The following is a 56,313-nucleotide window of genomic DNA, read 5'->3' as shown; positions in this document are numbered from 1 at the left end:
GTTGGTCGAGAACATGTCGGAGCACCCTTGGGCGGGGCTAAATGTCAGTTTCACCCTCGACGTACTGGATGCGGCGGGGCAAGACAGCGAAGATGACGAGGTGACCACGACGCTGCCGGGGCGGCGGTTCTTCCAGCCAATCGCGGCGGCGGTGGTCGAGCAGCGGCGCGACCTGCTGTGGTCGCGTGAAAATGCCAAGCGGGTCAGCCAGATTCTGCGGACGATCACCTACAAACCCGACGGCTATTTCCCAAACGATACGGCATATCTGATGATCCGCCGCGCGATGACGCGGTTGGAGATCAACGCCCAGTTCGGGTTGTCGACGGAGGTGCGCGACGAAATCGCCGACCTTTTGTGGCAAGCCGCTGTTCGTATCGAAGAAGGACGCCTGGCCGATGCTTTGGCCCGACTGCGCGAAGCGCAGGAGCGGTTGAACCAAGCGATGCAGGATGGTGCCTCGGACGAGGAAATCAGCGAGCTGATGCAGGAACTGTCCGAAGCCATGCGCCAATATATGGAGCAGCTGGCCCAGGAACCGCAGGAAGGCGGCCAGCAGCAGGCGCAGAATGGCGAAAGCCAAGAGATCACGCAGGACCAGCTGCAGGAAATGCTCGACCGGATTGAAGAGCTGATGAAAGAGGGTCGCACCGCCGAGGCGGAAGAGCTTTTGCAGCAGCTCATGGAGATGATGGAGAACATGCAGGTCGCCGAAGGCCAGCAGGGCGAAGGGCAGCAAAGTTCCGGCGAGCAGGCAATGGAAGGTCTGGGTGAGACCTTGCGCGAACAGCAAGGCCTGAGCGACGAGGCCTTCCGCGACCTTCAGGAGCAATTCAACCCCGGCGCGCAAGCGGGCGAGAGCCAGGGCAATGAGGGCCGCAATGGTGGTCAGGGCCGCGGCGAAAGCCACGAGGGCGGCGGCGGACAGGGTCAGGCTCAGAACCAGGGTGAAAGCGGCGATCAGCAAAACGGCGAAGGGCAGACCGGCGCCGGTGAAGGCGAGGAGCAAGGATCGCTTGCCCAGCGCCAGCAGCGGCTTCGTGACGAATTGGCCCGCCAACGGGCGCAGCCATTGCCTGGAGAAGGCACAGAAGCAGGCGACGCCGCTCGCGACGCGTTGGACCGCGCAGATGAAGCCATGGGCCGCGCGGAACGCGCATTGCGCGACCAAGACACCGCAGAAGCGTTGGGCGCGCAATCCGATGCAATGGAGGCCCTACGTGAAGGTATGCGCAACCTTGGCGAGGCCATGGCGCAGAACGAGCAGCAGGGCCAGCAAGGTAACAGTGACGGCCAATTCAGCGAGCAAAACCGCGACCCGCTGGGCCGCGAGCAAGGCGCAGATGGTCAGATGGGAACGGAGCAAGGCATGCTTGGCGGCGAAGATTCCCGCCGCAGATCGCGCGAGCTGCTGGACGAAATTCGACGCCGCTCAGGCGAGCAGGAGCGCCCGGAAGTCGAACGCGATTACCTCAAACGGCTACTTGACCAATTCTAGAAGCTACGAGCCGACCTGTTCGGTCAATGCGGTCACCTTTTGCAGCAACCACTGCGCGCCCGCCTCCAGAGCTACCCGCAAGCTGTCGATGACGGCCACGTAGCTGGTCAGAGCGCCGGCCAAGGCTGGGAAACGCTCTGCAAGGGCAGGAGCGTAGGCGTATACCACCAGCACCAATGCCGTCAGCATCAGCATCAATCCAAATCCGATACGGAAGCCTCGGCGAGGATTTGCGGACTTTGTTTCAATCTCTTCGCCGTCCTCGTCGTAGACGGGGTCGGGCGCTGATGCGAGGGTTGAGTTGATTTCCTCGATATCAGGAAACAGCTCTTTCTTGGCGCTTTCACCGCGGCGCGGCGCGGGAGCGAGTGCGACATCATCGGTATCGTCAATGAGATCGTCGTTCAGGGCCTCTTTGATCGCGGCCGTTTCGGCCTCGTCGAGCCCTAGATCGGGTTGCGATTCAAGACCACCCGCTTCGGAGGCGCGGGCGGCGGTTTCTCTCGCGACCTCTTCGTGGATGATATCCAACGCATCAGGATCAGTCTGAGGGCGTTGCGGCGTCAAACCTGCCACAGCTGCTGGCTGGGATAGGTCCAGGGGCTCGTCAGTCCCTTCAGGTTTCTGGAACCAGGTGGTGTTGCAATTCGAGCATTGCACATCGCGACCCTCAGTGGGCAGCAAGGTGCCATCCACCTCGTACTCAGCGTCGCAATTTGGGCATATCAGCCGCATTAACATCCCTTATCCCGCACCATAAGTTATTGGCGCTCCCCGTTTTCTGACTTCCGTCATACCGCGCAAAAATTGCTAATCCAAGCGTTTGTGTTTCTGATTGATTGCAAGTGTGGCCCGCTATGGCCTAATTGTCTTGAAAAGGTAAACCGGAGCAGGCCCTCGCGTGATAGAACTTGAGAACGTGGCGTATTCGTATGGCGGGGGAGATTTGTTGAGCGACATCTCTTTGCGGCTGCAGCCCGGGTCATTTCATTTCCTGACAGGGCCATCAGGCGCCGGAAAATCGACCTTCCTGAAACTCTGCTACATGGAACTGACGGCAAGCGCTGGGTTGGTCCAAGTCTTCGGACAAGATGTGCGGACGCTGGAACGGGATCAGATTGCCTTGGCACGTCGCCGCATCGGCGTGGTTCATCAGGATTGCCAATTTCTTGATCACCTGACGGTTGCAGAGAACATCGCTCTGCCTTTGACCGTTGCGGGCCGCGACGTGGCCGCCGAGGCAGAGAACTTGACCGCGCTGATCGACTGGGTCGGGCTCAAGAACCAACAAAGTCAACGCCCCCCCGAATTGTCCGGAGGGGAACGGCAGCGCGCGGCCTTGGCACGTGCGGTCATTATGGGGCCGGACGTGATTTTGGCGGATGAACCGACAGGCAACGTAGACTGGGAAATGTCGCAAAGATTGCTCTCGCTGCTGATCGAGCTGAACAAAATGGGCAAATCAGTGTTGGTGGCCACGCATGATCTGAACTTGATCCGGACTGCCAAAAGCCAAGTTTCCGCCCGGGTCCTGAGGATCGCCAATCGCAAGCTGCAGCTGGCAGGAGCGGATTTATGAGGGGCGTATTGGCAATGCTGCAAGGATTGCTGGGTGGCGACAGCCAAGCGGACCGCGTGGTTCCGCCAACAGGTTTTACAGCCACGCTGACGACTTTCACAGCGGCGTCCATGGCTTTTCTGGCGGTGTTCGCTATGGCGTTGTCACTCGCCACTGGCCGCTTGGCGGACCGATGGTCATCAGAACTTGCGCGGTCATCGACAGTTCGCATTTCGGCCCCTGAGGCCGAGTTGGACGCGCAAACCCGCGCTGCGCAGGAAGTGCTGCGGCTGACACCTGGCGTCTCACGCTCTCGCATTCTGGGTGACGAAGAGCAGCGGTTGTTGTTGGAGCCTTGGTTTGGGCCCGATTTGCCGATCGACAGCCTGCCTATCCCCCGGCTGATTGAAGTTGTCGAGGTTGGCGCGGGCTATGACAGTGAAGGGCTTCGCCTGCGGCTCGCCGCCGAGGCGCCTGGGGCCGTGTTGGACGATCACACCCGTTGGCGGCGGCCTCTGGTCCAAGCTGCAAACCGGCTGCGCACTTTGGGCTGGGTGGCTATGGGGCTGATCATCCTTTCTACGGCCGCAATGATTACACTTGCCGCGCGAGCAGCCTTGGCGGCCAATGCACAGGTAATACGGGTCACCAGACTGGTCGGCGCGCGCGACATATACATCGCGCGGGCCTTTGTGCGGCGGTTCACCTTGCGCGCTCTGGTTGGCGGCGCGGTCGGGACAGGCTTGGGGATGATTGCCGTGGCATTGTTGCCGAGCGCGGCAGAGGAGGGCGCATTCCTTACCGGACTAGGGTTCCAGGGCCTCCACTGGCTGTGGCCTTTGGTCATTCCACTCCTTGGCGCCATTGTGGCGTTTTGGGCAACGCGCGGCGCCGCGCTTTCGGTTCTCAAGGAGGTGAAGTGATGGGCTTTGCACTTCAGTGGTTGCGGTCTTTGGCCTTCATAGTCGTGATGTATCTTGGCATGCCTGTTTACGCGATCGTGTACCTGCCGTGGACTATTGCCAGCCCTCATGGCGCGGTCGCGGCTTGCCACGCCTATTGCCGTTACGTGAAATTCTTGGCCCGCTGGATGGTGGGCCTACATTGCGAGGTGCGCGGCACGCCGCCCACCGATCAGGTGCTGGTCGCCGCCAAGCACCAATCCTTCCTCGATATCATTATGATTTACGACGCCATTCCCCATGGCAAATTTATCATGAAACAGCAGCTGCTCTACGCCCCCATTTTGGGCCAATTTGCCTACCGTTTGGGTTGTGTGCCGGTGAATCGCGGCAAGAAGGGCAAAGCGATCGCCAAGATGCTGGATGACGTGAAGCGGGGCGAGCAATTGCCCGGCCAGCTGGTGATCTACAGCCAAGGTACACGGTTGGCCCCCGGGGTGAAGCGGCCCTACAAGGTTGGCACCGCTGTGCTGTACGAACAGATGGGAACGGATTGTTACCCTGTGTCCACCAATGCCGGCGTTTTTTGGCCGCGCCACGGCATTTACCGAAAGCCAGGGACCGCAGTTGTAGAATTCCTGCCGCCGATTGAAGCCGGAATGGACAAAGAAGCGTTCTTGGCGCGGCTGGAGGCTGAGGTCGAAGCCTCATCTGAAACGCTGCTTGATGAGGCCGGATTTATCCGAAAGGCGGAGTGATGGACTACATCAAGGACGTGTCCGAGTTGGAAACCATCTACGGCGAACCGGGTGAGGCTTCATTGTTGAAAGTCGCGCATCAGATGACGCCGGCATACCGCAAATGGATCATGACCTCGCGGCTTTGCATCTTATCGACCGTCGGGCCAGACGGCACCGATGGCAGCCCGCGCGGAGATGTTGGCGCCGTTGTACGCGAACTCGATGCGCAGACATTGGCCATGCCGGACTGGCGCGGGAATAACCGGATCGATTCTTTGCGCAATATTGTGGTCGATGGCCGCGTTTCGTTGATGTTCATGGTTCCGGGGTCCAACAATGTTGTGCGGGTGAACGGCGCTGCGCGGGTGAGCGTCGATGCTGATCTGCTGGTGTCCTTTGAACAAGACGGCCGCCACCCCCGATCCGTCATCGTCATCAAGATTGCGGAGATCTATAGCCAATGTGCTCGGGCCTTGATGCGGTCAGCAACATGGGCAGGCCGTGACGAGAGTGCGGGTTTGCCAAGCATTGGTGAGATGTTGAAAGAAATGTCGGACGGCGATTTTGACGGCGCGGGATATGACGCTGCTTGGGGTGCCCGGGCCGCTGAAACGATGTGGTGACAAGCAGGCATGCGTCCGCAATGAGGGGACGTTCAGACAGTCGGAAAAGCCCTCTATCCTGCTGAGTTTAGCGACCCGAAGGCATGCAGATTGAAGCGACGGCTTATCCCGCGTTTTCGCCCACGCGATTGGGTTGAAGCAGTGCGGCAGATATGGACAGGTCAATCAGCTCGGCCACGGAATGAATAGCCATTTTTTCAAGTATGCGTGCCCTGTGGTGGTCTACAGTTCTAGGGCTGATATTCAGGTGGCGGCCGATTTCTTTGCTGGATGTGTTTGATGGCGAAGCAATCATAAACTGCGCGATTTCTTTTTCCCGGGCGGTAAGACGCTCAAAGTTGTTTCGCGCGGTTCTAGCGCCTTCCTCAGCGCTTCTTGCCGCGCGATCAGCCGCAAATGCTGCGTTGATGCATGCCACTAAAGTGGTCTGCCGGAACGGCTTCTCCAGAAAATCAACTGCCCCTGCTTTCATCGCCTGAACCGACTCGGGCACGCCCGCGTGGCCGGAAATGAAGATAATTGGGATGGCGGAGCTATTCTCAGCCAAGTGTTTTTGAAGATCCAGGCCGTTTAACCCAGGCATGCCGTAATCCAAAACCAGGCATCCCGGCCGGCCCTTGTCATACGCTTCCAAGAAGTCTTCGGCGGAGGCAAAGCTCTGTACTGCAAAGTCGCGTTTTCTAAGCGCACGGGCAAGGCTTGTGCGGATGCGGTCGTCATCGTCTATCAGAAAGACAGTCGAATTTCCTTCAGGAGGCAGCGTCATTTCGCAGTGGTCTCATATCGCGTTGTCATCGACAACATAGGTCGGGTTCGGGCCATATTACGTCAAACGGGAAGTGATAGGCAAAACCGCGTGCGTTCGGTGTGCTCAGCATCGTACCAAAGCCTACCTCCATTGGCCTCGGCGATGGTACGGCATATGGAAAGCCCCAGCCCCATGCCATCCTTTTTGCTGGTTTCAAATTGTTTGAATAGAGTGACCTCTGGATCAATACCTGGACCCGTATCCTCCACCCAGAGCTCGACACTATTCGGGCGGGACTTGGCGATGACGGAAACCTCTTTCACGGGGCTGTTCGCCTCCGTGATCGCTTCCATGGCATTTCTGACAAGGTTGATAAGCACTTGTGCGATTTGAATTCTGCTGCCTGAAACCTCCGGCATTTTGGGCACGTCGAAGCGCAGGGCAACACCATTAGTGGTCGCTTCATGGTGGAGCAAACGCTCCGTTTGTTGGAGCAACTCGTTGACGTCGAAGGGCGCGATTTTGACCTGGTCTTTGCGTACAAAGCCCCGCAAGGCCTTTAGGATGTCGCCGCCCAGATGGGCCTGATCGTCTAGCTCTGACAGGATATCCAGCAAGTCCTTGTTCGTGTCCTTTTGCTGGTTGGCGGTGGTTATCGCAGCGTCCACGTTTTGCGAAATTGCCGTCAATGGTTGGCTCAGCTCATGGGCCAGCCCCGTTGCCATTTGGCCCATCAGGTTAACCCGGGAGAAATGAGACAGATCGCGGTTCAACTCCAGGATCTTGGCATCGGCCTCGCGGCGCTGAGCAATCTGATCGATCAGAGTTTCATTGGCCTTATGTAGCTCCTTGTAGGTCCCCGGGAGCGGTTCGGCTGCTAACACTTCCCCCTGAGAAACCAGTGCGGTGCGGACCGCGAATGCACGAACGGGCTTTAGGATGAGTTCTGCAAGCGCCAACCCTGCGAGGGCCGCGGCAAACGAAACAATAGCGGCCAGCCAAATATTCCACGTCCGGTTGTCCTTGATACCTTGGGTGAAATCACTTTCGGGCGCGAATACTGCAATTGTCCAAGGGAGCTCCCGTCCGAGTAACGGTTTCAACAGGGATACGTATCGATTGTTTTGATACTGGAATTCCGATTGGGTTTCGCGCTCAATAGCCACCATTCCGGTGGCAGTCAGACGGGTAAAGGCCGCTTTAGCGACTGGGTCATCAATGTTCTCAATATTAGCGAACTGGAGATTGGCATCGCTGTCTGGAACAATGATCTGCGTTATGTCCGGGTGGGCAATCACGTCGCCATTGTCGTTCAATATCAGCGCTGACCCGTTGTCGCTGATCGCCAATTGCGACAAGAAATTTGAGATGGTGGAGATTTCTATGTCAACGCCTATGACACCTTTCAGGCCGCCGTCACGCAACACCGGGGCGGCGACGGAAATACCTGGCTGCTGCGAGGAGAAAAAGATGTAGGGCTCGGTCCAAATTGTGGAACGCTCCGACTTCGCCGATTTGTACCAGGGCCGTGTGCGCGGGTCGAATGTATCGGTGGGATCAACTTCGGTTTGGACCGGCGTGAAGTTCGCGTCCCGCCAGATCAGTTGTGTCGTGGGCAGGTCACCCTTGCGTCGCATTACTTTGGTCCGAAACGCGGCAGGTCCGTCGCTGCGCATGACGTAGACAAAATTTCCGGCTTCATCCCCATAGTACAGACCGGAAATTTGCGACTCGTTTTGAAGGCTCTGAAACAGAAAATTCTCAAGCTGGGCAGTATCGTCATGCGCTATCACGCCGCTTTCGATGACCCGCTTGGATAGCTCCGCCGCCTCTCGCGCGGGTTTCAGGAAGCCATTGGAATGCTCGCTGGCATTTGCTCCTGCCTCGGCCAAAAGATCCCGCGCATGTTGCAGCATGGCTTTTTCGGACGTGACAAAAGATGTGGTGACAACGATGAGAATTGCCAGGAACTGCAATCCCGCTAGGCTGATGGCCAGAACAAGTCCAAGTGAGAACTTCATGGCGCTGACATTGCCGTTGACTGGGCTTTGTTATTGAAGGCCGACATCTTGCAGAACATGATCAATGGCCGTCCCCAACTTGTCCACCAGTTCATCCAAGTGGGTGTCTTGCGAAATGAACGGCGGGGCCAACAGCACGTGGTCACCTTGTTGGCCGTCAATCGTGCCTCCCATTGGGTAACAGATCAGGCCATTGGCGAATGCCGCCGCTTTTAGCTTGGCGTTGAATTTTAGAGCAGGGTCAAGGCACGCTTTGGTTTCGCGGTCACGCACGAATTCCAAACCCACAAATAGGCCGCGCCCACGAATGTCGCCGACATGCGCGTTCTTTTCAAATCTGGCCTTGAGTTGGCTTTGAAGGTAGTTCCCTTTGCGGGCAACACCACTCACCAATCCGCCGGTGAGCTTTTTGAGAACAGCAAGCCCTGCCGCACAAGCCACTGGGTGCGACAGGTAGGTGTGGCCGTGCTGGAAGAAGCCAGAGCCGTGCTGAATGGCGTCATGGATAGTCTTGCTGCAGATCATAGCGCCGATGGGTTGGTATCCGGCGCCAAGGCCCTTGGCGATTGTGCAAATGTCGGGGGAAACACCTTCCTGCTCACAAGCAAATAGCGAACCGGTGCGCCCCATTCCACACATCACCTCGTCGAGTATTAAGAGGACGCCGTGCCGGTCACAAATCTCGCGGACGCGGCGAAAGTAACCTTCGACTGCCGGTACTGCGCCTAGTGTCGCTCCGACCACGGGTTCGGCGACAAAGCACATGACGTTTTCTGGCCCAAGTCTTTGGATCTCTTCTTCCAACTCGTCAGCGATGCGCTGCCCGTAGCCTTCTTCGCTCTCGGTGTCCTCGCGTCCGCGATAAGCGAAGCAGGGGGCGATATGGCTGACGTCGATCAAAAGTGGGGAAAATTGCGCGCGTCGCCACGCGTTGCCGCCGACAGCTAGAGCGCCGAGCGTGTTTCCGTGGTAGCTCTGCCTGCGCGCTATGATTTTGCTGCGTTTGGGCTGCCCGATTTCCAGATAGTACTGCCGGGCCAGCTTCAATGCAGCTTCAATAGCTTCCGACCCGCCTGAAACGAAATAGACGCGATCCAGCCCCGCCGGGGCGTTGTCAATCAAGATATCTGCGAGCTGTTCCGCAGGCTCGGACGTCAGGAAGCTGTTATGCGCATATGCCATCGAATCGAGCTGCGATTTTATCGCTTCAATCACCGCCTGGTCGCCATGCCCCAAGCAGGAAACGGCGGCTCCGCCTGACCCGTCGAGATACTGTTTGCCGTCGCTATCTGTTAGGTAGACACCATCTCCACGCAGCCCAACGGGCGGTAAGTTATTGGAATTTCGTGGAAAAACGCGTGTCATCAAGAGTGTTCCTGTGCGTGCTATTCCAATAATTCACTTTTTGGGCAATTATTTCCATAGGTAGTTACGCGCATAGACAGCTGATCCGTCGGCTGAGACGCTGCCGTCGCATATCGGATGCAAAATTCCGACAACGTCTGCGCATGCACGAAACCAGAGTGGATGGACCACCGTCACCGCTTGGGTTCGCGCAAACAAGAAATACAAATGGGAGAGAACAATGTTCCACAATAAGTTCACCATCACGGCCGCTGCGGCCCTGACTTTGGCGGCTGCGACGCCAGCCGCTATGGCAGAAGAGTTCATCACCATCGGCACCGGCGGTGTTACCGGGGTGTATTACCCAACCGGCGGCGCGATTTGCCGCCTGGTCAACAAAGGCCGCAAAGAGCACGGCATCCGCTGCTCGGTCGAATCCACTGGCGGTTCGGTCTACAACATCAACACCATTCGCGAAGGCGAGCTGGAGTTCGGTGTGGCTCAGTCCGACTGGCAGTACCACGCCTATAACGGCACATCGAAATTTGAAGATGCAGGCAAGTTCGAAGGCCTGCGCGCGGTCTTCTCTGTCCACCCGGAGCCATTCACCGTTGTGGCACGCGCCGATGCGGGCATCTCGACCTTTGATGACCTGAAAGGCAAACGCGTCAATATCGGCAACCCCGGTTCCGGTCAGCGCGGCACCATGGAAGTGCTTCTGGACGCCAAGGGCTGGACCACTGGCGATTTTGCACTGGCGACCGAGCTGAAAGCGGCTGAGCAATCAGCGGCACTCTGTGACAACCAGATCGACGCGATGGTCTACACCGTTGGCCACCCATCCGGGTCCATTCAGGAAGCCACCACCGCTTGCGATTCCGTGCTGGTTACAGTTGATGGCGACGCCGTCGCGGGTCTGGTTGATGAGAACTCCTTCTACCGGACAGCCACCATTCCGGGCGGCATGTATCGCGGCAATGACGGCGACACAGCGACCTTCGGTGTTGGGGCGACTTTTGTGACCTCGGCTGACGTGTCGGAAGACGCGGTCTACGCGGTGGTATCTTCGGTTATGGAAAACATTGAAGACTTCAAGAAGCTGCACCCCGCCTTCGCCAACCTTGATCCTAAGGAAATGGCATCGGCTGGTCTGTCCGCGCCGCTGCACCCCGGTGCTGCGAAGTACTACAAGGAAAAAGGTCTGATCGACTAAGCTAAGACTATTGCGGAGGGGCGGTTCGCCGCCCCTCCCACACGTCGCTAGAAAAACAAGTCTGCGCAAATGCGGACAGCCTGACGGGGGACATCATGGCCGACAAATCAACAGAGAACCGCGCGCTTAGCGAGGAAGAGCTTCAGGACCTTGTTGCCTCTTCTGACGCCGGCGCCCGTGATCCAGCCGGTTCCGTGGGCACCATGCTCGCCATTGTTGCCGTCGTCTGGTCGCTGTTTCAGGTACTGCTGGCCTCGCCGCTGGCAAACTACATCCTGCCCGGTGACATCATCAATAACTCCCGCCAGGTCCACCTGGCTTTCGCGATATTTCTCGCCTTCATGGCGTATCCCGCGCTGAAATCCAGCCCCCGACATTATATACCCTTGCAGGACTGGTTCCTCGGGTTGTTCGGCGTCTTCACCGCGCTTTACGGCTTCATTTTCTACCAAAAGATCGTCGATGCAGGCGGCTTGGCCGACGACATGGACAAGTGGTTCGCGCTTGCAGGCCTGCTGATCCTGTTTGAAGGCGCGCGCCGCGCGCTTGGCCCCGCCATGGCGATCATAGCCACGATTTTCCTCGGCTACGTCTTCTTCGGCTCGTCTGAATGGGTGCCAGATGTCATTCGCTGGAAGGGCGCGTCGCTGAAGAAGGCCATGAGCCATATGTGGATCACGTCCGAGGGCGTCTTCGGCATTGCGCTCGGGGTGTCCACCAAATTCGTCTTCCTCTTCGTCTTGTTCGGCGCACTTCTCGATAAGGCCGGGGCAGGGAACTACTTTATCAAGATGGCGTTCGGCGCTCTGGGCCACCTCAAGGGCGGGCCCGCAAAAGCCGCCGTTGTCGGGTCTGCCGCAACTGGCCTGATCTCCGGCTCTTCTATTGCCAACGTGGTGACCACCGGCACGTTTACCATCCCGCTGATGAAACGGGTGGGGTTCAGCTCCGAGAAGGCGGGCGCGGTCGAGGTGGCTTCTTCGGTCAACGGCCAAATCATGCCGCCTGTTATGGGCGCAGCCGCCTTCTTGATGGTGGAATATGTGGGCATTTCCTATGTCGAGGTCATCACCCACGCCTTCCTGCCCGCGACGATTTCCTACATCGCGCTGGTCTATATCGTTCACCTGGAAGCGGTGAAAAACAACATGCCGACATTGGGCGACCGCGTGGTGTCGATGGGCAAGACCATCGGCGGCATGGCGTTGTTCTTCGCGGGCTTCGCAGGGCTGTGCTACGGGGTGCAATATCCAGTCAGATGGATCGTTGCGGCCGTGCCCGGCATGTCCGGCGTTGTAATGTCTGCGCTGATTTTCGTGGCTTATGCGTTCCTGCTGTGGCTCGCCGCCTCAGTGCCAGATCTGGAGCCCGATGACCCCAACGCCGAAAAGGTCGAGCTGCCCGTCGTAGGCGAGATCTACAAATCGGGTCTCTACTACCTGCTTCCCATCATCGTGCTGGTCTACTTCCTGATGATCGAGCAAAAGTCCCCCGGCCTGTCGGCCTTCTGGGCCACGATGTTGCTGTTCGTGATCCTGCTGACGCAGCGACCACTCAAAGCCATCTTCCGCGGCGAAAGCGAAATGGCGGAGGCCTTCATCCAAGGCGTCGCAGACCTGATCCAAGGCCTGATTGACGGTGCACGCAACATGATCGGGATCGGCCTTGCAACCGCAACCGCTGGCGTGATCGTTGGCACCGTGACGCTAACAGGTGTGGGCCAAGTCATGGCCGACCTCGTTGAGTTCCTCTCCGGTGGCAACCTGATCCTAATGCTGGTGATGGTGGGGCTGCTAAGCCTCGTCCTCGGCATGGGGCTGCCGACCACGGCGAACTACATCGTTGTGTCATCCCTGATGGCCGGGGTGGTGGTCGAGCTGGGTGCGCAGTCCGGCCTGATCGTGCCGCTCATCGCCGTCCACCTGTTCGTGTTCTACTTCGGGATCATGGCCGATGTGACGCCCCCTGTGGGCCTTGCCAGCTTTGCCGCGGCTGCGGTCTCTGGCGGGGATGCGATCAAGACAGGCTTCGTGGCCTTCTTCTACTCCCTGCGCACCGTGGCCTTGCCCTTCGTGTTCATCTTCAACACCGACTTGTTGCTGATCGACGTGACGCTGACGCAGGGGATATTGGTCTTTATAACCGCCTCTATTGCGATCCTGATCTTCACGGCGGGCACCATGGGTTGGTTCCTGACAAAAAGCCGCATCTATGAAAGCGTCGCGCTGATCCTGATCGCCTTCATGCTGTTCCGCCCTGACTTCGTCATGGACCGCGTTCAGCCGCCATTCGCGCAGATTGAGCCATCCGGTTTCACCACCGCGCTGGGCGAGGCAGGTGTCGGACAGGAGCTGCGCCTGATCGTCTCCGGCCCAGACTTCGACACAGGCGACAACAAGGAAACCACCTTGGTGCTGCCAGTGCCGGAGGGCACGCCGGATGAACGCCTGATCGCATCGGGGCTGTTGCTGTTGGAAGAAGACGGCGTCGTCAAAATGGATGAACCCGCTTTCGGGTCCCCGTTCGGCGACACGCTCAGTAGCTTTGACTTCTATGCTGATGATCCGGTGCAGATCGCGTCCGTGCAGGCGCCATCCAATCAGATGCCGAAGGAACTGGTGTTCATTCCGGCGCTGATCCTCTTGCTATTGGTCGCGCTCCTGCAGCGTGGCCGCATTGGCCGTGAAGGAGTGCCAGCATGACAAATTCTGTTCTATGCGCCGTGGATGTCAGCAATGGTGACGATGACATCAAGACGATTCAAATGGCCAGCCAGCTCGCTGATTTGTATGACGCCCAGCTTGACGTCATTGCTGTCTTTCCTGACTTCGGGATGAGCCAGGTCGGAAACTTCTTCAACAAAGACCACCACGACACGATGATGTCGGAGACCAAAGATCAACTGAATGTTCTGGTCACCAAGGCTCTTGATGCCGAACGCAACAGCAATGTCCGCCATGTTGTCGCAACTGGACGAGCTTATGAGGAAGTCCTGAATCTCGCTGGAAAAACCAATCCTGTCTTGATTGTCGTAGGGGCCCACAAAGCGGATCTTACGGACTATCTGCTTGGCCCGAACGCGGCGCGGGTGGTGAGGCACGCGAAATGCTCGGTATATGTCGTCCGCTGACCAACGAGGGAAACTTGCGTGAGCAAAGCCCAACTCGGCAATTGAGTTCAACCTCTTGCGGGCATCGCCGCTTGTGCCACTTCCTTAGGTGCGCCATTCAAGCATGCGGCGTTCAATCAGAGTGATGACGGCGCTCATGATAACGCCAAGCAACGACAATATGACGACGCCCGCAAACAGCCGTTCAAGGTCGTAGAGAGACCCCGCCTCCAGGATATACGCGCCAATGCCGTATTCGGCCCCCAGCATTTCGGCCGCGACCAGAAGTATGATTGCAATGGCCAAGCTGATGCGTAGCCCCGAGAGGATACCGGGCAAAGCACCCGGCAAAACGATTTTGCGCACGATCGACCACCAAGACAGACCGAAGCTTTGGCCCATGCGGATAAGGGTGCGGTCTACGTTGTCCACCGCTCCGTAAGTGGCGACCACTGTGGGCGTAAATGTTCCAAAGGCGATGAGCGCGTATTTTGAACCTTCGCCAATCCCAAACCATATTACAAACAAAGGCAGCAACGCGATCTTCGGGATCGGAAAAATTGCGGCAACCAGTGGTACGAGACCTGACCGGACATACGAAAAAAGCCCGATTAGAACGCCCGCTGTGACGCCAATGCTGACGCCAATGGCCGCACCGACAGCGAGGCGCGCCAGCGATGGTCCTAAGTGCTGAAAGAGCAAGCCGCTGGCGTGAAGTTTACCGAGCGTGTCGAAAACATCGGATGGCCTGGGCAGCGTCAGTGCGGAAATCCATCCTGTCTGAGTGCCCCATTCGGCAACAGTGACTAGAAACACAAATACAGCGACGCCGATCCAACGTTGCGGCCTAGGGGCGAACCCGCCGCCGCGGAACGCTATGGTCTTGCCAGTCGTGTCAGACATGAATCAGTTCCTCATCGGCGGCGCGGGCTTCGTCCCGCATCAGGTTCCAAAGGTGCTTTTGGTATACGTCCAGATCAGCATCACCAAATTCCCGTTCCGCCAGAGGTTTGTCGATCTCGACTATTTCACGGATTTTCCCGGGCCGGCGAGACAAGACAACGACCCTGTGACCAAGGCGAACCGCCTCCGCGAGGTTGTGGGTGACATAGACCGCCGTAAACGGACGACGCGACCAAAGGTTGATCAAATCGTCCATCAACAGCTCACGGGTCTGGCTATCCAATGCGGATAGCGGTTCGTCCATCAGCATGACCGCCGGGTTCACAGCAAGCGCGCGCGCGATTGCCACACGTTGCTTCATCCCGCCCGACAATTGCTTGGGCAGCGCCTTGGCGAAGTCGGTTAGTTTCGTTCTGGCCAGAACGTCGTCAATTATTGTTTTCGCGCTAGCACCACGGATCCCATGATCTTCCAATACCAGCGAGATATTGCCCGATACTGAGCGCCACGGCAAAAGCGCAAAATCCTGAAAGATGTATGTGAGGGGGTTCAGACATCCTTCTGGCGGCTCCCCCACCTGCAGAACGCGACCGCGTTCGGGTCGCTCAAGCCCGCCAATGAACCGCAACAGGGTCGATTTCCCACACCCTGAAGGGCCGACAATGCAGACGATCTGTTCGTTCGGGATGTCGAGCGTGATGTCGCGCATCACCTCAAAGTCATCGTAGGAATGGCCGATACCATCCAGTCTGATGTCCATAATACTGCCTCAAGAAAGGTGCGGCGGGGCCATAGGATTGGCCCCGCCCTAAGCCGGCTATCAGGCCCCGGTTGTTTCCACGTATGAGCCGTCAACCAGGGTATCGAGCGTGATATCTGAACCAACCAGCCCTTCCGACTGGAACCAACTCAACTGGTCTTGGACCGATCCGACATTGAGCGCGGCATTCGTGCTCAGTCGCATGGTTCCGTTGATGATGGATGGGGCCGCTTTTTCGCGTTCGCGGTCGGTATAGACATATTTGTGAATGAGATCGACCATTTCGTCCTGATCCGCGGTGCCGTCGATCATAGCCGCAGCATAGTCGTCGACGCCCTTGGAGAAGCCGGCCAAAAAGCTTTCCGTCTGGGCGCGCTCTTCTGAGGCATTCTTGGCCGATGTAAAGACTGTCGTCACCTGATAGTCGGGGATGTAGTCAGAAACATTGGCAACCATGTGCCACGCCCCCGCCTTGGCGAGAGGCTTGGCAATATGAGGCACGATGGACCAGGCATCAACTTGCCCGGACTTCATAGCGCCGATGATTGCGCCGACCTTTTGAAGCGGCGTAAAGCTCAGATCGATCCCCTCAGCCGCAGCCATTTTGGCACCCATGTAATGGAAAGACGACCCGGCCTGGGTGACGGCATATTTCTTGCCATCGAGGTCCTTCAACGTCTTGATCCCCGCCTGATAGGACGCATCCGAAATCAGATATTTTTGCCCGTCAATGCCAGCCTCTTCCTGCAGGGCGCCGCCAATAACCTTGATGGCACCTTTGTCGGCCAGGCTGATCAATCCTCCGGAGATTGCAGTGACAGCATAGTCGATGTCGCCGCTTGCAATGGCGACCGCCATAGGTTGTGCGGCTTGAAAAAATTCAAACTCCACATCCAGCCCGGCTTCGGCGAAATACCCGCGTTCAAAGGCGACAAAGTTGCCGGAATGCGAAGTGAACCGCAGCGCCCCGACTTTGATTTTTGCGTTTTGGGCCAGTGCTGGTGTCGCGAGCCCGGATGCAGCGACCGTTCCGCCCATCAGGGCCAGTGCCTTACGGCGATTGAGTTTGATCATGATTTCCTCCCTATGATCTGGTTTAGGTGTCCGATTTCAATTCGGACTTAATGTCGTCGAGCAGAGCCGAGATGGCGGCCTCTCTGTCGCGGGCAAGAACTGCATCTACAATGCGTTGTTGGCCTACGCGGCGTAGTTCGAAGTTGAGCCGTCCTTCACGGAGCAAGGCCAAGCGGAACCTTCGGCTTTGGTTGAAAAGCTTGCGTTGAAGGTCGATCAACCGCGGGCTGCCACAGGCGTCAATCAAGGCATGGGAAAAACCTCGGCAAGCCTCGTCCCATTCCAGCGCGGTCAGGTCATCGGCATCCTGGATAACGCGATCCTCGGCCTTTCGCAGCGCGTGATGAGCTGCAATCACGCGGCCCTCCCAGGCAATATCGCCATCGTCTACCGCCAATCCCAGGGCAAGCTTCTCGATTTCTGAGCGCACCATTAGAATGTCCCGTACGTCCTCTTCCGTAGCGGAAGTCACCCGGAACCCACGTTGGCTTGTGGCCTCGACCAACCCTTCTGACGAAAGAATCCGCAAAGTTTCGCGCATCGAGTGATTGGAGCCACCATAAAGTGAGCGCAAATATTGGATTTTCAACTTCTGATCCGGCAGCAATACACCAAAGGAAATGTCTCGTCTCAGCGAGGCGGCGAGCATGGCTATTACGGTTTCATCTTCTTTTGCATCGCGACGAAGGATCAATTTGCCCACCTAAATCAAAAATGTTGGACATTTTAGGCTCTCATCTGCTCGCTCTGTCAAGAGTTGTAGCCATGTTGACTGTAAGTCGTTGAAGTAAATCATTAACTTACCAATATTCACAGTCAGCAGAATCTGGACATATGGCAATTCGTTGACCGAAATCCGCAAATACCCGCGAGATGCAGGCAGAATCGGCGCTGATATTGGGCGTATTGAACCCCTGCTACGACGGACCCTAGATAAGGCTGATGGCCCTATCGCATCGGCCTAGTTTGGGCTGTACCAGACATTGCGGTCTAAATGGATGTAATTGTCTGGCCGCCGCGCCGTCAAACACCCAAATATTTTTGGGACACTGTCGAGCTCAGCGCGTTCATCTCGTCCATCCAAACAGATGCACCCCGTTCGAGGATCACACCACGGTCGGAGACCTGTGCGAGCTCTTTCAGCGACTTGTCGATGAGGAGAATCGCCATATCAGTTTCCCGCTTCAGCTTGGTGATAGCAGCCCAGATTTCCTGACGAACAATCGGGGCAAGCCCTTCTGTCGCCTCATCAAGGATAAGCAGGCGTGGATTGGTCATCAGGGCGCGGGCAATGGCGAGCATTTGCTGCTCGCCGCCCGATAGAGACGCGGCCCGCTGCCTTGCGCGTTCGCCGAGGCGGGGGAACAGGGCTTCAACCGTATTCTGAGTCCATTCACCCGGCCGCGCGGCCGCGGTCAAGTTCTCCGCCACGGTCAAATCAGAAAAACAACGGCGCCCTTCCGGAACAAGCCCGATGCCAAGGCGGGCGGCGTGATGGCTGGGCAAACCGTGAAGGTCTTGCCCTGCAAATGTCAGGTCACCCTTTGATGGCATCATTCTGCAAATACATTTGACGGTCGTTGATTTCCCCATACCGTTGCGGCCCATCAGTGCGAGGACTTCGCCTTCGTTGATCTCAAGCGATACGTCAAAGAGGGTCTGACTTACGCCGTAGCTGGCAGCGAGATTTATGACCCGCAACAAACTCACGCCGTATCTCCCAGATAGGCCTGTTGCACGTCGGGATTGGATCTGATGTCGGCGACGGTGCCCGTTGCAATGACCCTGCCACCGACCAGGACGCTGATCCGATCGGCCAGGGCAAATACCGCGTCCATGTCATGTTCGACCAATAGGATAGGAGCGTCATCGCGCAGTCCTTGCAGGAACTCGGTGAGTTGTTTGGACCCGTCACTCCCTAACCCAGCCATTGGCTCGTCCATAAGGAACGCCCTGGGCCGCAAGGTCAGCGCAATTGCCACCTCAAGCTGGCGGCGCATGCCGTGACTAAGTGCGTCGCATCGTGTCTGGGCTTGGTCGGCCAGTCCCACACGTACCAACGCGCCTTCAGCCCTAGCGCGCAGACCCCTGTTGTTCATGGCTGGCTTCCAGAATTGCCAGATACCGCCCGCGGCGCCGATAGCGCCAAGCAGCACATTTTCTAAAACTGTATCTTCGGTTGCGAGGGCAGATATCTGAAACGTCCGACCTAGTCCTGCTCTTGCTCTGGCTGACACCGAAGCCGTGGTTACATCTTTCGCCAAAAAGTGAACCGTGCCGCTATCGGGTTTCAGTGCGCCGGTGATTTGCTGGATGAGTGTTGATTTCCCAGCGCCATTCGGCCCGATTAGGGCGTGTATCTCGCCCTTGCGCAGGTCAATTGAAACGTCGTCCGTAGCACATACCGCCCCAAAACTTTTGTTCAGGCTTTTGGTCTGCAAAATCGGGTCAGACATGTGCGCCCTCTTTGCCAGTTAGTAACCCCACCACGCCGCCACGGGCGAAAAGCACAATCATCAGAAGAACAGCGCCAAGATAGACGTGCCAATACTCAGTCAATCCTCCAAGCCAATGCTCTAGGGCCACGAATAGCGCTGCGCCAATGACCGGTCCCATCAAACGGCCAACCCCACCGATGATGATGAAGACGATCAGCTCACCGGAAAGCTGCCAGCTAAACATCGTTGGCGACACGAAGCGGTTCAGATCGGCATAGAGCGCTCCTGCAAGGCCGGTAACTGCCCCGGATATGATGAATGCAATCAGTTTGATCCTCACAGGGTTCAGGCCAACCGTTTCGGCCCGAACCGGCGACTGCCTGGCGGCATTCAACGCCAACCCAAAAGGTGACATTCTCATGCGCGCCTTGAGAAACAGCACAAAGCAAAGGATGACGAAACAGATGCCGAAGAACTGGATGGGGGCCAATGTGTTCAACCCCGGAAACCCGTTGCGTACGTAGATGGACAGCCCGTCTTCCCCGCCGTAGGTGCTCCACGAGATCGCGAAATAGTAGAACATCTGTCCGAAGGCGAGCGTAATCATGATGAAATAGACGCCGCTGGTGCGCAGTGACAGGACGCCGATCCCCCATGCGACAACAGAAGACATGATGACCGCTGCCAGCCAAATCAGAGGCATCGACTTTGTACCTGAGAGGGTGAGGGGGCCAAGTTCGAGCGGCACAAAGGTCTGTGCGTGATAAGCCAAGATACCCATTGCGTAGCCGCCAATGCCAAAAAACACCGCATGTCCGAGGCTGACAAGCCCGCCAATTCCAAGCGCGATGTTCAGCCCCACGGCCGCTAAGGCCAGGATTGCGGCCCGCGTGGCCAAAGTGATGGTAAATGGGGCGTCAGCGACCATCGCCCAGAGCGGGACACCCAGCAAACCGGCCAGAACGATAGCATTGATCCAGCGCTCGGCAATCATGTCCGCAGCCCGAACAGACCAGTTGGCCGCCAGATCAGCACAAGGCTCATCAAGATGTATATGAGCATCGACGCAAGTGCCGACCCGGTTTGCGTTGCCGCGCCAGGCGCCATGAACAATTTGAAGAGAGCTGGTAAAAATATTCCGCCAAGCGTATCCGCCAGCCCGACCATTATTGCGCCAATAAACGCGCCTTTGATCGAACCTATGCCACCGATTACGATGACCACAAAGGCAAGGATAAGAACCGGCTCACCCATCCCGACCTGCACAGACTGGATCGCGCCGACCAAGGCGCCGGCCAGGCCGGCAAGGGCGGCCCCCAGCGCGAAGACCAAGGTATAAAGCTTCGAGATATTGACCCCAAGCGCCGCGATCATTTCCCGGTCGTTTTTGCCAGCACGGATCTGAACGCCAATCCGGGTACGTTCGATCAACCACCATAATCCCGCCGCAACCGCCAATCCCACACAAATCAGGGTCAGACGATAGAGCGGGTATTCGATCCCACCGGGCAGAGTAGTCGGTCCTGAAAGGGCGTTCGGGATTTCGAGAAACAGCGGAAATGATCCAAAGACCCACCGTGTCCCTTCCGAAAATACGAGGATCAGCGCGAATGTAGCCAAAACCTGATCTAAATGAGCGCTGCCGTAGAGGCGCCGGATCACAAAGATTTCCACGATCGAGCCCGCAACCGCAGATGCGGTCAGCGCTGCGAACAAAGCCAACACAAAAGACCCAGTCATGGCTGCCACCGTAGCGGCGGCAAATGCTCCAACCATGAAGAATGATCCATGCGCCAGATTTATCAGCCCCATGACGCCGAATATCAGCGTGAGACCGGCGGCCATGAGAAACAACATGACGCCGAATTGTAGGCCGTTGAGGACCTGCTCAACGATGAGAATAGTGGACATAGCTTTGCTCGCAATTGGCCCGGCGGCTGTTCACCATCCGGGCCATAACGATCTTACATCTTGCACTCGGCGGCGTACGCGTCGGAGTGGTTTTCTAACGCCACGCCAATGATCTTGTTAGTGAATATATCGCCCTCTTGAATCACTTCGCGTGCGTAAATGGTCTGTACCGGATGGTGGTTTGGCCCGAACGCAAAGTCACCACGCGTGCTGTCAAACTCAGCGGCTCTTAGCGCCTCACGAAAACCATCAGCATCGGACACGTCTGCCTTCTCGATGGCGGACACCAGCAGGTTTGCCGTGTCAAAGCCTTGGCTGGCATACAGCGACGGAAGGCGGCCATATTTTTCCTGGAAGCTCGCGACAAAGGCCGCATTCGTGGCATTGTCGATGTCCTTGTTCCATTGGCTGGTGTTGACGACCCCAAGTGCCGCTCCGCCAACGGCTTGAAGGATGCCTTGGTCGAAGCTGAAGGCCGGCCCAACAACCGGAATGTCGACACCGCTGTCCGCATATTGTTTCAGGAACGAAATCCCCATGCCGCCGGGCAGGAAGAAAAATACACTGTCAGCGCCAGAGGCCCGAATTTGCGCGATTTCAGCCGCATAATCTTTCTGCCCGAGTTCGGTGAACAGCTCGCCCGACAACTCACCGCCGTATAGGCGCTTGTAGCCGGTCAGCGCGTCTTGCCCAGCAGGGTAGTTTGGGGCCAGGATGAAACTGTTCTTGTATCCCGCGCCTTTGGCATAGGCCCCTGCGGCCTCATGCAGGTTGTCATTCTGCCAAGCCACGTTGAAATAGTTCTCGTGGCACCCTTTGCCGGCCAAGGCAGACGGACCCGCGTTGGGTGAGAGGTAAAATTTGCCCTGCGCCGTGGCGCTGGGAACTACGGCCATGGCGAGATTGGACCAAATGATCCCAGTCATCACGTCCACACGTTCAGATTGAATCATCTTGTCTGCCAGTTGCACGGCGACATCGGGTTTTCGCTGGTCGTCTTCGATCACGACTTCAATGTCAGTGCGACCGGATTGTTCGATAGCCAGCATAAAGCCGTCCCGAACGTCGATGCCCAAGCCGGCGCCCCCGCCAGACAGGGTTGTAATCATGCCAACCTTGACCTCTGCCAAACCTGCCGTTGCGGCCAGGGCGAGCGCAGCCCATGCCAATAGTAGTCTTTTCATATCTGTTCCTCCCATAGAACTCTTGTGACCACTCTTGCGGCATGCTGCCATCGGCGGTCTATCCGAATTACCCAAAGGCAACACTGTGGTCAGTGGGCTGTTTTCGTCAACTCATTATCCGCGATTGTCCGGATCGCCTTGCACCGGCTGCCGCATCAAGCACTTACGTGCTTTTCTGAAAAAATTGGCCGGCACCGGAACGCATCTGCTCGACAAGATGCCGCCCAATTTGGGCCGGACCAAGTTGTCTTAACCATCGGTTTGGCTTACGATTCCAGTTATGGATTTAGAGTTGAGCAAGCGACCGAAATGCAGCGAGTGCCCGATACGTCACCGTGCCGTTTGCGCAAGGTGCGATGATGACGAGTTGTTAACTCTTGAAGCCATCAAAAGTTACAAATCCTTCAAGGCCGGCGAGCCAATTCTGTGGCGCGGGGATGAGTTGGTTTATCTGGCCTCCATAGTGGAGGGCGTGGCGACACTGAATAAATCCATGGAAGATGGCCGGACCCAAATGGTGGGGCTTCTGCTCCCATCCGACTTTATTGGCAGGCCAGGGCGCAACGACATCGAATTTGACGTGGTTGCCGCCACTGATGTGACGCTATGTTGCTTCCAGCGAAAGCCATTTGAGCGGCTGCTTGAAACCACGCCCCACATCTCGCAACGGCTTGTCGAAATGACGATGGATGAGCTGGACGCTGCACGGGACTGGATGGTCCTTTTGGGGCGCAAAACGGCGCAAGAAAAGACTGCGACATTCGTGGAAATGCTGGTCCGGCGTCAACGGGTGGACGGTGTCGATACCGACCCGCAGCACCTTGCGCTCCCGCTGACGCGCGACGAGATAGCAAATTACCTGGGGCTTACTCTGGAAACCGTCAGCCGTCAGCTGAACGCGATGAAGAAGGACGGCGTCTTGCGTTTTGCGGACCGGCGCCGCTTTGAAGTGGCGGATTTTAAGGCTTTGCGAAACGCCACTGGTGATGGGGCGGAATACTAAGAAATTCCTCAAAACCTGATCTGCATCAAAGTATCGGCAGGTCAAATGCGCTCTACTGCTCCTGAAAAAATAGGAGAGCGCAGCGATGTACAAAAGCATCTTGATACCGGTTCTGTTAGATAAGTCACGAGACGTTGACGGCTCGTTCAAGGCTGCAATGGCCATGGCTGACGATACCGCGCAGATAACCCTGTTGCATGTGTTTGAGGCCGTCCCGAGCTATGTCGCGGACTACATTCCGCCGGACTACATGAATTCCAAAAAAGACGCGATGCAGGGCGCGCTCGATGAAATGGCGAAACAGCTGCCAAATTGCCGGGGCGTTATCGCTGAAGGCCGGGCTGGTCCTCGCATATCGAGATGGGCAGAAGAGAACGGCAACGACTGCATTGTCATTGCGTCCCATGAGCCTGCGTTTTCGGACATCTTGCTGGGATCTGTGGCCCACCATGTTGTGCGCCACGCCAAATGTGCTGTGCATGTGATCCGCTGAACATGAAAATTCCGAGGACTTGATACAGATCAAAGTCGCCCGCCGCATGGCCGACTAATCAGGACGTGCGAACAGGTGTGCTGGCCACGGTCAGCCCACGCGAACAGCGTGACAAGAAGGATTTCACATGGACTATTTTAAGCTGATTGTGCTGGGTCTCATCACAATGGTAGCGGCCATCGGAGCAAATTGGGCGCATGATCTGGCCTACCAGATACATGCGCTGCTGATTGTGGCGATCGCCTTCGGGATGTTCATCTGGGTCCTGCGACGAATGGGCGAGCCGGCTGCGGAAGTAGCCGACAATGATAGTTATTCTGACGGTGTGATCCGGGCGGGCGTTATAGCGACTGCGTTTTGGGGTGTTGCGGGCTTTCTTGTTGGAACATTCATTGCATTCCAATTGGCCTTCCCAGAACTGAACTTCGACTGGGGCCAACCCTATACGAATTTCGGACGGCTGCGTCCGCTACATACTTCGGCCGTGATCTTTGCCTTCGGTGGCAATGCCTTGATTGCGACGTCCTTCTACGTCGTACAGCGTACCAGCTCGGTCCGGCTCTTCGGCGGAAACCTGAGCTGGTTCGTGTTTTGGGGATATCAGCTGTTCATCGTGCTGGCCGCGACCGGGTATCTTCTGGGGGCGACCCAATCCAAGGAATACGCAGAACCCGAATGGTATGTCGACATCTGGCTGACCATTGTTTGGGTGAGCTACCTGGTTGTCTTCCTGGGCACCATCTTCATGCGCCGGGAGCGCCACATCTACGTGGCAAACTGGTTCTTCTTGAGCTTCATCATCACGGTCGCAATGCTGCATCTTATCAACAACTTGTCGATCCCAGTCAGTTTCTGGGGGTCCAAATCGGTACAGGTCTTCGCGGGCGTGCAAGATGCCATGACGCAATGGTGGTACGGCCATAACGCCGTCGGTTTTTTCCTGACGGCGGGTTTTCTGGGGATGATGTATTACTTCGTGCCTAAGCAGGCAGGTCGGCCAGTTTATTCGTACAAACTGTCTATCATCCACTTCTGGGCGCTGATCTTCCTCTACATTTGGGCGGGTCCGCACCATCTGCATTACACCGCACTCCCTGACTGGGCGTCCACGCTGGGCATGGTCTTCTCAATCATCCTGTGGATGCCCAGCTGGGGTGGAATGATCAACGGGCTGATGACCTTGCAAGGGGCTTGGGACAAGCTGAGAACAGATCCAATCATGCGGATGTTCGTTCTGTCGCTGGGTTTCTACGGCATGTCGACATTCGAGGGTCCTATGATGTCGATCCGGGCGGTCAATTCGCTCAGCCACTATACTGACTGGACCATTGGGCACGTACATTCCGGTGCGCTTGGTTGGAACGGTATGATCACATTCGCCTGCATCTACTTCCTGACGCCGAAGCTTTGGGGTCGGGAGAAAATGTATTCGATGTCGGCAATCAACTGGCACTTCTGGTTGGCCACCATTGGCATCGTGCTCTACGCGGCATCGATGTGGGTCACCGGTATTATGGAAGGCCTGATGTGGCGCGAGGTCGACGACCAGGGTTTCCTCGTGAATTCATTCGCCGACACGGTGGCCGCCAAGTTCCCGATGTATGTGGTGCGTGGGTTGGGTGGGGTCCTGTTCCTCTCCGGTGCGCTGATCATGTGCTGGAACATGTGGATGACCATTCGCGGGGCGAAACCTGTGAATGCACCACTTCCCCACGCAATTCCTGCTGAGTAAGGACCGCAAAAATGGCATTTCTTGATAAACATGCGATCCTCGAAAAGAGCCCGACCCTGTTGCTGGTCTCATCCCTATTGGTTGTGACAATTGGCGGGATCGTCGAGATCGCACCGTTATTCTGGCTTGAAAACACCATCGAAGAGGTGGAAGGCGTGCGGCCCTATTCGCCATTGGAGCTGACCGGCCGTGACATTTATGTGCGGGAAGGGTGCTACACCTGCCACTCGCAAATGATCAGGCCGATGCGTGACGAGGTTGAACGCTACGGCCATTACTCTTTGGCCGCGGAATCGATGTATGACCATCCCTTCCAATGGGGGTCGAAACGCACCGGACCGGATGTTGCACGTGTTGGGGGGCGATATTCTGACGCCTGGCATGTGGACCATCTGATGGACCCTCAATCCGTCGTGCCGGAATCGATCATGCCCAAATACGCGTTTCTGGCGGATACCGAGATTGAGCCTGAACATATAGAGGCCCTCCTCAAAACCCACCGATTTGTGGGGGTGCCCTACACCGACGAACAAATTGAAACAGCGGCAGCCGATTTCAAGGTGCAAGCCGATCCTGACGCCGACTATGACGGCATGCTGGAACGCTACCCGGGTGCCGCCGTGTCGAATTTTGATGGTCAACCTGAGTTAACGGAAATGGATGCGCTTATCGCCTATCTGCAAGTTCTCGGCACTATGGTCGACTTTTCCACTTTCACCCCCGAAGCCAGCCGATAGGAGGCCATCATGGAGACTTACTCTTTCCTACGGGAACTCGCTGATAGCTGGGTTCTTCTCGCTATGTTTGGCTTCTTTCTCGCAGTTATCGTGTGGGCATTTAGACCTGGCAGCACTGAGACCTATGCCACTGTATCCCAAATTCCATTGCGGAATGACGAGCCGATGAAGGCGAACAAATCCAAATGTGCCAACTGTACCGGTTGCACGTCTTCGAAAGGGGCATTGGATGTCTAAGCAAAAGGACGAGCTAAGCGGTGTCGAGACGACCGGCCACAGTTGGGACGGCATTCAAGAGCTGAACAACCCGCTGCCGCGCTGGTGGCTTTGGACGCTCTATCTGACGATCATTTGGGGGATCGGCTACACCATCGCCTATCCCGCCTGGCCAATGATTTCCGGTGCGACAAGCGGCGTCATGGGTTGGTCAACCCGCGCGAATGTCGCGGCCGATATCGCGGCACATGAAGCCCAAAACACGGAGCTTGTAGCTTCGTTGCAGGCGGTCGACATGACTAATTTGCCTCAGAACAACGACCTTAACCGGTACGCGATTGCCCGCGGAGGCGCGGTCTTCAGGTCGCATTGCTCGCAGTGCCATGGTTCAGGGGCGGCGGGGGCCAAAGGGTACCCAAATTTGCTGGATGATGACTGGCTGTGGGGCGGCGACATCGAACAGATCACCTATACCGTGCGCCATGGCATCAGAAACGTCACCGATGACGATGCGCATTACTCAGAGATGCCGGCATTTGGCGAGCTGATTGAACCGCAAGAGATTGATGCGGTGGTCGAATACGTCATGTCACTGTCATCCGATGAATTTGACGAAGAGAGCGCCAATGCCGGCGAAGAGGTGTTCGCTGACAACTGCGCAGCCTGCCACGGCGAAGCGGGACTCGGGGATCGCGATCAAGGTGCGCCAAATATCGCTGACGCGATTTGGCTTTATGGCGGCGATCGGCAGACCTTGCACGAAACAGTCACCAATGCCCGTTTTGGCGTCATGCCCGCTTGGGGACAGAGATTGTCCGAGGCCGATATCCGCGCCGTTTCCGCCTATGTCCACTCTTTGGGAGGAGGGGAGTAGGGCGGAAGACAGACCGCTGCATGTGCGGTCCCCCTCCGAAGCGGTCCTGTTCGCAAAACTGCCGTTTCGGAGGGGTGTTCTTGACATAGATCAAGGTTCGCGCCGGCTAGGCACGTTATGCCGGTCATGCGAACAGGACACATGATATGACATCCCAATCACCACCCTCCCTCTATGCCGCGCGGGAGCCGATATTCCCGCGTCGCGTCACAGGATTTTTCCGCCGCATGAAATGGTGGATCATGATCGTGACGCTTGGGATTTACTATTTGACGCCGTGGATTCGCTGGGACCGAGGTCCGAGCCTGCCAGACCAAGCCGTACTTGTGGATATGGCGAGCCGCCGTTTCTACTTCTTCTGGATCGAAATATGGCCACACGAATTCTATTTTGTAGCCGGGTTGTTGATCATGGCAGGGCTAGGCCTGTTTTTGTTCACCTCGGCTTTGGGGCGGGTGTGGTGTGGCTATACTTGCCCACAGACGGTCTGGACCGACCTTTTCATATTAGTGGAGCGTTGGATCGAAGGCGACCGAAACGCCCGGTTGCGTCTTCATCGTGGCAAATGGAACCTACACAAGTGGCGGCTTAGGCTGACGAAATGGGCTGTCTGGCTGATGATCGCAGTGGCGACCGGCGGGGCATGGGTTTTCTATTTCACTGATGCACCGACCCTGGCCTTGGATTTGGCGAGTTTTTCCGCCCATCCCGTGGCATACGGGACAATTGCTGTCTTGACCGCAACAACCTTCATCTTCGGCGGGTTCATGCGGGAGCAGGTTTGCAACTACATGTGCCCGTGGCCGCGCATTCAGGCGGCTATGATGGATCCGGACACCATTACCGTAGCCTACCGCGATTGGAGGGGGGAGCCGCGCGGCAAGAAACACGAAAACACAACCGGCGACTGTATCGACTGTATGGCCTGCGTGAATGTCTGCCCCGCAGGCATCGACATTCGCGACGGACAACAGATGGAGTGCATCACCTGTGCGCTTTGTATCGATGCCTGCGACGATGTCATGAAAAAGATCGGCAAGCCTCGTGGATTGATTGACTATCTGGCCTTGTCTGACGAGCCAGCTGAACGCGCCGGGGAAGCGCCCAAGCCGATTTGGAAGAACGTTTTGCGCCTTAGGACGCTCGTCTATTCCGCGCTTTGGTCTCTTGTGGGCCTGGGGCTATTGTACGGCCTTTTTGTCCGCGCGGACATTGAATTGACGGTCAGCCCAGTGCGCAACCCGACCTATGTGACGCAATCCGATGGTTCGATCCGCAACATTTACGATGTTAGGCTCAGGAACAAGCTGGGCACCGATCGGTTATTTCACCTCAGCTTGACCAGCGACGAAATCCTTCGGATTGGGCTAGAGGGTACGGAAGGTCAGCTCAACATCTTGGTTCCTGCAGACAGCACTCTGTTGCAGAGGGTCTATGTGACTGCCCGACCTGACGATCCTGCGGCACAGGCATCGCAGACGCCATTGCGTCTTTGGGTGGAAGACAGCACCGCGCAGATCCGCGCCTCAAAGCCCACAACTTTCAATGGAAGGGGTCAATAGATGCCTAGTGAATTTACCGGAAAACACGTTTTTGCAATGTTTGCATTGGCCTTTGGCACAATCATCGCGGTCAATCTGACCTTGGCATATCAAGCGGTCGCCACTTTTCCTGGGTTGGAAGTTAAAAACTCCTACGTTGCCTCGCAAAAATTCGATACTGATCGGGCGGCGCAGCAGGCTTTGGGCTGGGACGTGTCCGCCGTCGTTAACGGCAGTGAGTTGAGGCTCATTATCCTAAAAGATGGTGTACCTATCTCACCAGAAATAGATCAAGTTGTATTCGGACGCGCGACCAGTGTGGCCGCAGATCAGACACCAGAATTCCGCTTTACCGGTGATGCACTGATAGCCAAGGTTGAAGCCGGAGCGGGCAACTGGAACTTGCGCCTCAAGGCAAGAGCGGAAGACGGAACTCTCTTTCAGCAACGCGTCATTGTGCGGGTCGTGAAATGACCTATGTTTCCGCATGCCCGGCCTGCGCGGCGGCCCCCTTGGCCGAAGATGTCGCAAAGCAGGTCACGCCTCCTAACATGTTTTTGTCTTTGCCGACCATCCATTGCGCAGCGTGCATCGGCGCGGTTGAACGGGCTTTGGCAAAGGTTTCAGGCGTGGTGCATGCGCGCGTGAACCTGTCGCTGAAACGTGTGGCAATCGTTGCTGACGGGGTCAGCGTGGAAGAGATTGTCGGCATATTGGACCAAATCGGGTATGAGGCGCATCCGCTTGATCCCGCCTTGATCGAGACGCGCCAAGACGACATTGGCCGCGCCCTATTGATCCGCCTTGCGGTCGCAGGGTTCGCGATGATGAACGTCATGCTGTTTTCGGTCGCTGTTTGGTCTGGCGCTTCCGAGGCGACGCGGGATTTGTTCCATTTGATCTCAGCCGCAATTTCCCTACCCGCAGTCTTGTTTTCAGGTCAGCCGTTCTTCTCTAGCGCATGGTCCGCGTTGCGGGTCCGCGCGCTTAACATGGATGTGCCGATATCCTTGGCAATTCTGCTGGCCGCCGGCATGTCGTTATTCGAAGTTTTGAACAGTGGCGCACATGCGTATTTCGACGCGGCATTGTCGCTGACGTTCTTTCTTCTCATCGGTCGCTACCTTGACCACCGTACCCGTAGCGCAGCGAAATCTGCCGCAAAGGATTTGGCCGCACTAGAAGTGAATATGGCCCAACTGATCACGGACGGGGTGGCGAACAAAACACCAGTTGCCCAGCTCTGTGTTGGAGACACGGTTTTGGTGCCCACGGGCGCGCGGGTGCCTGTGGATGGTGACCTTGCTAGCCCTGCGGCCTCTACGGATCGGTCATTCTTGACCGGAGAAACCACCGCCTTCTCCGTCAAGGAGGGCGCCCCGTTGCAGGCAGGGGAGATAAATCTTGGGGCAGCGTTTCAGATGCGTGTTACCGCCGTGGGTGAGGACACAACGTTGAGCCGCGTTGTCGCCATGGTTGAGATGGCGGAGAACAGCCGCAACCGTTACACAAACCTGGCTGATCGCGCCGCGCGCATCTATGCGCCGGCGGTTCATTTACTGGCCCTGTTTGCATTTGTTGGATGGGTTTTGGCCATTGGCGACCTACGACATGCGCTCAATGTCGCCGTCGCCATTCTGATCATAACCTGCCCATGTGCCCTCGGACTTGCTGTCCCAGCGGTCGCAACGGCTGCTATCTCAAAGCTCTACGGCATGGGCTTCCTTGTCAAAAACGGTAGCGCCCTTGAGCGGCTGGCGGAGATTGACACCGCCATTTTCGACAAGACAGGGACGCTTACCATAACGGGTGCCGGATCAAATGTCCCCAGACTCAGTGCTGAGCAAGTCAGTGTTGCACGCGCGCTCGCACAATCCTCAGATCATCCCGCCGCCCGCGCAGTTTTGGAGGGATTGCCCACCGGCGCTGCGGCTGAGCTTAGCGAATTGCGAGAAGTCCCGGGCAGCGGTGTTCAGGCCAGGTGGAACGGCAAAGATGTCAGGCTTGGTCGCGGCTCTTGGCTAGAGGCTGAATTCGAAGGCACTGGTCTGCGGATTGGCGTGACCGATGCTATCCGCATTGGCCTCACCGAAACGCTTCGCCCCGGTACGAAGCAAGCCGTGACGGATCTTGGTTCCCAAGGCATCGAGTTGGAAATACTGAGTGGTGACGGATCAAAGGCCGTTCAAAGTATTGCGAAGCAATTGGGCGTGTCGACAGCCAATGCCGAGATTGATGCTCTTGCCAAACACGCGCATCTGACGGAGCTGGCGGAAAGCGGCCGTCGTGTCTTGATGGTCGGCGACGGGCTGAACGACACAGCGTCTTTGGCCGCAGCCCATGCATCAGTTGCACCCTCGTCTGCGCTGGATGCATCTCGGAACGCAGCAGATATCGTCCTGCTAAGGGACAGTCTGTCGGATCTGCCCCGGCTCTTGGCTGTCGCGCGCCTTTCTACGCAGCTTTCAAAGCAGAATTTCGCGATCGCGGCACTATACAATTGCATCGCGGTTCCGATTGCATTGCTGGGCTATGCCACGCCGTTAATTGCCGCGATAGCAATGTCTGCGTCTTCCATTACGGTTTTGGCGAATGCCATGCGTGTGAGGGCCGCGTCATGAACGTTTTGTTCGTTCTCATACCTGCCTCGCTTTTTCTAAGTGGGCTCGGGCTCTGCGCGTTTCTGTGGACAGTCAAGAACATGCAGTACGATGATACCGAAGGCAGCTCGGCCCGCATATTGCTTGACGAAGAAGATCTGCAGCACGGCAATGCCGACGATACTGGTCAATAGTCTTAAGGTGATCGGCGCTGCGCCCGCATAGTAGCGGCTGGTCTTGAGGAGAGGTCGACAGGTGCCCCGGCGTGTCTGGGAAATCAGGTCCTATTCGCAAGGTCACTGCGGTGCGGTAGATCAACTCTCCATAGCAGATGGGAACACCATACATGGCTTCATAAGATTGTCGGTCAGGCGTAGCGCAGGGCGGTACGGCGATCCAAATGCGTTCGCCGTCTATGTTCCAGGCCCAATGGCCGCCCTCCACTACTTTGCGTTTGGGTGACATTTCTGCTTTGCACAGCCGGTGACATTTCTGGATGGTTGCAACAGAATGCGTCGCAAAGACGGTTCGAAGAGGATGGCACCGCGCCCGTCATTGGGATAATTCATGGTTAAGCACGCAGCGGCGCAAACACGAAATTCAAGGAGCAGTTCATGTCGAAAGTAGCATTGGTGACCGGTGGCGGTTCTGGGATCGGTCGCGCCTGCGCGCTGACGTTGGGTAGGAACGGATACCATGTCGTCGTTACAGGGCGTCGGCTTGAGGCGCTTGAAGAAACGGTTGGCTTGATTGGCGATACCGGTGCTTCGGCAATTGCAGCTGACATTACCAATCCTGACGAAGTTGACGCTCTCTATCACACCATCAAAGGCGATCATGGCCGTCTCGACGTCCTGTTTAATAATGCCGGGAACAATGTCCCTGCGGCACCGATCGGTGACATCCCCGTCGAGGATTTTCTCAAAGTTATCAACGTGAACCTAACAGGCGCATTCATCGCTGCTCGGGGTGCATTCAACCTGATGCGTGAACAGTCACCTCAAGGCGGTCGCATTATCAACAATGGTTCGATTTCAGCGGCTGTGCCACGACCTGGCTCTGCGCCCTATACGTCGTCCAAACATGCAATAACCGGCATGACGCGGTCGATCTCCCTCGACGGTCGACCCTACAATATCGCGTGCGGGCAAATCGATATTGGAAACGCGGCTTCCGATATGACGACACAAATGGGCCGCGGGGTGCCTCAGGCCGATCTGTCCATAAAGCCCGAGCCGGTCATGGATGTTCAGCACGTCGCTGACAGCGTTCTGCACATGGCGAATTTGCCGCTTTCGGCCAATGTTCAGTTTATGACGGTTATGGCGTCCTCTATGCCCTTTATCGGGCGCGGATAGCGGGGATTTGCTAGTGGGCCGCGGTTTCAACCGGGTCCAGCAAGGTGCGGCCGCCGTCGATTGTCATGATCTGGCCGGTGATGAATCCGGCCGCGTCTGACGACAAAAACTGCGCAGCATCCGCGACTTCGGAGGGGTTTCCGATACGGGCGAGCGGAGTGTGTTTGGTTATATCTTCGCGTAGCCCGGCTGTGTCTTTTAAGGACTGTTTGAGGCTTGCGGACATCACCGACCCAAATGCAATCGCGTTGACCCGGATGTGGTTGGGCGCGAGCGCGAGCGCCAAGGTGCGGGTCATTTGATCCATCGCTGCGTTCGCAATTGAGAACCCCATGAGACCAGGTCGCGACCGGTGTGCTGCAATGGACGACAGGTTGACGATTGTGCCCGCAATCTCGCCTGGCTCATTGTCGCTGGCTTGCTCAATCATCTTTCTGGCGACCTGTTGGCTGAGCCTAAGGCTGGACATCAGGTTTTGCTGAAGCATCACGTCAACGCTGTCGTCATCTACATCCAACGCATCGGTGGTCAAAACCTGTCTTGAGCCGTTCACCAATATATCGATGCGGTCAAACGCATCTAGGGTGGCGTTGATCAGATTGGAGTGGCTTAGTTTCTCCCGAAGGTCGCAGGCGAATATGCGCGCGTTGCCATCTTCCTGATCGTCATCGGGAACTTCCTCCCGCAGGGAATCCTCGTCGCGGTCGGCCATCATGACATTCGCCCCTTGAGCGATGAAATGTCTCGCTATGGCCAGTCCAACCCCGTTGGCGGCGCCAGTGACAATTGCCGTTTTGCCTGCGATCGAAAATGACATGTGCGGTCTCCGAGTCGGGTTTGGGGAAGGTTAATTGAACCGCTTAGCCGGTGCGAGAAGTTTTGGGGGTCCTGGCCGATATCACCTTGAATCCGCCGGATTCTGAAATCACGTCGACCCGTCGAAAACGGGAAGCCAAAGTCGCCTCATAGGGGAGGTTCCGGTTTGCCACCATCCACAGCGCACCTTTCGGCTTCAACATATCAGCCGCCTTGTGAATGAACGCGGAGCCCAGCGTCGTATCGGGTTTGCGGGTGGTGTGAAATGGCGGGTTCGAGATCACCACATCAAATCCGTTCTCTTCCAAAGACAAGACGTCCGACCAGTGAAACCGCGCCCTTGCATCCCGGACGTTGTGCTTCGCGCATTCCGTCGCATGAAAGTCGGCTTCAAACCCGTGCAATTCGGTTATGGTTTCGGACTTTAATGCTTCACCGGACAAGTAACCCCAACCCGCCCCCAAATCGGCCACCTTGCCTGTTAGAACTGGCAATGCCGAGGCTAGTGCCTTGGAGCCTTGATCGGGACCGTCAGCCGAAAATACACCGGCGCGCGTCACCCATCCATTTGGGTACAAATAGGTCACATCTATCCAATCGGAGATATCCGGCATCACGTCTGGATGTTTGAACCAGACTAACTTTCCATGCGCTTTCGAGTAGCTCTCGACACCGTCAAATCGACGTTTCAGCTCTTTCAATATGCTCTCGATTCCGTCGGTCTTATCGCCGTCCACGGAAATTAGCGCACCGGGTGAAGTATGTTCGAGCGTTTGCGCTATCAGATTGAAACTTGCGGCCTTAGATCGGTGAGCCTGGATGACGGCATGATCCACCTGCCGCTGAAGAAATGGGGACACGCTTATGCCCCGAGCCTCCAGGCGTGCATGATCCGGGAAGAAGCTTTGCGTCGCATGAAGCCTGTGATCATCAATACCGAGAGTGCTTCCGCTATTGGCATTTAGCCAACCGAATGTGCCTTCAGGCAGGTCGATCGCTCCGCTTTCGGCGGCCAATTGGAGGCGTGATGCTGGCATGGTTCGCGGGTAGGCGAAGCGCCTACTCCTTCTCCATCGTGCATTGCAGGGGGTGCTGGTTGCGGCGTGCAAAGTCCATCACCTGAGCGACCTTGGTTTCGGCAATCTCAAACGCGAAGACGCCGACGACGGCCATGCCTTTCTTATGCACGGTCAGCATGATTTCGACGGATTGGGCGTGGTTGATCTGGAAGAACCGCTCAAGAACCAGCACGACAAATTCCATCGGGGTGTAGTCGTCATTGAGAAGCAGCACCTTGTACATCGGTGGTTTCTTCGTCTTTGGTTTGGTCTTGGTCACGACAACCGTGTCCGTCCCCTTGTCGGGGTCGTCGTCGCTACCTGCCATGGTCGGATCGAAGGGGGTCACGTGCGTTGCCTTGTCGGTCGGTGTTGCGGATGAGATGCTACTATATAGGAACCTGTCGGGTACAGAAAAGGGTGTTCGGGTTAAGATGGTGCAAACAATTACAACAATTGGCTTCGATGCGGACGATACCCTCTGGCAGAACGAGGAATTCTTCCGCCTGACACAGGACCACTTCACCGAACTGCTGCGCGATTTTGCGGACCCCGACCAGCTTGCGGCGACCCTTCTTCAGGCAGAGTTGCGCAACTTGGGCAAATACGGCTTTGGGATAAAAGGATTTATGCTGTCCATGATCGAGACGGCGATCGAAGTGACCGACGAAACCGTGCCCGCGACCGCTATTGCCGAGATCATCGCGGCAGGTCAGGAAATGTTGGAACATCCGGTTAACCTTCTACCACATGCCGCGGATGTGGTCAGCACCTTAGCCGAAGGATTTAGGCTTGTATTGATCACCAAGGGCGACCTGCTGGACCAGGAACGCAAGTTGGCGCAATCGGGGCTGGGAGAGCTGTTTGACGCGGTTGAGATTGTCTCGGACAAGACCCCGCAAACCTATATCCGCGCTTTCATGCGGCATGGCGACGGGCCGGACCGCGCTATGATGGTTGGCAACTCGATGAAATCGGATGTGGTGCCCGCCATTGATGCGGGCGGCTGGGGTGTGCACGTGCCTGCCAAATACGAGTGGGAAGTCGAACGCGCCGATGCGCCGCTGGGCCACCCGCGATTCCACGTGCTGGAACATCTGGGCGGGCTTGTGGAATTGGTGGGCGGGCTATAGGCCCTGCCTGACCCGTTTGGAGACCATCCCATGACACCCATCGTCCAAAACCCTTTGAAGGGGATTTACCTGATGGTCGCCTCCATGGGTGGGTTCGCGATTGCGGATACGTTGATCAAACTTGCTTCAGGCACCATGTCGCCTGCGCATACCACGTTGATGCTGATGGGGGGCGGGCTGCTGGTCTTTGCGGCATTGGCCAAGTGGCAGGGTGAGGCGTTGCTGTCATGGGAGGCGTTCCGGCCTTTGTACCTGATGCGCTACGTTGCTGAGATTATGGGGACCTTCGGCATCGTACTGTCGCTGACCTATGTCGATTTGTCGGTCGTTGGGGCCATCCTGCAGGCGACGCCATTGGTTGTTGTGGTGGGCGCGATCCTGTTTCTGGGAGAACGCGTCAGCTGGCGGCGATGGAGCGCTATTGGCGTGGGGTTCGTCGGTGTTTTGATGATCGTGCAGCCGGGCGACGAGGGGTTTGACGCGACGGTGCTTTGGCCAATTCTTGCCATGACCGGGCTGGCGCTGCGCGACCTGACCACACGCGTGACCCCACCCGGCATGAACAGCGCGCGACTGGCGACATACACTATGGCGGCGGCGCTGCCATTCGCGTTGTTGTGGATCGGGCTGGCCGAGGACACGTGGCTGCCTGCGTCGCCGAACTGGGTTTTGGTTTTTGGAATGGTGGGATTTGGGGCGTTGGGCTATTTGCTGCTGATTGCCTCGATCCGCGCGGCGCCCGTGTCGGTGGTCAGCCCGTACCGGTATTCGCGGCTAATATTCCTGCTGGTCGCAGGGATGCTGGTGTTTGGGGAGCGGCCCGGGATTATGACGCTTGCTGGCGCTGCCCTGATCGTAGCGTCGGGCATTTACGCGATGTGGCGGGACCGGCAAACGGCCTAGTCCTACATCACCTTCCGGGCTTTGAGGGCAGCTGAGATCGTGCCGTCGTCGAGGTAGTCCAGCTCGCCGCCAATGGGCACCCCTTGGGCCAACGATGTGACCTTGACGCCGCGCTTCTCCAACTCTCCGGCGATGTAATGAGCGGTGGTTTGTCCATCGATAGTTGCATTCAAGGCCAGAATAACTTCGGAGATACCTTCCGACGTCACCCGGTCAACGAGTTTCGGAATTCGCAACTCATCCGGCCCAATTGCGTCGAGCGCGGACAGGGTGCCGCCCAGCACATGGTAGCGGCCCTTGAACATTTGGCTGCGCTCCATTGCCCAGAGGTCGGCCACGTCTTCGACTACGCAGATTTCCGAGTTGGCACGTTTGGGGCTTTCACAGATATCACAGAGGTCGGTGGTGCCGATATTGCCACAAGTGATGCACTCGCGGGCAGTAGCGGCGACCTTCTGCAATGTGTCTGACAGGGGCGTCATCAGAAGAGCGCGTTTCTTGATCATATGCAGCACGGCGCGACGGGCAGAGCGGGGCCCAAGGCCCGGCAATTTCGCCATCATTTCAATGAGATGATCTAGGTCGGTGTTGCTCATGGCGGGAGTCTAGGGGATTTCTCCGGCGGTCACCACCCGCTCTACCGTGTGTCCTGCCGCCCTGATCAATTCTACCATGCCATCGGAGCCGGGCAGGTGGAATGAACCCACCGCCAAAACTGCGCCGCCATCCTCGATTAGGGGGAGTGCGGTTTGCAGGAAGGTCTGGTTTCTTTCCGCCACGAGGTACCCGTCGACGAGCGACAGCAGCTCGGCCCCGCGGGGGTCCCCGTATATGCGGGTGATATAGGCGGTGTCCCACGCGCGCATAACGCCGATCTGACCTTGCAGGTACAGCGCATAGCTGGTGGAGCGACCTTCCCGCACGTCCTTGGGGTTCAGGTAGGCCCCATAGACCTCGATCATGGCGCGTGTGACATCGGCATAGTCATTTCGGCTAAGCGTGGAGCGGAAACTGTCATAGGGTTCAAGCCCGACAATCTTGGCCCCTGCATCAGCCCCAAGCAGCAAGATGCGGTCGTCTTGTATCGGGAAAACCCCGGACAGGAAGTCATTGCAGGGATCACCCAGCAGGGCTTCTGCAATACCAAGGTCTGTCAGGTTATCCAACGCGCGCTTGCCGTAGCCCAATGCCGTCGCGCGGGTTCTTACCCAGCTTTCGACCTCTTTGTCAGGTAAGGAAAACTTGTGGCCGGAGCGGAGCGGGCGCCAAAGACGTTCGTCAGAATATTGCAGTTCGATAATACGTCGTGACTTCGGAATCGGGTTGTATTCGGTGGCAACGACCTTGGCCTGCGAAATGGCTTTACGAAATTTGGGCGGCAGGTCGAGAATGGTGGGATCGTTGGAATGGTAAGTCCCCCAGAGGTGGGACTGAGCCCCATTTTCGGTGGTGATCTTCCAAAGACGACCAGTTCCGTTGATTTCCTGCGCCGCGATAGATCTTATGAAGTTGCCATCTGGGCCGAAGGCGCTTTCGACGATGCGCGGGTTTTCGATACGGCAGGCATCCACGGTTGCCCAATGTTGGGCAGATGCCGGGATTGGAAGCAGAAGGAGCAGTGAGGTGAGGAATTGCTTCATTGATGCCCCTGAATGGGTCGAATGCGGGGAGCCTCCAAAGATACGATGCTTCTAAAGCCTATCCCGCAACCGTCCTTTTTTGTTTCGCAGAGACTTAGAAAGGAAGTTTCATTCCTGCAGGCAAACCAAGGCCCTCGGTCATTTTTCCCATTTCTTCCTGCATCTTGTCCTGCGCCTTGTTTTGCGCGTCTTTGATGGCGGCAAGGATCAGGTCTTCGACGACCTCTTTCTCGTCAGGGTGGAAGATGGAGGGATCGATATCGAGCGCGGTAATCGTGCCTTTGCCCGAAGCCGTCGCCTTTACCAAGCCGGCTCCGCTTTCGCCTTCGACCGTCAGGTTTTCCATCTCGGCCTGCATATCGGCCATTTTGGTCTGCATTTCCTGCGCCTTTTTCATCATCCCGGCCATATCGCCGAGCCCGCCCAAACCTTTAAGCATCGGATGCTCCTGTCTTTCGTTTCAGTAATAGAAGTCCCGCTGATATTACGCAGAACCCGAGGCAGATTGCGACCGCCAATGTGGTCGGACCAACGCAGCCTTCTTGCAGTGCCAGTTGGTTTGCGTTGGACGGGTCTTCAACCCTGTCGCGGACATAAAACATGATTGCGATGCCGCCAGAGCTAAGCGTTGAAATGACCAGCCATGAGGTGGAACGGGTCAGGATTGCTAGCAGAAACAACCCGCAGGTCGCGAGGCCGAAAGGTGTGGTGAGTAAGTAGAGCGCTTCGCTGAGCACAGTAGCGGCTGTACCATTCCACGAAGGACGGGTTTTGTCGCAGACTTCAGCGACGGCGGGGGTAGGGAGGACGTAGGCACCTAGAACAAGGCCGAGTACATGGCAGCCAAAATTCTTCGACTTTCCGCTACACCGCAGGCGTGAAGAAGGTTTATCCGTCTTCAAATGGGTCCCACTCATCTTCAACCTCGGGAAGCGCTTCGACAGCCGCTTCCTGGATCAAATCAGCCGCTGTTCTGATCTCGACGATCTTTGCGTCCGGAAAAGCCTGCAACGCGGCCTTGAACATAGGATGTTCTGCGGCTTCGGCCTTTAACGCGTTTTCTGCGGCGTCGCGGACGTCTGCGATTGTGGGGGCGCCTCCTTCGTTGACGACAGTCACGGCCCAACGGTTGCCGGTCCATTGCTGCAGCCGCGCGCCTAGCTTTGCGGCCAAATCACGCGGGGCGTTGTCAGTGGGGACGAATTCGATGCGGCCCGGCGCATAGCTGGCCAGTTGGAGTGTGGTTTCGACTTCGACCAATAGTTTAACATCTCGGTTAGTGCGGATCAGTTCAACTATCTGATCGAAGCGGGCGTATCGTGCGAGCGCGTCCTCGGGATTGAGGGCCAGTGCTGTCGTTACCCCAGACCCTTGAACATGGCCGACGGAGGCCTGCGCACGCGCGGTGGTCATACCGCCGGCGCCTTGGGAGGAGTGCCCACCGGCAGGCGGCGTTGGGGGTGGCGTATCTTGCAGTTTGCGGACCAGGTCCTCGGGTGATGGCAAGTCGGCCATGTGGGTCAGCCGAATGATTGCCATTTCGGCTGCCATCATGGCGTTCGGCGCAGCGGCAACTTCCTCAAGGGCTTTCAGGAGAAGTTGCCACATGCGCGTCATCGCCCGCATGGGAAGCTGTTCGGCCATCTGTTGACCACGTATGCGCTCGTCAGGGCCGACGGTAGGATCGTCTGCGGCTTCAGGCGTGATCTTGATGACAGATACCCAGTGCGTGATTTCGGCCAAGTCGCGCAGCACGGCCATGGGGTCGGCCCCATCTGCATATTGAGCGCTGAGTTCCTGCAACGCGCCTGCGGCGTCGCCCTTCATGATGAGGTCAAAAAGGTCCAACACGCGGCCACGGTCCGCAAGGCCGAGCATGGCGCGGACCTGTGGCGCGGTGGTCTCTCCAGCGCCGTGGCTGATCGCCTGATCCATCAGAGACATAGCATCCCGGACCGAGCCTTCGGCGGCGCGGGTTATGAGCGCCAATGCGTCCTCCGCAATTTCCGCGTTCTCTTTGCCAGCGACCGAGGCGAGGTGGGCGATCATCACCTCCGGCTCGATACGGCGCAGGTCGAAACGTTGGCAGCGGGAAAGCACTGTGACCGGAACCTTGCGGATTTCCGTCGTTGCGAAGATGAATTTTACGTGCTCGGGCGGCTCTTCCAGTGTCTTCAACAGCGCGTTGAAGGCGGAAGTGGACAGCATGTGCACCTCGTCAATGATATAGATTTTGTACCGGGCGGACGCCGCGCGGTAATGCACTGAATCGATGATTTCGCGGATGTCGCCGACGCCGGTTCGGGATGCCGCGTCCATTTCCATGACGTCAACATGGCGCCCTTCGGCAATCGCTGTGCAATGCTCGCACACGCCGCAAGGCTCAGTCGTGGGCTGGCCCTGGCCGTCCTCGCCGATGCAGTTCATGCCTTTGGCAATGATCCGCGCGGTGGTGGTTTTCCCGGTGCCGCGAATGCCGGTCATAATGAAGGCCTGCGCGATGCGGCCTGCGTCGAACGCGTTCTTGAGGGTTCGGACCATGGCGGTTTGGCCAATCAGATCAGCAAAAGTCGCTGGGCGATACTTGCGCGCCAGAACCTGATAGCCGCCAACTGGTGTTTGTTCGGTCTCGCTCATGTGGCCCTCAAGATTCGTCACCTGCCGAAACTACGAGGTGGCGTGGGGGAGGTCTACTAAAGACTCCACAGAATTGCGCCAAGTCCAGTTCCCATCCAGTTGAAAATTGTCCACTCGTTGGCAGTGGACGTTCTGTGCTTCGCGCATTTGCAGCGTAGGTCCGCGGCGGCAGCTTTGCCCTTGGTTAACGCGTGGCACGCTTCAGGTAGCCGGGAATTTGGCGCAATACATCTGAGGATTGCTGCGCGCGGGCCAGTGTCCAGCCGCCTTGCAGCGTTATGAACAGGTGGGTGGCGCGGTCCTGCGCCTCCGCCTCGTCAACGCCCAACTTCTGCGCATGCTCCGCAATGCGGTTAATCCATGTGTCGAAGATTGAATTCGACAGGTCCTGGAAAGAGGGGTTGCGCGGGCCGCTGAGCAATATGCCGGAAACCGGGCAGCCGTTCCATTTGCCCATCAGATCAAACAATTTGGCGCATTTGAAAAAGAGCGTGGTCATGCCGTCATCATAGGTTTTGGCCGGGACGAAAGCGTCATCAATGATCCGCATCATTTCGCGTGACGCATAGCTGGCCGCGGTCATGGCAAGGTCTGACTTACCCTTTTGGAAATGGTAATACAGCGAGCCCTTGGGCAGCTTGGCATTGGTCAGAATTTCTGACAGGCCGACGCCCTCGTACCCCTTTTCTTGAAAGAGTTTTGAGGCGGTCCAGGCCAGTTTGTCTTTGGTGGAATGCTTTTTGGTCATGAAACGGAGTATCTCATGGCTAGACTGATTGGTCTAGACTTGCTATTAGACCAATCAGTCTAGTAAGGGATGACGCCATGAATGTCAGGATTGAGACTGTGCAAATCGGCCAGCCGATCAAGCAGGAAATTGAGATCAGATCGGGCGTGCATCGCCTGGCCGGGCGGCTGTTTCATCCAACTGGAACGCCCAAAGCTGTGGTGATTATCAACGCGGCGACCGGTGTCCGGCAGCGCTACTACGAGGCTTTCGCGACTTGGCTTGCCGTGGAACGCGGCTTGGCCTGCGTGACCTATGACTACCGAGACTTTGGTGAGTCGCAATCCGGCGCGCTGAGATCATCACGCGCTACCATGGTTGATTGGGCCGTGCATGACCCAATTGCGGTCCGCGACCATATCTGGAGCCTACTGCCCGGTTTACCGATTTGGCATTTGGGTCATTCTATCGGCGGCATGGGCTTGGCTTTTCAGGACGGGGTGTCTGGCCTGGAAAGGGTGATTACAGTGGCCAGCGGGCCAGTGCATCTGCGCGACCATCCGTGGCCATATCGCGCGCTCGCAGCGGCCTTCTGGTATGGGCCTGCGCCATTGGCGACGCGGCTTTTGGGGTACCTGCCCGGGCGCAAGCTTGGAGTAGGGCCGGACCTACCGAGCGGCGTCTACTGGCAGTGGCGCAAGTGGTGCACCACGCAAGGGTTCTTTGCCGGAGATATCGGCGCAGCGCTGCCGTATCCCGATTACAACGCAGTTGGCTGCCCTGTGCGGATCGTGGCGGCCGCAGATGACAAACTGGTCCCCCCCAAAGCGGTGTGGCGGACAATGGATTTCTACCGCGAGGCCGTCGTGACCCAGAAAGTGCTAAAACCGGATGCTTATGGTTTGCAATCAATTGGGCACATTGAAGTGTTTGCCGAGGAAAACCAGGCGTGCTGGGATGATGTTCTGGGGGAGTAGGGAAAATCTGCCGAAGGGTGGGACCCCTCAGTAAGCGTTCTTTTAAGGCTTACCTGCCGAGGGGGGGGGAGATCGGCGAGTTTGCGATGCAAATTGGCCTAGGGTGAGAGGTTGGACATCGACCCAAGTGGGGCTCGTTGTGGCTGCTTCCTTCCGGACCTGACCAGGTTGGCGAGGCACTTGCCCGCGCCAACCCCTCGACTCAGGATATAGGCGGCGCTTGCCATTCTTGCAAGACGGTGCATTTTGCACGTCAAAGAAGGGCAGAAACATGAAACTTGCGGAAACAGTGACTTTCGGCGGCTCCAGTCTGGACCGCGCGGCGTATCTGCGTGGCGATGACGAGGCTATCGCCAATTTGTTACAGGCGCACAACACCGGTGTCATGCCGATTTGGCGGGGCAAACCATTGATTGCCGGCGAGACGCGAGACAAGCCCGGTTGGTTGGCCCCCGCGCATCCGATTTTTGAATATGCGGACGAGGCCCCGATCTTCTTGGGGATCGACGACGGCGTCGCGCGGTTTGTGCGCGATGTTTCCGGCTGGGAGCCTGCGGAAGAGGCCGCAACACTCGGAGCGTTCTTGGACCCGTCAGAGCAACACCACCCTGCAGCTCCAGCGGACCATCTGTTTTCGGAACTGCGGGGGGTCATGAACATGCTCAACCCGCGCGATGCGGAATTGATTGCGACAGCGAAAGCGGTTTCCAGTTGGCATGAAACACATGGGTTCTGCGCCAAATGCGGGACCAAGAGCGAGATTACGATGGCCGGCTGGCAGCGCGACTGCGCCGCGTGTGGCGGCCATCACTTTCCGCGCACCGACCCTGTGGTCATCATGTTGATAACACGCGGTAACTCTGTGCTGATGGGGCGTTCGCCGGGGTGGCCCGAAGGGATGTATTCCTTGTTGGCCGGGTTTGTTGAGCCCGGTGAAACCATCGAGGCGGCTGTGCGACGTGAAACCTTGGAAGAAGCTGGCATTACAGTGGGGCAAGTCGACTACCTGGCGTCTCAGCCATGGCCATTTCCGGCCTCGCTGATGATGGGTTGCCATGGGCAAGCCACCTCTGAGGAGATCAAAATTGACCCAGACGAGATCGAAGACGCGCTTTGGGTGACACGTGAGGAGATGTTAGAGACGTTTGCGGGCAACAATCCGAAAATGAAGCCGGCCCGGCAAGGTGCGATAGCGCATTTCATATTGCTTAACTGGCTGCGGGATACGCTAGACTAAGCATCGGCGCGACAATGCCAGGCAAGCGAGCAGTTAAAGATGAAGTTTTCTACCAAAGAAGACCTTGAGGTCCCGATCAACGACGTGTTTGACATGCTCTCGGATTTCGAAGGGTTTGAGCGTGCTGCGATGCGCCACGGTGCCGAGATTTCGCGATTGGGCAGTGCGAACGAGGCAGGTGTTGGGCTGGCTTGGCGGGTTAAAGCTCAATTTCGCGGCAAAAAACGGGATTTTGAGGTGACGCTGTCCGAATTTGACCGGCCTAACCACATGATTTTCGATGCGACATCGAACAACATGAAGGGAGCGTTCCTTGTGGAGCTGGTTGCCCTGTCCCGCAACAGGACACGGATGCGGGCGGAGCTGGACGTACGCCCCAAGTCCTTGTCGGCGAGGCTTCTGATGCAATCGGCCAAGTTGGCGCGCAACACGCTCAACCGCCGCTACAAAACCCGTATTGCTCATTTTGCGGAAGATCTTGAAGACCGCCACAAGCGCGGGCTAGAGCCTAGAGCTTAGTTCGCTACGAACGAGAAAAGGCGGCCGGGTAGGTGCCCAGAATTTCTAGCTCAGAAGTGAAATAGGACAATTCCTCAAGCGCGCGCTTCACCGCGGGGTCGTCCGGGTGGCCGGTGATGTCGGCATAGAATTGCGTCGCAGTGAATTCTCCATCAAGCATGTAGCTTTCCAGCTTCACCATATTGACGCCGTTGGTCGCAAATCCGCCCATCGCTTTGTAGAGCGCGGCCGGAATGTTTCGGACCCTGAAAACAAACGAGGTCAGCATATGGGTGTCGCCCCGCCGTTCCAGGTTTTCTTCGCGCGACATCACCAAGAAGCGCGTTGTGTTGGTGTCGTTGTCCTCAATGCCTTCGGCCAAGACGTTCAGCCCGTATGTCTTGGCCGCCAATGCGGAGGCCAGAGCCCCAGTATCGGTCGTTCCGGACGCGGCAACTTCCGCCGCGGCACCTGCATTGTCAGCGGCGGCCTCGCCCCGGATACCGTTATTGGACAAGAAACCGCGGCACTGTGGGATCAGTACAAGATGGGCGCGCACTGTTTTTATCTGCGCAAGCTCCACGCCTGGATTGGCCAGAAGTGCGATGCGGACCCGCACAAATGCTTCGTCAACGATGTGTAAGCCAGATTCTGGCAAAAGGCGGTGCATGTCGGCGACGCGCCCGTATGTCGAGTTCTCGACCGGTAGCATGGCAAGCTCGGCCTCGCCGCCACGCACCGCCTCGATCACGTCCTCAAACGTCGCGCAGGGATAGGGCTCATGGTCGGGGCGGGCCGCGGCGCAAGCCTCGTGGCTGTAGGCGCCAAGCTCTCCTTGGAAGGCGATTTTTGGTGCCATTGGTGCGTTCTCGTAAAAATGGGCGTTTCGTCGCGCCTTCTACACCTTGATAAAGGGCAGGGGAACCCGCTACATAGCCTCGAATTCACTGCGGAATCCTGACCGCATAAGCCAAGGTAAGACGAAACTCATGTTCGATACGATGACATCCACCAAGATCCTGGGCGCCGGTTGTGGCGCATTGCTCTTGTTTCTGTTGGGCGGTTGGGGCGCCGAGCTGATCTATCATGGCGGCGGCGGCCATGGTGACGGTGAAGAACATGCGCAGGGTTACTTAATTGAGGTAGCCGACGCCGGCGGCGCTGATGAAGAAGCAGAGCCAGAGATAGACTTTGCTGAAGTGTTGGCCTCTGCTGATGCCGCAAAGGGTGAGAAAGTGTTCTCCAAATGCAAGGCGTGCCACAAGCTGGAGGACGGCGCGAACGGTACGGGTCCGCACCTCTATTCTATCGTGAACCGTCCGATCGGCGTTGTTGACGGCTTCGGCTATTCAGATGTGCTGGCGACCAATGGTGGCGAGTGGGATGCTGAGGCTCTGAACGGCTTCCTTGCGGATCCTAAGGGCTGGGCACCGGGGACCAAGATGAGTTTCGCTGGTTTGAAGAAGGTCGACGACCGGGCCAACCTAGTGGCCTATCTTCAGGGGATTGGCGGATAGGGACGCACAATCCATTCAATCAATCAGGGCCGTCCCAATTCGGGGCGGCCTTTTGTTTCCGGAAACACAAATCCGGTAACTTTCCCGCAATCAGCGCTTGATTGTTAGGTGAAACAGACTTTTTCTGGTCTAACTCTGTATTGAGTAACGCATAGCCCCGCAGGAGACCGATTTATGACCAGACGCCCAGCCAAAGCTGTCGCCGTATCGAATGTTTCACCAATCCCGGCGCTGTTTAGATGGTCAGGCATTGCAATACTCAGTGCAGCGGCGATTGGGTTTGCGGGTCAGGTCAAGGCCGAAGATGGCGTCACGGTTTCGCATGGCTATTCGAGCTTCGGCGAATTGAAGTACGGCCCCGACATCAAACATCTCGATTACGTTAACCCCGACGCGCCAAAGGGCGGCGAGATGTCGACCTGGGCCTTGGGCACTTTTGATAGTTTCAACCAATATGCGCGGGACGGAAATCCGGCTGCGCTCAACACCATCGGGTCAGAGCGCATCCTGACCAGCACGGCGGACGATCCATATGGAATGTATTGCTATCTGTGCGAGACGCTCGAATATGACGACGCGCTGACCTATGTGCAGTTTAACCTGCGCAAAGATGTGAAGTTTTGGGACGGCACCGGGCTGACGGCGCATGACCTGAAATTCACCAACGAGCTGTTCCGCACTAAAGGTATCCCTGAGTACCGCCGCATCGTTGAAAATTTCTTCGAGGATGTGGAAGTTATCGACGACTACACCATCAAATTTACCTTCAACCCGGAATCGCCCAAACGGGACCGGGTATCAATCGCGGGCATCACACCGTCCTTCTCCAAGAAGTGGTTCGAAGACACCGGCGCCCAGCTAGACAAAGCCACGGACGCGCCTTTCATGAGCACCGGGCCGTATAAGCTGGACACATTCGACTACAACCGGCAGGTCATTTACCGCCGGGACGAGAATTTTTGGGGCAAGGACCACCCGTTCAGCATTGGTCATTACAACTTTGATACGATCCGCACCGAGTATTTCGCCGACCGGACCGCTGCATTCGAAGCGTTCAAAACGGGGGCCTATCTGTTCAAAGCGGAAACTGACCCCAAGGAATGGGCGACAGGATACGGATTTGAAAACGTAAAGAACGGCTCGGTCAAGCTGGACACGCCGGTGGACGGCACCGTGGGCCAAGCTTTGTCCTTCGTCTTCAACCTCGACCGGGAGCCTTGGCAGGATACGCGGGTGCGCGAAGCCGTGGGGCTGGCTTTCAACTTTGAATGGTCCAACAAAGCGCTTTTCTACGACCTTTTTGAGCGCCCAGATTCGTTTTGGCCGAACACCGACCTTGCCGCAACTGGGGTGCCTTCAGAGGGCGAATTGGCGATCCTGAAGCCGCTGGTTGATGAAGGGCTATTGCCCGAAAGCATCCTGACGGATGAGGTCACCACACAGGTTAAGCAAGACGCAGACAAGAACCGGCCATCCCGCCGCGTGCTGAGGCAGGCCTCCAAGCTGCTGGACGAGGCCGGCTGGGAGTTTGGCAATGGCCAATTCCGTGAAAAAGACGGCAAGGTGCTGACGCTTAACATCATCCAGTTCAACCCGCTCTATGACCGCGTGGTGAATCCGTTCATCGAAAATCTCAAGGCCTTGGGAATTGATGCGGATTTGGAGCGGATCGACCGTGCGCAATACATCGAACGCCGCCGTGCAGGTGATTTCGACATGACGAACCAAGGCTTTCAGATGCCGTTTGAGCCGTCATTGGGGATGGAGCAGTGGTTCTCCTCAAAGACCGCCGATAACAGCTCGCGCAATCTGATGCGGCTGCGCGACCCTGCGGTCGACAAGATCATCCCGGCGATCATCAATGCGGACACGTTGGACGGCCTGAAGACAGCTGTTCATGCGCTGGACAGGGTGCTTTTGTCGCTGCGCTTCGCGATCCCGCAGTGGTACAAGAAAGAGAACTGGCTGGCCTACTATGACGTCTACCGCCGCCCGGCCGAGCTGCCTCCGCTATCTGTCGGCGTCTATGACTTCTGGTGGTATGATCAGGAGGCTGCGGACAAGTTGAAGGCCTCCGGCGTGCTTCGGTAAGGCGGAACTGACTTAATGGCTGCCTATATCCTCAGACGGCTTTTGCTGGTCCTTCCGACGCTGTTCGGGATCATGGTGATCAACTTCACCCTGACCCAGTTTGTGCCCGGCGGACCGGTCGAGCAGATCATCGCCCGCATTGAAGGCGGCGGAGATGCGTTTGTTGGCATCAATGGCGCTGACAGTGTGGATAGCGGTGATCTTGGCGGCGAGAACAGCGGCTATGAGGGTGCGCGGGGGTTGCCAGCTGACTTCATTGCAGAACTGGAGAAGGAATTCGGCTTCGACAAGCCGCCGGTAGAGCGGTTCTTCACGATGATGTGGAACTACATCCGCTTTGACTTCGGAGAAAGTTATTTCAGGTCAGAAAGGGTGCTTTCTTTGGTGGCTGATAAGCTGCCAGTCTCCATCACTCTGGGGCTATGGTCCACGTTGTTAACATACCTGATCTCGATTCCGCTAGGCATTCGCAAAGCGATACGGGACGGGTCATCCTTTGACACCTGGACGTCGGCGGCCATCATTGTGGCCTATGCCATCCCGGGTTTCTTGTTCGCTATCTTGTTGCTCGTGCTTTTTGCGGGTGGGTCATTCTGGCAAATCTTCCCGCTCAGGGGGCTGACCTCCGACAATTGGGAAGAGCTTTCGGCAATCGGAAAGGTGTTGGACTATCTGTGGCACATCATTCTGCCGGTCGTTGCGGTCACGATATCCGGGTTTGCGACAATGACGCTGCTGACCAAGAACAGCTTCCTTGATGAGATATCAAAGCAATATGTCATCACCGCAAAAGCCAAAGGCCTGTCTGAACAGCAGGTCCTCTACGGACATGTGTTCCGCAACGCGATGCTGATCATTATCTCCGGGTTCCCTGCGGTCTTCCTTGGTGTATTCATTTCCGGCTCTCTGATCATCGAAACGGTGTTCTCGCTTGATGGTTTGGGCAGGCTTACATTCGAGGCAGCAGTCGCCCGAGATTATCCGATTGTTTTCGGCACTCTGTACTTCTTCGGTCTGATTGGGTTGCTGATCAATATTCTGTCTGACCTGATGTATGTTTTCGTCGATCCGCGTATCGATTTCGAGAGCCGCGAAACATGAGGTTGTCCCCGCTCAATCAGCGCCGTTGGTCCAACTTCAAGCGCAACCGCCGCGCTTGGTATTCGCTCTGGATCTTCAGTATTCTGTTCGGGTTGTCGCTTTGCGCCGAACTCATCGCGAATGACCGCCCATTGCTGGTCAAGTATCAGGGCGAATACTTCACGCCGATCACCAGTTTCTACCCTGAGACTGCTTTTGGCGGCGATCTGCGATCAGAGGCCGTTTACCGCGACATTGAAATTCAGTGCCTGATCAAAACCGGTGGGCTGGAGGAATGTTGGGACGACCCGGAAGCGCTGATCGCCGATGCCGAAGATGGCGAAATCGGCGGAGAGCAGATTAGCAAGGGTTTCATCCTGAATCCATTGCTGCCTTATAGCTACACGACCATCAACGACATTGAGGGTACGGCTCCGTCAGCGCCCGACAGCACTCACCTGTTGGGGACCGACAACTCCGCCCGCGATGTGCTTGCACGGGTGATCTACGGGTTCCGGCTGTCCATTGTGTTTACCCTGATCGTCACGGTGATCGCGTCCGTAATCGGTGTTATCGCAGGTGCGGTGCAGGGTTACTTTGGTGGATTGGTTGATCTGATCTTCCAGCGCATTCTGGAGATTTGGTCGGCAACGCCTGGCCTGTACGTCATCATCATCATGTTTGCCATTCTGGGACGAAGTTTCTCACTGCTGGTGTTCCTGACTATTCTTTTTGGCTGGCCCGCCTTGGTAGGTGTCGTGCGTGCGGAATTTCTTCGGGCGCGCAACTTCGAATACGTTCGCGCCGCGCGTGCGCTTGGTGTGTCCAACGCGACGATTATGTTCCGCCACATGCTGCCCAACGCGATGGTTGCCACGCTGACCATCTTGCCGTTCATCGTGACGGGCACGATCGGCTCGCTGGCGGTGCTGGACTTTCTGGGCTTTGGCCTGCCTTCCTCCGCGCCGTCACTGGGGGAGCTGACCTTGCAGGCCAAACAGAACCTGCAAGCGCCGTGGCTTGCCTTCACTGCATTCTTCACCTTTGCCATCATGCTGTCGCTGCTGGTCTTCATCTTTGAAGGCATCCGCGACGCGTTTGACCCCAGAAAGACCTTTCAATGACGCGGTTGCTGGACGTGAAGGACCTCAAGGTGAGTTTTCGCCAAGACGGGGCGACAACCCATGCCGTGAAAGGCGTCAGCTTCTATGTCGACAAAGGGGAAACCGTTGCGCTTGTGGGCGAGTCCGGGTCAGGCAAATCCGTATCGGCGCTGTCCACCGTTCAACTGCTGCCTGACAGCGCCACGGTTGAGGGTACGGTCCACTATGAAGATCGCAACCTGACCAACGCGACGGAACGCGAATTGATGCAGGTGCGCGGCAACGATATCAGCTTCATCTTTCAGGAGCCGATGACCTCCCTGAATCCGCTGCATACGTTGGAAAAGCAAATCACCGAAAGCCTGACTCTGCACCAAGGTTTGTCCGGCCAAAAGGCGCGCGACCGTGTGATAGAGCTGCTCACTAAGGTCGGCATCCACAACGCCGAGAGCCGTTTGTCGTCCTATCCGCATCAACTGTCGGGTGGGCAGCGTCAACGGATCATGATTGCCATGGCGCTTGCCAACGGACCTGAACTGCTCATTGCAGATGAGCCGACGACCGCTTTGGACGTGACCATTCAGGCGCAAATTCTTGAACTTCTGGCAGACCTCAAAAACGCCGAGGATATGGGGTTGCTGTTTATCACCCATGACCTTGGCGTGGTGCGTAAGATTGCCGACCGCGTCTACGTCATGCAGCATGGCGAGATCGTGGAGACGGGCCCCACAGCAGAAATCTTCGACAATCCTCAGCATCCCTACACCCGGATGTTGCTTGAAGCAGAGTCTACGGGTGAACCGGCCCCTGTGCCGCAAGATGCAGCCGAGATCGTGTCGACCGAGGACTTGCGCGTCTGGTTTCCCATCTACCGAGGGTTGTTGCGTCGCGTGACGGGTCACGTGAAGGCCGTCAACGCCGCCACCATTTCGGTACGGGCGGGCGAGACGCTTGGCATTGTGGGTGAATCCGGTTCCGGCAAAACAACGCTGGCGCTTGCTGTGATGCGGCTGATTTCAAGCGAAGGCCCGATCTCGTTCATGTCGGGGCGCGTTGACGGTTTGAAGTCGAAGGACCTGCGGGCATTGCGGGCTGATATGCAAATTGTGTTTCAGGACCCTTATGGCTCACTAAGCCCTCGCATGACGGTGGAACAGATCATCGCAGAAGGTTTGGCCGTTCATGGCACCGCGCCGGGTCGCGACCCGCGCGAGATGGTGTCGGAGATCATGGAAGAAGTCGGGCTGAAACCCGACATGATGCACCGTTATCCGCATGAGTTTTCTGGCGGCCAGCGGCAGCGCATTGCGATTGCCCGGGCCATGATCCTGCGCCCCAAACTGGTGGTGCTGGACGAGCCGACATCCGCGCTCGACATGACCGTTCAGGTCCAGATCGTTGAGCTTTTGCGCGAGCTGCAGAGAAAGTACCAACTGGCCTACCTGTTCATCAGCCACGACCTGAAAGTGGTTCGTGCGCTGAGCCACAAGGTGATGGTGATGAAGCAAGGCGATGTGGTCGAAACCGGGCTTGCTCAGGACGTGTTCAACGCGCCGCAGACGGATTACACCCGTCGCCTGCTGGCGGCGGCATTGGACCTGAAATCTTGAGCTGACTAGCCAGTGGGCCCTCTGGTCTCGCATTGCTGACCACGCGCTTCGAGCCGCGCACAGGCAAGATTGGCCCGTTCCTTGGTCATCCCCACAAAATTCGCTTCCCACCCTTTGGGCTTGTTCGCGACCTTTCTCAAAGCGTCGCTCAAGGTCTCGATCTCCTGCAACGCGGTCTGCAACAGCATCCGCTCAGCCGAGTGGCGTGTCGTGTGATAGCCCAATGTAATTCCCCAGTGTCGCCCACCAGAGGTGGACGCCCGGGTGATGATTTGTCTCTGGGCGGGTTTGCGGACAATTTCGGTCGGCTGCAACGCCGCCGTCACGAGGTTACCGGGACGTTTGATCGGCGTTACGGTTGGGGCACTTGCAGCCTTGGCCACCTGAACCTCTTCGCGGGCGGAGGTCACCTGCTCATTCACATCTTTCACCACCGCAAGCAACATCTCTGGTGAAGGCGCTGCTTCAGGCCGTTCGGTGGGTCGTGGGCTGCGGGGCACGGCGGTGATGGTTGGTTTGACCTTGATGATTTTCGGCTCTTCTTTGACGCCGCGATAGCTTGGCAAAGATGGTTTGCGCAATGCGGTATTCGACGGGGCCCGTTTGAACCCCATATCCAGCAACTCGGCGACACGGGCGTTCCGCGCCGCGGTTGAGCTGCCGCCAAACATGGTCGCGATGATCCGCTCGTTGCCCTTCTCGGCGGATGCCACAAGGTTGAAACCGGCAGCGCGGGTGTAACCGGTTTTGATCCCGTCAGCGCCTTTGTAATTCTGCAGGAAGCGACGGTTGGTGTTGGACACCTGTTTGACCCCGGCATGCGTCGTCTGGCGGGAAAACAGGTTATAGTATTGCGGGTAGTCATAAATCATGTGACGCCCAAGCGTGGTCATGTCACGCGCTGTCGACATATGGCCGCTTTCCGTCAGACCATGTGCATTCTTGAAGGTCGTGTTGGTCATGCCCAGCGCCTTGGCGGTACGGGTCATGCGGCGTGCAAAGGCGGCCTCGCTGCCGGATACTGCCTCGCCCAAGGCCGTGGCCGCGTCATTGGCGGACTTCACGGCTGCTGCGCGGATCAGATACCGGATCGCAATGCGCTGACCTGCTTTCAACCCCAGCTTGGAGGGTTGTTCGGCGGCGGCCTTGCGAGAAATCTTGACCTTGGTATCAAGCGTCAGCTCGCCCCGGCGGATCGCCTCAAACGTGACGTAGAGCGTCATCATCTTGGTCAAGGATGCCGGATGAAGCCTGGTGTCGGCGTTTCGTGCGTGCAGCACCTTGCCGGACCGTGCGTCCATCACCATCGCTGCGTAAGGCGCAGCTGCCACTGACGATGCGGATACCGCAAACGCCAAAACACATAGGCCCATTCGGACCAATTCCAAAAGCCGTGGATACACGCGACCGCCCGTTTCTGCCTCGGGAGATGTCGTTGCATCCCCCATTTATAGTTATTTGCCGATTTTCGGCGTTTGAGGGACCGTAGCATAGAAGCTCGTTTCGGAAAACACTTTAGTTTCAAGGAGTTTGAGGTTTGTGTTGATGTCGCTATCATACATGTAGCGGCTATTGCCGCTTTGACCACTACATGTTGCTTGATGGCTTTGGTTGCCACATTTCCGCCCCAATTGCGTGACGGCGCTGCATCAACGGATCAAGTCACAGGGTTTGCCAATTCGCAGCGTTGAATTTCGCTTGCTGATTTGGCTTTCAACTCACGTTCTTTGCGCTGCAGAGACCGCAGCTTTCGCCGTTCCATATCAAGATCAACTGCGACGGGCGTGCGGCTGGTCACAGGTTGGGCACGGTTGCAAAAGTTGAAATGACCGTTCCTGATCCCAGTGCCGATGCAGAAGTCGGTATATAGAACAGTCCGCGTTTCCGTCTGGATAGCGTAGCCACGTTCAAGCGTGGCTTGCGTGTCAGCAACAAGCCCCTGAACGATCCGCAGATCTTTTGTGGCGTCGCTGATACAGGCCTCCCGGGGGTTGGTGCAGGCGGCGCAAGCCAATAGGATCAGAAAGGCGATGGGTCTCAGCATACCCAAAGCATAAGACATATGACCGATGAAGAAAGGGTTTCTCTTCCGCGTTAGCTTTTCTCTGCCAAAAGGTCGGTGTCGTTTTCGGGAATTTCGGCTTCCGATGTGAGCACTTCAAGCTCGGTCTGTTCGTTGGTCAGGTTGCTTTCGGCATCTGACACGCTCGGTTCGGCCAAGGCGCTCTCCTCGGCGCTTTCGCGAATGTCGCGGTCGGCCAAGGCCTTCGCTTTCTTCTCAGCCGCACCGGCAAGCTGCAGCACCGGCACACCTTGCGGGAAGATCACTTCGCGCGCGTCATCCGGCATCGAGATGCCCTCTTCAGTCAGTACGCGTTTGACCTGACGTAGGATGGCCGATTTGACCTTGAGGACCGAATAGTTGCGCGCATCAATCCAGAAATAGGATTTGATGTTCACCGTTGACGCTCCCAAAGAGTCGACCAAAACCATCGGGTGCGGTTCTTTGATGACCGCGTCATGCGCGTCAAGCATCTCCATGACGATTTCCTGCGTCCGCGCGATGGAGGCGTCATACCCTACGCCAACCTCAATGGTTTCGCGCCGGATCGGCGACGCGCTGTAATTGACGATGGTGCTTTTGAAGATTGTGGCGTTCGGGATTTGGATATGGTTCCCCTCTGAGGACAACAACACCGTGGACCTGGTGTTCATGGACTGAACCGACCCCTGCATACCGCCAACATCAATGTAGTCACCGGATCGGAACGGGCGCCGGATCGACAAGAGCAGGGAGGCCAGAAAGTTCTCCGCGATGTCACGGAATGCGAAACCGACGATGATACCCAGGACACCGGCACCGCCGAGCAACGAGAACGCCAGCTGCGTCAACCCTGCAACCTGCAAAACGACATACAAACCAATGAGGAAAATCGGCAGGGCTAGAATGCGAGAGAAGATGTCGCGCAAAAGAGGGGATTCCATGCCGCCAAGCAGCCACCGGCGCATCAGCCCCGCGACGGTCGCAGATAGCCACCACGCGATTGGGAGAATGACGATCGCAAAGATGATCAGCGGCAGGGACGTTGCAGCGCGCAAGGTGACGTTCTTGATTTCCTTGAGCGCCGGGGCGAAAGACCAGTTCACCTCTTGCGTGACTGTTATTCTATTCACCACTGCCACGACATCTTGGGTGTTTGTGGCCAGGTTGCGAGCCCAGATTTTGTGCTCTTCCGTTATCGCCCGCCCATCCAGAAAGACGATACCGTCAGTCGCATTCACCTGCGCCCCTGTGAACCAGCCAGTTGCACGGAGGATTTCGAGGATACGCTCCTCGATTTCTTCGTCTCGGGCAACCGGCTCTACCGAGACAGATGCAGTGGGGTCGGTAACCTCGACATCCGCACTGTCGGCCTCCGCCGCTTGTTCCTGCGCAAAGGCTGGGTTGAGTAAGAGGACGAAAGCGGCGCAAAGCGCGAAAAGAAAGCGGGTCAACATGGTGCAACTTTAAGGGCAGGGCGCTTTGGCGCGCCAGCCCAAATTACACCTTGGGAATGACCTTGCCGGGGTTCATGATGCCCTTTGGGTCCAACGCCGCTTTGATGAGGCGCATAACATCCATGCTGACGGCATCCTTGTTGCGGGTCATGCTGGGCAGTTTCGTCAGCCCGATGCCATGCTCTGCCGAGAAGCTGCCCCCCAGCTCGCGGGTCACCTCTTCAACTTGTTGGCGGATAAGGTCGCGGTGTTCCGCGTCTGTTTGATTTGGGAAGACAGTGTAGTGAAGGTTGCCGTCGCCCAGATGTGACACAGTCAATTCCGCCGCGCCGGGATCCAGCTTTTGAACACGCTCGGTGATGCGATCGAGGAAGGTCCCTACCTTGTCCACCGGTACAGAGACGTCGTTATCCACCAAAGTGGGCGTTGTCAGCGTCACTTCGGCCGCGGATTCGCGGCGTTCCCACATCTGGGCGCGTTGCCCATCAGATTTGGCCACCACCGCATCAAGGACGGTCCCGTCCTCAAGCATACCACTCAGAACCTCTTCCAAATAGTTCGTCACCGGCACGCTGCCATCCGGTTGTACGTCTGCGTCGCGTGGTGCGGTCGCCCCGACTTCAACAAGGATATTCACGTCATAGGGGGCGTCAAACGGCTCACGCGCGCCTGGAATGCGCGCGATATGACGCTCGACATAGGCCCGCGGCATGTATTCAAACGCTTCAACCGCGCCGCCTGTCGCCGATTGCAACTGATTGAGTAACGAAAGCGCCCCGGGTAGGTCAGGTGTGGCCACCATCGCGGTCGCATAGGCCAGCGGTTTCGGGCTCAGCTTCAAAACAGCTGCAGTGATCAGACCAAGCGTTCCTTCCGCCCCGATCATCAGGTGTTTCAGATCGTAGCCGGTGTTGTCTTTGTGCAGTTCGCTCATCAGGTCCATGATGCGGCCGTCGGGCAGCACCACCTCTAATCCCAAACACAACGCGCGGGTATTGCCGTATCGCAGCACGTTGGAGCCGCCGGCATTCGTAGACAGAACCCCGCCTATCATGGCCGAGCCACGCGCGCCGAAAAACAGCGGGAAAACCAGATCATGTGCGTCCACAGCCTCGTGGAGGGAGGACAACACAACACCCGCGTCCACAATGGCCACGCGGGCGTCGGGGCGAATTTCACGGATGGCATTCATACGAGACAGCGAAATC

55 protein-coding genes and 1 other RNA gene (2 of these 56 running past the window's edge) are annotated in these 56,313 nt (G+C 57.1%); 29 read left to right on the top strand and 27 right to left on the bottom strand.

The annotated features are described in order from the left end of the window. A protein-coding gene (locus tag Q0899_RS10695) for a TIGR02302 family protein (RefSeq protein WP_366942101.1) crosses the window boundary here: on the top strand, positions 1-1,498 show its 3' portion. It extends 1,082 nt beyond the left edge of the window; the window shows 1,498 of its 2,580 coding nt (coding positions 1,083-2,580); the start codon falls outside the window, past its left edge; the stop codon is at positions 1,496-1,498. A gap of 3 nt (positions 1,499-1,501) precedes the next feature. Here the strand turns inward: Q0899_RS10695 and Q0899_RS10690 are convergent, their stop codons facing one another. Then, positions 1,502-2,233 carry a zinc-ribbon domain-containing protein gene (locus tag Q0899_RS10690; protein ID WP_298293596.1) on the bottom strand — a complete coding sequence of 244 codons (732 nt, stop codon included), beginning with the start codon at positions 2,231-2,233 and terminating at the stop codon, positions 1,502-1,504. Between the two features lie 166 nt (positions 2,234-2,399). Between Q0899_RS10690 and Q0899_RS10685 the strand changes: the two genes are divergently transcribed. The 4 genes from Q0899_RS10685 to Q0899_RS10670 are packed head-to-tail and all read left to right on the top strand — an operon-like array spanning position 2,400 to position 5,321. Next, complete coding sequence (locus Q0899_RS10685) at positions 2,400-3,077, top strand: ATP-binding cassette domain-containing protein (RefSeq protein ID WP_298293594.1); 678 nt, start codon at positions 2,400-2,402, stop codon at positions 3,075-3,077. After that, on the top strand, positions 3,074-3,979 hold the full coding sequence (locus Q0899_RS10680; RefSeq protein WP_299192734.1) for an FtsX-like permease family protein: 906 nt from the start codon (positions 3,074-3,076) through the stop codon (positions 3,977-3,979). The genes Q0899_RS10685 and Q0899_RS10680 overlap by 4 nt, the downstream gene beginning before the upstream one ends. Next, entirely contained in the window at positions 3,979-4,716 is a 738-nt protein-coding gene (locus tag Q0899_RS10675) for a 1-acyl-sn-glycerol-3-phosphate acyltransferase (protein ID WP_298293590.1), read from the top strand. Before Q0899_RS10680 ends, Q0899_RS10675 begins: the two co-directional genes overlap by 1 nt. Beyond that, the gene (locus tag Q0899_RS10670; RefSeq protein ID WP_298361834.1) at positions 4,716-5,321 is read left to right on the top strand and encodes a pyridoxamine 5'-phosphate oxidase family protein; all 606 of its coding nucleotides are present in this window, start codon (positions 4,716-4,718) and stop codon (positions 5,319-5,321) included. The genes Q0899_RS10675 and Q0899_RS10670 overlap by 1 nt, the downstream gene beginning before the upstream one ends. A 103-nt stretch (positions 5,322-5,424) precedes the next feature. Here the strand turns inward: Q0899_RS10670 and Q0899_RS10665 are convergent, their stop codons facing one another. The 3 genes from Q0899_RS10665 to Q0899_RS10655 form a co-directional block, all read right to left on the bottom strand. Further along, the gene (locus Q0899_RS10665; protein WP_298361831.1) at positions 5,425-6,087 is read right to left on the bottom strand and encodes a response regulator; all 663 of its coding nucleotides are present in this window, start codon (positions 6,085-6,087) and stop codon (positions 5,425-5,427) included. Between the two features lie 62 nt (positions 6,088-6,149). Continuing rightward, positions 6,150-8,090 (bottom strand): cache domain-containing protein, encoded by a 1,941-nt coding sequence (locus tag Q0899_RS10660; protein ID WP_299192730.1) that lies wholly within the window; start codon positions 8,088-8,090, stop codon positions 6,150-6,152. A gap of 30 nt (positions 8,091-8,120) precedes the next feature. Next, complete coding sequence (locus tag Q0899_RS10655; protein ID WP_299192728.1) at positions 8,121-9,455, bottom strand: aspartate aminotransferase family protein; 1,335 nt, start codon at positions 9,453-9,455, stop codon at positions 8,121-8,123. A 220-nt stretch (positions 9,456-9,675) separates the two neighbouring features. On the opposite strand from Q0899_RS10655, the gene Q0899_RS10650 reads away from it, so the two are divergent. From Q0899_RS10650 to Q0899_RS10640, 3 genes are all read left to right on the top strand, one after another. Continuing rightward, the gene (locus Q0899_RS10650) at positions 9,676-10,647 is read left to right on the top strand and encodes a TAXI family TRAP transporter solute-binding subunit (protein WP_299192726.1); all 972 of its coding nucleotides are present in this window, start codon (positions 9,676-9,678) and stop codon (positions 10,645-10,647) included. A gap of 95 nt (positions 10,648-10,742) precedes the next feature. After that, complete coding sequence (locus Q0899_RS10645; protein ID WP_299192724.1) at positions 10,743-13,349, top strand: TRAP transporter permease; 2,607 nt, start codon at positions 10,743-10,745, stop codon at positions 13,347-13,349. Beyond that, positions 13,346-13,777 (top strand): universal stress protein, encoded by a 432-nt coding sequence (locus tag Q0899_RS10640; protein ID WP_298293576.1) that lies wholly within the window; start codon positions 13,346-13,348, stop codon positions 13,775-13,777. Before Q0899_RS10645 ends, Q0899_RS10640 begins: the two co-directional genes overlap by 4 nt. An 84-nt stretch (positions 13,778-13,861) precedes the next feature. Here the strand turns inward: Q0899_RS10640 and Q0899_RS10635 are convergent, their stop codons facing one another. The 9 genes from Q0899_RS10635 to Q0899_RS10595 all read right to left on the bottom strand — a co-directional run bounded on the left by Q0899_RS10635 (position 13,862) and on the right by Q0899_RS10595 (position 22,026). Continuing rightward, complete coding sequence (locus Q0899_RS10635) at positions 13,862-14,659, bottom strand: ABC transporter permease (protein ID WP_298293574.1); 798 nt, start codon at positions 14,657-14,659, stop codon at positions 13,862-13,864. After that, a complete protein-coding gene (locus Q0899_RS10630) occupies positions 14,652-15,419 on the bottom strand; it encodes an ABC transporter ATP-binding protein (protein WP_298293572.1) in 768 nt (255 codons plus the stop codon). The genes Q0899_RS10635 and Q0899_RS10630 overlap by 8 nt, the downstream gene beginning before the upstream one ends. A gap of 60 nt (positions 15,420-15,479) precedes the next feature. Continuing rightward, positions 15,480-16,493 carry an ABC transporter substrate-binding protein gene (locus tag Q0899_RS10625; protein WP_299192721.1) on the bottom strand — a complete coding sequence of 338 codons (1,014 nt, stop codon included), beginning with the start codon at positions 16,491-16,493 and terminating at the stop codon, positions 15,480-15,482. A gap of 22 nt (positions 16,494-16,515) precedes the next feature. Continuing rightward, positions 16,516-17,187, bottom strand: coding sequence for an FCD domain-containing protein (locus tag Q0899_RS10620; protein ID WP_299192719.1), 672 nt, complete (start codon positions 17,185-17,187; stop codon positions 16,516-16,518). A gap of 329 nt (positions 17,188-17,516) precedes the next feature. After that, positions 17,517-18,203 (bottom strand): ABC transporter ATP-binding protein, encoded by a 687-nt coding sequence (locus tag Q0899_RS10615; protein ID WP_298361817.1) that lies wholly within the window; start codon positions 18,201-18,203, stop codon positions 17,517-17,519. After that, entirely contained in the window at positions 18,200-18,949 is a 750-nt protein-coding gene (locus Q0899_RS10610) for an ABC transporter ATP-binding protein (protein ID WP_298361814.1), read from the bottom strand. The genes Q0899_RS10615 and Q0899_RS10610 overlap by 4 nt, the downstream gene beginning before the upstream one ends. Further along, entirely contained in the window at positions 18,942-19,925 is a 984-nt protein-coding gene (locus tag Q0899_RS10605; RefSeq protein ID WP_298361811.1) for a branched-chain amino acid ABC transporter permease, read from the bottom strand. The genes Q0899_RS10610 and Q0899_RS10605 overlap by 8 nt, the downstream gene beginning before the upstream one ends. Further along, entirely contained in the window at positions 19,922-20,842 is a 921-nt protein-coding gene (locus Q0899_RS10600) for a branched-chain amino acid ABC transporter permease (RefSeq protein WP_299192716.1), read from the bottom strand. Before Q0899_RS10600 ends, Q0899_RS10605 begins: the two co-directional genes overlap by 4 nt. Before the next feature lie 53 nt (positions 20,843-20,895). Further along, positions 20,896-22,026, bottom strand: coding sequence for an ABC transporter substrate-binding protein (locus tag Q0899_RS10595; RefSeq protein ID WP_298293558.1), 1,131 nt, complete (start codon positions 22,024-22,026; stop codon positions 20,896-20,898). 280 nt (positions 22,027-22,306) lie between these two features. Here Q0899_RS10595 and fnrL point away from each other — a divergent pair, with 280 nt between their 5' ends. The 11 genes from fnrL (at position 22,307) to Q0899_RS10540 (ending at position 32,580) form a co-directional block, all read left to right on the top strand. Next, complete coding sequence (fnrL, locus tag Q0899_RS10590) at positions 22,307-23,029, top strand: transcriptional regulator FnrL (RefSeq protein ID WP_298293556.1); 723 nt, start codon at positions 22,307-22,309, stop codon at positions 23,027-23,029. Positions 23,030-23,114: 85 nt separating this feature from the next. Next, the gene (locus tag Q0899_RS10585; RefSeq protein ID WP_298293554.1) at positions 23,115-23,522 is read left to right on the top strand and encodes a universal stress protein; all 408 of its coding nucleotides are present in this window, start codon (positions 23,115-23,117) and stop codon (positions 23,520-23,522) included. 127 nt (positions 23,523-23,649) lie between these two features. Beyond that, positions 23,650-25,254, top strand: a complete 1,605-nt coding sequence (gene ccoN / locus Q0899_RS10580; RefSeq protein ID WP_299192713.1) for a cytochrome-c oxidase, cbb3-type subunit I — start codon at positions 23,650-23,652, stop codon at positions 25,252-25,254. Between the two features lie 11 nt (positions 25,255-25,265). Then, complete coding sequence (gene ccoO, locus Q0899_RS10575) at positions 25,266-25,991, top strand: cytochrome-c oxidase, cbb3-type subunit II (protein WP_298293551.1); 726 nt, start codon at positions 25,266-25,268, stop codon at positions 25,989-25,991. Between the two features lie 9 nt (positions 25,992-26,000). Further along, positions 26,001-26,228: a cbb3-type cytochrome c oxidase subunit 3 gene (locus Q0899_RS10570; protein ID WP_298293549.1), complete on the top strand. Its 228-nt coding sequence runs from the start codon at positions 26,001-26,003 to the stop codon at positions 26,226-26,228. Further along, positions 26,221-27,081, top strand: a complete 861-nt coding sequence (ccoP, locus tag Q0899_RS10565; RefSeq protein ID WP_299192710.1) for a cytochrome-c oxidase, cbb3-type subunit III — start codon at positions 26,221-26,223, stop codon at positions 27,079-27,081. Before Q0899_RS10570 ends, ccoP begins: the two co-directional genes overlap by 8 nt. Positions 27,082-27,227: 146 nt before the next feature. Continuing rightward, positions 27,228-28,643 carry a cytochrome c oxidase accessory protein CcoG gene (gene ccoG / locus Q0899_RS10560; protein ID WP_299192708.1) on the top strand — a complete coding sequence of 472 codons (1,416 nt, stop codon included), beginning with the start codon at positions 27,228-27,230 and terminating at the stop codon, positions 28,641-28,643. Next, positions 28,644-29,096 (top strand): FixH family protein, encoded by a 453-nt coding sequence (locus tag Q0899_RS10555; protein WP_299192706.1) that lies wholly within the window; start codon positions 28,644-28,646, stop codon positions 29,094-29,096. Further along, positions 29,093-31,243, top strand: a complete 2,151-nt coding sequence (locus Q0899_RS10550; protein ID WP_299192704.1) for a heavy metal translocating P-type ATPase — start codon at positions 29,093-29,095, stop codon at positions 31,241-31,243. The genes Q0899_RS10555 and Q0899_RS10550 overlap by 4 nt, the downstream gene beginning before the upstream one ends. Then, positions 31,240-31,416, top strand: coding sequence for a cbb3-type cytochrome oxidase assembly protein CcoS (ccoS, locus tag Q0899_RS10545; protein ID WP_299192702.1), 177 nt, complete (start codon positions 31,240-31,242; stop codon positions 31,414-31,416). The genes Q0899_RS10550 and ccoS overlap by 4 nt, the downstream gene beginning before the upstream one ends. Positions 31,417-31,836: 420 nt before the next feature. Beyond that, a complete protein-coding gene (locus Q0899_RS10540; RefSeq protein WP_299192700.1) occupies positions 31,837-32,580 on the top strand; it encodes an SDR family oxidoreductase in 744 nt (247 codons plus the stop codon). 10 nt (positions 32,581-32,590) lie between these two features. Here Q0899_RS10540 and Q0899_RS10535 read toward each other — a convergent pair whose 3' ends face one another. From Q0899_RS10535 to clpS, 3 genes are read right to left on the bottom strand one after another with little or no spacing between them, the layout of a single operon-like run. Further along, complete coding sequence (locus Q0899_RS10535; RefSeq protein ID WP_298293534.1) at positions 32,591-33,397, bottom strand: SDR family oxidoreductase; 807 nt, start codon at positions 33,395-33,397, stop codon at positions 32,591-32,593. A gap of 43 nt (positions 33,398-33,440) precedes the next feature. Further along, the gene (locus tag Q0899_RS10530; RefSeq protein WP_298361780.1) at positions 33,441-34,412 is read right to left on the bottom strand and encodes a class I SAM-dependent methyltransferase; all 972 of its coding nucleotides are present in this window, start codon (positions 34,410-34,412) and stop codon (positions 33,441-33,443) included. A gap of 43 nt (positions 34,413-34,455) precedes the next feature. Beyond that, a complete protein-coding gene (clpS, locus tag Q0899_RS10525; protein WP_298295893.1) occupies positions 34,456-34,782 on the bottom strand; it encodes an ATP-dependent Clp protease adapter ClpS in 327 nt (108 codons plus the stop codon). A 106-nt stretch (positions 34,783-34,888) separates the two neighbouring features. Here clpS and Q0899_RS10520 point away from each other — a divergent pair, with 106 nt between their 5' ends. Together Q0899_RS10520 and Q0899_RS10515 are read left to right on the top strand one after the other, a co-directional pair. After that, entirely contained in the window at positions 34,889-35,587 is a 699-nt protein-coding gene (locus Q0899_RS10520; protein WP_299192697.1) for an HAD family hydrolase, read from the top strand. Positions 35,588-35,617: 30 nt separating this feature from the next. Then, a complete protein-coding gene (locus Q0899_RS10515; RefSeq protein WP_298361774.1) occupies positions 35,618-36,490 on the top strand; it encodes a DMT family transporter in 873 nt (290 codons plus the stop codon). A 2-nt stretch (positions 36,491-36,492) separates the two neighbouring features. Here the strand turns inward: Q0899_RS10515 and recR are convergent, their stop codons facing one another. From recR to Q0899_RS10490, 5 genes are all read right to left on the bottom strand, one after another. Further along, on the bottom strand, positions 36,493-37,086 hold the full coding sequence (gene recR / locus Q0899_RS10510) for a recombination mediator RecR (protein WP_298361771.1): 594 nt from the start codon (positions 37,084-37,086) through the stop codon (positions 36,493-36,495). Positions 37,087-37,095: 9 nt separating this feature from the next. After that, the gene (locus Q0899_RS10505; RefSeq protein ID WP_299192694.1) at positions 37,096-38,130 is read right to left on the bottom strand and encodes a TraB/GumN family protein; all 1,035 of its coding nucleotides are present in this window, start codon (positions 38,128-38,130) and stop codon (positions 37,096-37,098) included. 94 nt (positions 38,131-38,224) lie between these two features. Then, complete coding sequence (locus Q0899_RS10500; protein WP_298293520.1) at positions 38,225-38,569, bottom strand: YbaB/EbfC family nucleoid-associated protein; 345 nt, start codon at positions 38,567-38,569, stop codon at positions 38,225-38,227. Between the two features lie 449 nt (positions 38,570-39,018). Beyond that, a complete protein-coding gene (locus Q0899_RS10495; RefSeq protein WP_299192692.1) occupies positions 39,019-40,767 on the bottom strand; it encodes a DNA polymerase III subunit gamma/tau in 1,749 nt (582 codons plus the stop codon). 184 nt (positions 40,768-40,951) lie between these two features. Further along, entirely contained in the window at positions 40,952-41,515 is a 564-nt protein-coding gene (locus Q0899_RS10490; RefSeq protein WP_299192690.1) for a TetR/AcrR family transcriptional regulator, read from the bottom strand. 77 nt (positions 41,516-41,592) lie between these two features. Between Q0899_RS10490 and Q0899_RS10485 the strand changes: the two genes are divergently transcribed. Continuing rightward, the gene (locus tag Q0899_RS10485) at positions 41,593-42,471 is read left to right on the top strand and encodes a hypothetical protein (RefSeq protein ID WP_299192688.1); all 879 of its coding nucleotides are present in this window, start codon (positions 41,593-41,595) and stop codon (positions 42,469-42,471) included. 101 nt (positions 42,472-42,572) lie between these two features. On the opposite strand, the gene ffs is transcribed toward Q0899_RS10485, so the two are convergent. Further along, positions 42,573-42,671, bottom strand: an RNA gene (ffs, locus tag Q0899_RS10480) — signal recognition particle sRNA small type. A gap of 71 nt (positions 42,672-42,742) precedes the next feature. Here ffs and nudC point away from each other — a divergent pair. Then, complete coding sequence (gene nudC, locus Q0899_RS10475) at positions 42,743-43,708, top strand: NAD(+) diphosphatase (protein ID WP_299192686.1); 966 nt, start codon at positions 42,743-42,745, stop codon at positions 43,706-43,708. A 39-nt stretch (positions 43,709-43,747) separates the two neighbouring features. Next, positions 43,748-44,227 (top strand): SRPBCC family protein, encoded by a 480-nt coding sequence (locus Q0899_RS10470; RefSeq protein ID WP_299192684.1) that lies wholly within the window; start codon positions 43,748-43,750, stop codon positions 44,225-44,227. Positions 44,228-44,231: 4 nt separating this feature from the next. Here Q0899_RS10470 and Q0899_RS10465 read toward each other — a convergent pair whose 3' ends face one another. Continuing rightward, positions 44,232-45,065 carry a prephenate dehydratase gene (locus Q0899_RS10465; protein ID WP_298293508.1) on the bottom strand — a complete coding sequence of 278 codons (834 nt, stop codon included), beginning with the start codon at positions 45,063-45,065 and terminating at the stop codon, positions 44,232-44,234. A gap of 130 nt (positions 45,066-45,195) precedes the next feature. Between Q0899_RS10465 and Q0899_RS10460 the strand changes: the two genes are divergently transcribed. The 5 genes from Q0899_RS10460 (at position 45,196) to Q0899_RS10440 (ending at position 51,607) form a co-directional block, all read left to right on the top strand. Next, positions 45,196-45,723, top strand: coding sequence for a cytochrome c family protein (locus Q0899_RS10460; RefSeq protein WP_298293506.1), 528 nt, complete (start codon positions 45,196-45,198; stop codon positions 45,721-45,723). A 174-nt stretch (positions 45,724-45,897) separates the two neighbouring features. Continuing rightward, entirely contained in the window at positions 45,898-47,814 is a 1,917-nt protein-coding gene (locus Q0899_RS10455; RefSeq protein WP_298293504.1) for an extracellular solute-binding protein, read from the top strand. Between the two features lie 15 nt (positions 47,815-47,829). Continuing rightward, positions 47,830-48,915 (top strand): microcin C ABC transporter permease YejB, encoded by a 1,086-nt coding sequence (locus Q0899_RS10450; protein WP_298293502.1) that lies wholly within the window; start codon positions 47,830-47,832, stop codon positions 48,913-48,915. After that, entirely contained in the window at positions 48,912-50,018 is a 1,107-nt protein-coding gene (locus Q0899_RS10445) for an ABC transporter permease (RefSeq protein WP_298293500.1), read from the top strand. Before Q0899_RS10450 ends, Q0899_RS10445 begins: the two co-directional genes overlap by 4 nt. After that, on the top strand, positions 50,015-51,607 hold the full coding sequence (locus Q0899_RS10440) for an ABC transporter ATP-binding protein (protein WP_298293498.1): 1,593 nt from the start codon (positions 50,015-50,017) through the stop codon (positions 51,605-51,607). The genes Q0899_RS10445 and Q0899_RS10440 overlap by 4 nt, the downstream gene beginning before the upstream one ends. A 5-nt stretch (positions 51,608-51,612) precedes the next feature. On the opposite strand, the gene Q0899_RS10435 is transcribed toward Q0899_RS10440, so the two are convergent. The 4 genes from Q0899_RS10435 to Q0899_RS10420 form a co-directional block, all read right to left on the bottom strand. Further along, positions 51,613-52,980 (bottom strand): D-alanyl-D-alanine carboxypeptidase family protein, encoded by a 1,368-nt coding sequence (locus Q0899_RS10435; protein WP_298295891.1) that lies wholly within the window; start codon positions 52,978-52,980, stop codon positions 51,613-51,615. 284 nt (positions 52,981-53,264) lie between these two features. Continuing rightward, complete coding sequence (locus Q0899_RS10430) at positions 53,265-53,651, bottom strand: hypothetical protein (protein ID WP_298293496.1); 387 nt, start codon at positions 53,649-53,651, stop codon at positions 53,265-53,267. Between the two features lie 50 nt (positions 53,652-53,701). Continuing rightward, complete coding sequence (locus Q0899_RS10425) at positions 53,702-55,105, bottom strand: mechanosensitive ion channel family protein (protein WP_298361736.1); 1,404 nt, start codon at positions 55,103-55,105, stop codon at positions 53,702-53,704. Positions 55,106-55,148: 43 nt separating this feature from the next. Beyond that, positions 55,149-56,313 carry the 3' portion of an FAD-binding oxidoreductase gene (locus tag Q0899_RS10420; protein ID WP_299192678.1) on the bottom strand. Its footprint extends 248 nt past the window's final position, so only the last 1,165 of its 1,413 coding nucleotides appear in the window; the start codon falls outside the window, past its right edge — the gene reads right to left on this strand; its stop codon occupies positions 55,149-55,151.

This window comes from uncultured Litoreibacter sp. (assembly GCF_947501785.1).
GTDB lineage: Bacteria > Pseudomonadota > Alphaproteobacteria > Rhodobacterales > Rhodobacteraceae > Litoreibacter.
This window is presented reverse-complemented; position numbering and strand designations above follow the sequence as displayed.

What these genes read in the sequence shown, in the direction of transcription:
- Q0899_RS10690 (WP_298293596.1), bottom strand. Translation starts at nt 2,233, where the DNA reads ATGCGGCTGATATGCCCAAATTGCGACGCTGAGTACGAGGTGGATGGC.
- Q0899_RS10680 (WP_299192734.1), top strand. Translation starts at nt 3,074, where the DNA reads ATGAGGGGCGTATTGGCAATGCTGCAAGGATTGCTGGGTGGCGACAGC.
- Q0899_RS10675 (WP_298293590.1), top strand. Translation starts at nt 3,979, where the DNA reads ATGGGCTTTGCACTTCAGTGGTTGCGGTCTTTGGCCTTCATAGTCGTG.
- Q0899_RS10670 (WP_298361834.1), top strand. Translation starts at nt 4,716, where the DNA reads ATGGACTACATCAAGGACGTGTCCGAGTTGGAAACCATCTACGGCGAA.
- Q0899_RS10665 (WP_298361831.1), bottom strand. Translation starts at nt 6,087, where the DNA reads ATGACGCTGCCTCCTGAAGGAAATTCGACTGTCTTTCTGATAGACGAT.
- Q0899_RS10660 (WP_299192730.1), bottom strand. Translation starts at nt 8,090, where the DNA reads ATGAAGTTCTCACTTGGACTTGTTCTGGCCATCAGCCTAGCGGGATTG.
- Q0899_RS10655 (WP_299192728.1), bottom strand. Translation starts at nt 9,455, where the DNA reads ATGACACGCGTTTTTCCACGAAATTCCAATAACTTACCGCCCGTTGGG.
- Q0899_RS10650 (WP_299192726.1), top strand. Translation starts at nt 9,676, where the DNA reads ATGTTCCACAATAAGTTCACCATCACGGCCGCTGCGGCCCTGACTTTG.
- Q0899_RS10645 (WP_299192724.1), top strand. Translation starts at nt 10,743, where the DNA reads ATGGCCGACAAATCAACAGAGAACCGCGCGCTTAGCGAGGAAGAGCTT.
- Q0899_RS10640 (WP_298293576.1), top strand. Translation starts at nt 13,346, where the DNA reads ATGACAAATTCTGTTCTATGCGCCGTGGATGTCAGCAATGGTGACGAT.
- Q0899_RS10635 (WP_298293574.1), bottom strand. Translation starts at nt 14,659, where the DNA reads ATGTCTGACACGACTGGCAAGACCATAGCGTTCCGCGGCGGCGGGTTC.
- Q0899_RS10630 (WP_298293572.1), bottom strand. Translation starts at nt 15,419, where the DNA reads ATGGACATCAGACTGGATGGTATCGGCCATTCCTACGATGACTTTGAG.
- Q0899_RS10625 (WP_299192721.1), bottom strand. Translation starts at nt 16,493, where the DNA reads ATGATCAAACTCAATCGCCGTAAGGCACTGGCCCTGATGGGCGGAACG.
- Q0899_RS10610 (WP_298361814.1), bottom strand. Translation starts at nt 18,949, where the DNA reads ATGTCTGACCCGATTTTGCAGACCAAAAGCCTGAACAAAAGTTTTGGG.
- Q0899_RS10605 (WP_298361811.1), bottom strand. Translation starts at nt 19,925, where the DNA reads ATGATTGCCGAGCGCTGGATCAATGCTATCGTTCTGGCCGGTTTGCTG.
- Q0899_RS10600 (WP_299192716.1), bottom strand. Translation starts at nt 20,842, where the DNA reads ATGTCCACTATTCTCATCGTTGAGCAGGTCCTCAACGGCCTACAATTC.
- Q0899_RS10595 (WP_298293558.1), bottom strand. Translation starts at nt 22,026, where the DNA reads ATGAAAAGACTACTATTGGCATGGGCTGCGCTCGCCCTGGCCGCAACG.
- fnrL (WP_298293556.1), top strand. Translation starts at nt 22,307, where the DNA reads ATGGATTTAGAGTTGAGCAAGCGACCGAAATGCAGCGAGTGCCCGATA.
- Q0899_RS10585 (WP_298293554.1), top strand. Translation starts at nt 23,115, where the DNA reads ATGTACAAAAGCATCTTGATACCGGTTCTGTTAGATAAGTCACGAGAC.
- ccoN (WP_299192713.1), top strand. Translation starts at nt 23,650, where the DNA reads ATGGACTATTTTAAGCTGATTGTGCTGGGTCTCATCACAATGGTAGCG.
- ccoO (WP_298293551.1), top strand. Translation starts at nt 25,266, where the DNA reads ATGGCATTTCTTGATAAACATGCGATCCTCGAAAAGAGCCCGACCCTG.
- Q0899_RS10570 (WP_298293549.1), top strand. Translation starts at nt 26,001, where the DNA reads ATGGAGACTTACTCTTTCCTACGGGAACTCGCTGATAGCTGGGTTCTT.
- ccoP (WP_299192710.1), top strand. Translation starts at nt 26,221, where the DNA reads ATGTCTAAGCAAAAGGACGAGCTAAGCGGTGTCGAGACGACCGGCCAC.
- ccoG (WP_299192708.1), top strand. Translation starts at nt 27,228, where the DNA reads ATGACATCCCAATCACCACCCTCCCTCTATGCCGCGCGGGAGCCGATA.
- Q0899_RS10555 (WP_299192706.1), top strand. Translation starts at nt 28,644, where the DNA reads ATGCCTAGTGAATTTACCGGAAAACACGTTTTTGCAATGTTTGCATTG.
- Q0899_RS10550 (WP_299192704.1), top strand. Translation starts at nt 29,093, where the DNA reads ATGACCTATGTTTCCGCATGCCCGGCCTGCGCGGCGGCCCCCTTGGCC.
- ccoS (WP_299192702.1), top strand. Translation starts at nt 31,240, where the DNA reads ATGAACGTTTTGTTCGTTCTCATACCTGCCTCGCTTTTTCTAAGTGGG.
- Q0899_RS10540 (WP_299192700.1), top strand. Translation starts at nt 31,837, where the DNA reads ATGTCGAAAGTAGCATTGGTGACCGGTGGCGGTTCTGGGATCGGTCGC.
- Q0899_RS10535 (WP_298293534.1), bottom strand. Translation starts at nt 33,397, where the DNA reads ATGTCATTTTCGATCGCAGGCAAAACGGCAATTGTCACTGGCGCCGCC.
- clpS (WP_298295893.1), bottom strand. Translation starts at nt 34,782, where the DNA reads ATGGCAGGTAGCGACGACGACCCCGACAAGGGGACGGACACGGTTGTC.
- Q0899_RS10520 (WP_299192697.1), top strand. Translation starts at nt 34,889, where the DNA reads ATGGTGCAAACAATTACAACAATTGGCTTCGATGCGGACGATACCCTC.
- Q0899_RS10515 (WP_298361774.1), top strand. Translation starts at nt 35,618, where the DNA reads ATGACACCCATCGTCCAAAACCCTTTGAAGGGGATTTACCTGATGGTC.
- recR (WP_298361771.1), bottom strand. Translation starts at nt 37,086, where the DNA reads ATGAGCAACACCGACCTAGATCATCTCATTGAAATGATGGCGAAATTG.
- Q0899_RS10505 (WP_299192694.1), bottom strand. Translation starts at nt 38,130, where the DNA reads ATGAAGCAATTCCTCACCTCACTGCTCCTTCTGCTTCCAATCCCGGCA.
- Q0899_RS10500 (WP_298293520.1), bottom strand. Translation starts at nt 38,569, where the DNA reads ATGCTTAAAGGTTTGGGCGGGCTCGGCGATATGGCCGGGATGATGAAA.
- Q0899_RS10495 (WP_299192692.1), bottom strand. Translation starts at nt 40,767, where the DNA reads ATGAGCGAGACCGAACAAACACCAGTTGGCGGCTATCAGGTTCTGGCG.
- Q0899_RS10490 (WP_299192690.1), bottom strand. Translation starts at nt 41,515, where the DNA reads ATGACCAAAAAGCATTCCACCAAAGACAAACTGGCCTGGACCGCCTCA.
- Q0899_RS10485 (WP_299192688.1), top strand. Translation starts at nt 41,593, where the DNA reads ATGAATGTCAGGATTGAGACTGTGCAAATCGGCCAGCCGATCAAGCAG.
- nudC (WP_299192686.1), top strand. Translation starts at nt 42,743, where the DNA reads ATGAAACTTGCGGAAACAGTGACTTTCGGCGGCTCCAGTCTGGACCGC.
- Q0899_RS10470 (WP_299192684.1), top strand. Translation starts at nt 43,748, where the DNA reads ATGAAGTTTTCTACCAAAGAAGACCTTGAGGTCCCGATCAACGACGTG.
- Q0899_RS10465 (WP_298293508.1), bottom strand. Translation starts at nt 45,065, where the DNA reads ATGGCACCAAAAATCGCCTTCCAAGGAGAGCTTGGCGCCTACAGCCAC.
- Q0899_RS10460 (WP_298293506.1), top strand. Translation starts at nt 45,196, where the DNA reads ATGTTCGATACGATGACATCCACCAAGATCCTGGGCGCCGGTTGTGGC.
- Q0899_RS10455 (WP_298293504.1), top strand. Translation starts at nt 45,898, where the DNA reads ATGACCAGACGCCCAGCCAAAGCTGTCGCCGTATCGAATGTTTCACCA.
- Q0899_RS10450 (WP_298293502.1), top strand. Translation starts at nt 47,830, where the DNA reads ATGGCTGCCTATATCCTCAGACGGCTTTTGCTGGTCCTTCCGACGCTG.
- Q0899_RS10445 (WP_298293500.1), top strand. Translation starts at nt 48,912, where the DNA reads ATGAGGTTGTCCCCGCTCAATCAGCGCCGTTGGTCCAACTTCAAGCGC.
- Q0899_RS10440 (WP_298293498.1), top strand. Translation starts at nt 50,015, where the DNA reads ATGACGCGGTTGCTGGACGTGAAGGACCTCAAGGTGAGTTTTCGCCAA.
- Q0899_RS10435 (WP_298295891.1), bottom strand. Translation starts at nt 52,980, where the DNA reads ATGGGCCTATGTGTTTTGGCGTTTGCGGTATCCGCATCGTCAGTGGCA.
- Q0899_RS10430 (WP_298293496.1), bottom strand. Translation starts at nt 53,651, where the DNA reads ATGCTGAGACCCATCGCCTTTCTGATCCTATTGGCTTGCGCCGCCTGC.
- Q0899_RS10425 (WP_298361736.1), bottom strand. Translation starts at nt 55,105, where the DNA reads ATGTTGACCCGCTTTCTTTTCGCGCTTTGCGCCGCTTTCGTCCTCTTA.